We start from the raw sequence: 57,297 nt of genomic DNA, 5'->3' as shown, positions 1-57,297 counted from the left end.
GCCTCGGCCGGCTTCTCGATCGGGTAGAAGAAGCCCCGGATCGCGGGCCCGAGGGCACCGAGCCTGTTCATCTTCTTCGGCACCACCCAGCCGACGTAGTCCAGCGCCGGCGCGTGACCGTCGTGCCCGTCGGTCGACGTCAGCGGCTGGTGGACCTCGACGAACCGGCCGTCGGGCAGCCGCTTGATGATGCCGGTCTCCACGCCGTGGGCCAGCACCTCCCGGTCGTGCTGCTGGAACCCCAGGCAGAGCCGGTAGGTGAGGTAGTAGGCCAGCGGCGGGAGCACCAGCAGACCGATCCGGCCGGCCCAGGTCATCGCGTTCAAACTGATGTGGAACTTCTCGGCGATCACGTCGTTGGCGCCGGAGAGCGTCAGCACGATGTAGAAGGCGACCGCCATGGCGCCGACGGCGGTCCGGGCCGGCACGTCCCGGGGCCGCTGGAGCAGGTTGTGGTGCTTGTAGTCCTTGAGGCGGCGCGCCTCCAGGAACGGGTACATCGTCGACAGGCCCACCAGGATGCCGGGGAGCACGACCGTCGGCCAGAACAGCGGCGGGATGACGTACCCGTCGCCGATCGGGATGCGGATCTCCCAAGCCGGCATGAGTCGGGTCGAGCCGTCCAGGAACATGACGTACCAGTCGGGCTGGCTGGCCGCCGAGACCACCCACGCCTCGTACGGGCCGAAGTACCAGATCGGGTTGATCTGGAAGAGGCCGCCCATCAGCGCGATCACGCCGAAGACGACCATGAAGAAGCCGCCCTGCTTGAGCGCGTAGCGCGGGAACATCCGCTCGCCGACCACGTTGTCGTTGGTCCGGCCGGGGCCGGGCCACTGGGTGTGCTTCTGCTTGAACACCAGGCCCAGGTGCACGCTGATCAGCGCCACCAGCAGGCCCGGGATGAGCAGCACGTGGGCGATGAAGAAGCGGCTGATGATGATGGTGCCGGGGAACTCCCCGCCGAAGATCGACGAGCTGACCCAGGAGCCGATCACCGGGATCGACAGGATGATGCCGGAGGCGATCCGCAGACCGGTGCCGGACAGGCCGTCGTCCGGCAGCGAGTAGCCGGTGAAGCCGGCCAGGAAGCCGACCCAGAACAGCAGCGAGCCGATGATCCAGTTGGTCTCACGCGGCTTGCGGAACGCGCCGGTGAAGAAGACCCGGAGCATGTGCACCACGATCGCGGCCATGAACAGCAGGGCCGCCCAGTGGTGCATCTGCCGCATGATCAGGCCGCCGCGGACGTCGAACGAGATGTCCAGGCTGGACTTGTACGCCGCCGACATCGGGGTGCCCCGCAGCGGCGCGTAGCTGCCGTCGTAGGTCACCTCGGTCATCGTCGGCTCGAAGAAGAAGGTCAGGAACACACCGGTCAGCAGCAGGACGATGAACGAGAAGAGCGCGATCTCGCCCAGCAGGAAGGACCAGTGGTCGGGGAAGACCTTGTTCAGCAGCTTGCGCAGCGGCGTGGCGACCTGGAAGCGGTCGTCCACCGCCCCGGCGGTCTTGGCCGGCAGCGCGGCCGGATCAAACTTTCGGCGCTTCATGGCCGCTCCCAGAAGTCGGGACCGATGGTTTCGGTGTAGTCGGACCTCGCCACGAAGAAGCCCTCCTCGTCCACCTCGATCGGCAGCTGCGGCAGCGGCCGGTTCGCCGGGCCGAAGATCGGCTTGGCGTTGTCGGTGATGAGGAACTGGGACTGGTGGCAGGGGCAGAGCAGCCTGTTGGTCTGCTGCTCGTAGAGGCTGGCGGGGCAACCGGCGTGCGTGCAGATCTTCGAGAACGCGACGAAGTTGCCCCACATGTAGTTGCCGTGGCCCTTGCGCTCGTTGGCCGCGCGCGACTTCTGCGCGTCGTCCTCGCGCAGGTGGATCAGCAGGGTCGGCGAGTCGGCGTGCTTGTTGCTGACCCCGCCCTCGATGCCCGGGAACACGGTGAGCTGGCCGCCGACGCTGACGTCCGCCGGGCGGATCGGCCGGCCGTCCTCGCGGATCAGCCGGATCTTCTCACCGCCCTCGGCCGGCGCGAAGCCGGTGGTGAACATCTGGTTGTTCTTGTGCGGCTGCTCGATCAGGCCACCGATCAGCGGCGCGGCGACGACCGCGCCGACCGGCGCCAGGCCGGCGAGCAGCGAGATGCCGAGCAGCGGCCGGCGCTTCACGCCGAGCTCGTCGGCCAGGTAGAGCATGGTCTCGCCGGTGATCTTGCGATCCTCCGGGTTGGCCGCCTGGTCGTGCCGGTCCTGGATCGAGACCTCCTTCGGCAGCAGCTTCTTGCCCCAGGTGAGGATGCCGAAGCCGATGCCGAGGAGGGCCAGGCCCAGGGTCAGGCCGAGCAGCGGGGTGTAGAGCTTGTCGCCACCGCGACCGGCCTCCCACTGCCACGGCCACCAGATGTAGATCACCAGGAAGGCGGTGGCGAGGACGCCGGTCAGCAGGAACATCAGGGCGACCGTACGGGTCAGCCGGCGCTCGGCCTTGCTGCCCCGGACCACCTGCTCCTCGTAGTGGACGATCTCGATGTCGTCCCGCCGGGCGCCCTCCTGGACGATGTCGAACCGGGAGAGCCGGGGGTCGTTCACGTCGACCGGCTCCCGACCCTGCTGGGCCTGGTGCTCGGTGTGGGTGCTCATGCCGTCACCTCGCTACGCGTGGCGCCGGTGGCCGGCACCAGGGCAATGATACAGATGTTCGGCCGGGTCACGACTTGCCCGCGATCCACAGGCTCGCGAAGACCAGCGCGACGATTCCGACCAGGAAGATCGCCAGACCCTCGGTCGACGGGCCGTACCGGCCCAGGTTGAAACCGCCCGGGTCCTGGTTGCTCTTCAGGGTCTCCTGGATGTAGGCGATGATGTCCGCCTTCTCCTGGGGGGTGATCTGGTTGTCGCCGAACACCGGCATGTTCTGCGGGCCGCTCAGCATGGCGGCGTAGATCTGCCGGTCGCTGGCCGGCTTCAGGGTCGGCGCGTACTTGCCGGAGGAGAGGGCGCCGCCGCCACCGCCGAACGCGTGGCACTGCGAGCAGTTGATCCGGAACAGCTCGCCACCGGTGGACATGTTGGCGCCGTCACGCAGGTTGCCCGACGGCACCTGCGGGCCGCCACCGAGCTCCTGGATGTACTGCCCGAGCTGACGCACCTGCTCGTCGGTGAACTGCGGAGGCTTGCGCATGGCCTGGGCCTCCTGCCGGGCCATCGGCATGCGACCGCTGCTGACCTGGAACTCGACCGACGCCGACCCGACGCCGATCAGGCTCGGGCCCCGACCCTCGACGCCCTGCGCGTTGCGACCGTGGCAGGTCACACAGCTCACGTCGAACAGCGCCTTGCCCTCGTTGCCGGCGGCGGTCAGCGGCGGGTTGTCCTGCGCCTGCACGCTCGGGGCGAAGACGGTGTAGGCGCCGCCGGCCAGCATCAGCGCGGCGGCCAGCCGGACCGCGGCGCCCAGCCGGCGGCGGCCCCTGCTGCGCGCTACGGGTCGCCCGCGCAGCCGCGCGAGCAGACCGCGTCGGCGGTCGTTGTCAGAAGTCATGACCTGTGTCCTTAACCGGTTGGACCTTGTCTCAGGGGACGGAGCAGCGGCGCGGTTCGTGACGCGCCAAGATCACTGAAGCCAGTAGATCATGGCGTACAGCGCGATCCACACGACGTCGACGAAGTGCCAGTAGTAGGACACGACGATCGCCGACGTCGCCTGGGCCGGGGTGAACCGACCCATGGTGGTACGGACCATGAAGATGATGAAGGCGATCAGACCGCCGGTCACGTGCAGACCGTGGAAGCCGGTGGTCAGGTAGAACATCGAGCCGTAACCATCTTCGTTGATCTTGACGCCCTCGTGCACCAGGGTCCGGTACTCGTTCGCCTGACCGAGCACGAAGATCAGACCCATCACGAAGGTGATCGTGAACCACCGCCGCAGGGCGTGGACGTCGCCCTTCTCGGCCGCGAAGACACCGAGCTGGCAGGTCACCGAGGAGAGCACGAGGATCACCGTGAAGGTGGTCGCGTACGGGATGTTCAGGATCTCGGTGTGCTTCTCCCACTGCTCCGGCGCCGCCGCGCGGATCGAGAAGTACATCGCGAACAGCGCCGCGAAGAACATGAGTTCGCTGGAGAGCCACACGATCGTCCCGACGCTGACCATGTTGGGACGCGTCAGAGAGTGGATCCGGCTCTTGTCAATGGCTGGGGCCGCAGTCACGCGGTCATTATTGCCCTTGACCGGGACGGACGATCAGCGGGGTGGCAAACCCGGGCCCGTAGTGGCCCGATCGTGGTCGTCCGCTTCGCCTGACCTACCCTGAAAAGCGTGCTGCACGTCGATCAGATCCGCGCCGTCACCTCGGTCGTCGCCCCGACGGCCCTGGCGGCGGGGGGCGAGGCCGCCCCGCCGCCCTTCACCGTGGCCCGGGTGCTCACCGAGACCCGGCTGGAAAGCTGGCTCACGCTGGGCCTGGTGCTCGCCGCCGGGCTCTACCTCTACGGGGTGCACCGGCTGCGGCTGCGCGGCGACCGCTGGCCGGCGCTGCGCACGGTGGCGTTCCTCGGCCCCGGCCTCGGCGGCATCGCCCTGGTCACGGTCAGCGGGCTCGGCGCGTACGACACCGCGCTGCTCTCGGTGCACATGGTGCAGCACATGGTGCTGTCGATGGTCGCGCCGATCTTCCTGGCCCTCGGCGCCCCGGTGACGCTGGCCCTGCGCACGCTGCCGGTACGACCCCGCAAGCGACTGCTCGCGGTCGTGCACAGCCGGGTCGCCCGGATCTACAGCTTCCCGCTGGTGGCGTTCGCCATCTTCGTGGCGAACCCGTTCGTGCTCTACTTCACCAACCTCTACGAGTTCACCCTGCGCCACGAGTGGGCGCACGAGCTGGTGCACGCGCACTTCATCATGACCGGCTGCGTCTTCTTCTGGCCGCTGCTCGGCCTGGACCCGCTGCCCGGACGCTGGCCGTACCCGGCCCGCGCGCTGCTCATGCTGCTGTCGGTGCCGTTCCACACCGTGCTCGGACTCACCATCATGCAGAGCACCACGCTGCTCGGCGGCGACTGGTACCCGTCGCTGAACCTGGCCTGGTCCGACCCCCGCAACGACCAGGTGGTCGCCGGCGGCATCCTCTGGGCCGGCGGCGAGTTCGTCAGCGTCACCATGCTCGCGGTGCTGGTCGTGCAGTGGATCAAGCAGTCCGAGCGCGAGGCCCGCCGGCTGGACCGCGAGCTCGACCGCCAGGAGGCCCGCGAGCGCGCCGCCGGGGCGAGCGCCGGGGCCGGGGCCGGTCCCACCGGCGGAATGTGACGCCCGCTACGATCAGCGGGCAGCTACGAGGTGGGAGCCACGTCACGATGAGCGATCGTCTTTGCACCGTCCTGCTCTACAGCGACGACCCGAAGGTCCGGGACCGGATGCGGCTCGCCGTCGGCACCCGACCGGCGCCCGACATCGAGATCGAGTTCGTCGAGGCCGACGAGTACGCCGCCTGCATCCGGCTGGTCGACGACTACGAGATCGACCTGCTGCTGCTCGACGGCGAGGCGAGCCCGGGCGGCGGCATCGGCATCGCCCGCCAGATCAAGGACGACCGGGACGACGCGCCGCCGACCTGCGTGGTGCTGGCCCGCGCCGCCGACCGCTGGCTGGCCGCGTACGCCGAGGTCGACGCCACGCTGACCCACCCGCTGGACCCGGTGGCCGCCGGCAGCACGGTGGCCGAGCTGCTGCGCCGCACGCACGCCGCGGCCTGATCCACCCCGGCGGCGCCACGGCGACGCGGCCGTGGCGCGCCCCCAACCGCTTCACTTCACGCCGCTCGGGAGGCCCGCCATGGGCGAACGGACCTGGCCGCTTCTGCTCAACGCGCTGCTGCGCGGCGAGGAGCTCTCCACCGCCGACACCGCCTGGGCGATGGGCGAGATCATGGCCGGCTCGGCCACCCCGGCGCAGATCGCCGGCTTCGCCGTGGCGCTGCGCACCAAGGGCGAGACACCGGCCGAGCTGGGCGGCCTGGTCGAGACGATGCTGACCCGCGCCGTGCCGGTGCACCTGCCCGAGGACGTACGCGCCACCGCGCTCGACGTGGTCGGCACCGGCGGCGACCTCGCCCACACCGTCAACATCTCCACCATGGCGGCGCTGGTGGTCGCCGGGGCGGGCGTCCGGGTGGTCAAGCACGGCAACCGGGCCGCCTCCTCCTCCTGCGGCACGGCGGACGTGCTGGAGCAGCTCGGCGTGCCGCTCGACCTGGCGCCGGAACAGGTGGCCCGCTGTGTCACCGAGGCCGGCATCGGCTTCTGCTTCGCCGCCCGGTTCCACCCCGGCATGCGGCACACCGGCCCGGTCCGGCGCGAGATCGGTGTGCCCACGGCGTTCAACTTCCTAGGCCCGCTGACCAACCCGGCGCGGCCCCGTTCGGGCGCGGTCGGCTGCTTCGACCGCCGCATGGCGCCGGTGATGGCGGCCGTCTTCGCGGCCCGCGGCGACTCGGCGATGGTGGTGCGTGGCGAGGACGGGCTGGACGAGTTCAGCACCGGCGCGCCGACCCGGGTCTGGGTGGCCCAGCAGGGCGCCGTCAGAGAGGTGCTGCTGGACGCGACGGAACTCGGGGTGCCCCGGGCCACCCTCGCCGACCTGCGGGGCGGAGACGCGGTCTACAACGCCGACGTGGTCCGGCGACTGCTGGCCGGCGAGACCGGGCCGGTGCGCGACGCCGTCCTCGTGAACGCGGCCGTCGCCCTCGCCACCCAGGGCCCGCTCGACGGCGACCTGCACGAGGCGTTGCGCGCCAACCTGGGCCGGGCCGCCGAGGCGGTCGACTCGGGCGCGGCGGCCGCCGCGCTGGACCGCTGGCTGGCGGTCGCGCGCACCGCCTGACCGGGTGCCTGTCATACCCGCGTGCCAAACTACAGGGGAGTAATTTCCGCTTTAGGACGATGGCCCACCGCCACCGTCGGCACCCGGAGCGAGAGGAGACGCCCGTGTCGGATCGCGAGCTCTACTGCGACACCTGCGAGGGCGTCGTGCTGTTCGAGGCGCCGCTCTGCGGCGACGGGCACGGCGTCGACTGCCCCGAGCTGGTCTGCACCGGCTGCGGCGCGGCCGTGCTGGTCTCCACCATCACGTTCCGCCCGCCGGCCCGGTCCCGCCGGCGCGCGCCCCGCCCCACCCACCGCCACGCCGCCTGACCCTCACCCCGCACCGGGCCGCCCGACGCCGACGGCCTGACCTCCCTCGCCTCGTCGACGCCGGCAAGCGAGCAACGCAGCCGGGCAAGACGGCCAGCGAGCAGGGCAGCCGAGCGGGGCCGCCATGCGAGGCAGCCCGAGCGATGACCGCCGACAGCTGAGGGCGTCACGCCTCCCGGCCGCGTGCCCGCCACCGTGCCGCACCCACCGCGCCGCACCCACCGCCCGGCGCCCATTCCGTCGACTCCACGGCACCGCACCCACCCCGTCGACTCCACCACCCCGCCCCGCGCCGACCGCCCCGCGCCCACCGCGTCGCGCCCACTGGTCCGCCCCCACCGCGCCAGGCCGTCCTGACGGCCCGCCAGTCCGGTGACCAAGGAGTTCGCGTCGGACCAGAGGTGCTCGTAGACACAAACCCCTTGATCAAGCGATTGGTGTCCGGCAGGGACGAGCGCAGGTCGCAGTGGCCGGCGCCCGAGCCGTGGATCATGAAATTAGCGTCCGAATTGCCGCGGCCAACTTCGTGATCGACGAAGTCGGCACGCCGAGGGCGGGCGAGGCGCGGGGGGAGACAGCGACAGGCCCGCGGCCCCGGAAAGGGGGCGCGGGCCTGCGGCGAACGTGCGGGTCAGTGCTCGGCGGTGCGGCGGGTGCCGGAGTAGTACTCGAAGAGCAGCCCGCAGGCGGCGAAGACCACCGCCACCAGGCCCAGGCCCAGCAGCCAGAGCTGCCAGAACACGAGCCCCAGGCCGGCGATCGCGGCGGCCAGCGCCAGGCCGAACGGCCAGTAGCTGCCCGGGCTGAAGAAGCCGATCTCACCGGCGCCGTCGGCGATCTCGCCGTCCGCCCGGTCCTCCGGACGCAGGTCGATGCGGCGGGAGACGAACCAGAAGAAGCCGCCGCACATCGCGCAGAGCAGGAAGGAGAGCAGCAGCGCCACGGTGCCGACCCACTCGATCCGGCCGCCGCTGTCGCCGTGCGTCCAGGCGCCGTAGAGGATGGCCGTGCCGAGAAGGAACGCGGCGATGGTCAGGAAGATCTTCCACTCGGTCTTCATGCCGGACCCCTCAGCTTCCCGCGCCGGCCGTCGCGTCGGACGGGTTGAAGTTGGCGGTGTTGCGCCGCGTGTCGAAGGGCTTCGTGGTGGTCGCGTACTCGGCCACGCCGATCGCCTTGAGCGCGTCCTGGGTCGAGCTGCCGCCCTTCTTGGCGGCCAGGAACTGCTCGTACTTCTCCGGCGAGACCACCCGCAGCTCGAAGTTCATGAAGGCGTGGTAGCTGCCGCACAGCTCGGCGCAGCGGCCGACGAACGCGCCCTCCTGGTCGATGCTGGAGACCTCGAAGGTGTTGCGGATGTTGCCCGGCATGACGTCCCGCTTGAACAGCAGCTCCGGCACCCAGAACGAGTGGACGACGTCGCGGCTCTGCTCCTCGAACCGGATCGACCGGCCGCTCGGCAGCACCAGCACCGGGATGACCTCGCTGGTGCCCAGCACCGAGGCGACGGTGTTGGCGTCCCGGCCCTGGCCGTCGCGGTAGTTGAACTGCCAGTTCCACTTGAAGGCGACGACCTCGACGGTGACGTCCGGGTTCTTCGTCTCCTTGACCACGTCGGTCTGCACGACCGCCGTGTAGTAGAAGAGCACGGAGACCACGAGGATCGGCGCGATGGTGTAGAGGAACTCCATCGGCAGGTTGTAGCGGGTCTGCACCGGCAGCTCGTTGCCGCGCTTGCGGTAGCGGACCACGCACCAGAAGATCAGGCCCCAGACGAACACGCCGACCGCGAGCGCCGCGATGCAGGAGGCGATCCACAGGTCGTACATCCGGTGCGACTCGGGCGTGATGCCGCCCTGCGGCCAGCCGAAGCCGCCGAACGCCTTACCGACGTCACAGCCGGTGAGCAGAACCAGCAGCGCCGCTCCGCCGAGACCGAGCCCGGCGAGTCGACCAGCACCACGCCGCCGACGCCCACCGGCCCCCGGGGAAGCGCTGTGCCGTACGGCCGACGGCCGTACCTCCGAACTCCTTGCGACCACCTGGTCCTGCCTCCCTAGCGCGCCGCGGCGGTTGTTTCCCTGACACCGACGGCAAAGGCGTCACCGACGGTCGCAGATTACTCGACCATGGCGGGCCAGGCCGTCTTGGGGTCACTGTCCGCCCCCATCGGGGGATCTTGGGCGTACCCGGGCGATAGCGTGGAACCTCATGAGCGCCTCCCCGGTCTACCTGGACGCCGCCACCGCCGCGCCGCCGCATCCGGTCGCACGGCAGGCGATGCTGGCCGCCCTGGACGACGGCTGGGCCGACCCGGCCCGCCTCTACGCGCCGGCCCGCCGGGCCCGCCAGCTCCTCGACGCCGCCCGGGAGGCCGCCGCGCAGACGCTCGGCGTCCGCGCCGACGAACTCTCCTTCACCCCCAGCGGTACGGCCGCGGCGCACGCCGCCGTGCTGGGTGGCCTGGTCGGGCGGCGGCGGGTCGGTACGACGCTGGTCCACTCGGCGATCGAGCACTCGGCCGTCTTGCACGCCGCGCAGCGGCACACCGCCGCCGGCGGCGACGCGGTCTCCGTACCCGTGGACCGGCTCGGCCGACTGGACCTGGACGCCTGGGCGGCGGCGGTGGCCGCCCCCGGCGTGGCGCTGGCCGCGCTGATCGGGGCCAGTCACGAGGTGGGCACGGTGCAGCCGGTGCCGGCCGCGGCTGCGCGGTGCGCCGAGGCGGGGGTGCCGCTGTACGTGGACGCGGCGCAGCTGGTCGGCCGGGCGCCGCTGCCGGCCGGCTGGTCGGTGCTCACCGCGAGCGCGCACAAGTGGGGCGGGCCGCCCGGCGTCGGCCTGCTGGTGGTGCGCAAGGGCACCCGGTGGGAGTCGCCCTACCCGGCCGACGAGCGGGAGTCGGGGCGTACCCCCGGGGTGGTGAACCTGCCGGCGGTGGTGGCCGCGGCGGCGAGCCTGCGCGCGGCGGCGGCCGACGCCGCGGCCGAGGCCGCCCGGCTGACGCCGCTGGTGGACCGGATCCGGGCCCGGGTGGCGGCGGAGGTGCCGGACGTGGAGGTGGTCGGCGACCCGGTGGACCGGCTCCCGCACCTGGTGACGTTCTCCTGCCTGTACGTCGACGGTGAGGCGCTCCTGCACGCGCTGGACCGGCGCGGCTTCGCCGTCTCCTCCGGCTCCTCCTGCACCTCGTCGACGCTGCGCCCGTCGCACGTGCTGGAGGCGATGGGGGTGCTGTCGCACGGCAACGTGCGGGTGTCGCTGCACCGGGAGACCACCGAGGCGGACGTGGAGCGGTTCCTGGCCGAACTGCCCGGGATCGTCGCCGAGCTGCGCGCCGAGGCGGGGGTGACGGGCTTGTGAGCGCGAGGAGTGAGCCGGGCCTGCGAACCCCGCAGTCGCGAACGGAGACGGCCCGGTGAGCGAGCCGGACGAGGTGCTCGACTGCCGGGGCCAGCGCTGCCCGCTGCCGGTGATCAATCTCGCCCGCCGGGTGCCCGGGCTACCGGCCGGAGCGGTGGTCCGGGTGCTGGCCGACGATCCGGCGGCGGCCGTGGACATCCCGGCCTGGTGCCGGATGCGCGGCCACGAGTTCCTCGCCGCCCACCCCGACGCCGGCCCCGCCTACGACGTCCGGGTGTAAGGAGGGGGCCCCGCTTGACGTTTCCGGTAGCGGAGGGGGCCCCTTTTAACGGTGACGCTCAGCTCAGGTAGGCGAGGATGCCGGGAAGGGGGTCGGTCGCCACGGCGGTGTCCACCACCAGGCGCGGCCCGATCAGCGGCTCGTACTCGGCGCGACGCACCAGCGTCTGCTCCCAGGTCACGTGCTCGGCGGGCGGCCGGGCCTCGACCCGGCGCCGGTGTTCCGCCTCGTCACCGCAGTGCACCTCGATCACCCGCAGCGGCACGCCGGCCCGCTCGGCCAGGTCGGGCCAGAGGCCGCGGGCGCCGGCGACCGGGTTCACCGCGTCGACCACCACGCTCAGCCCCAGGCCGAGCTGCACCTCGGCCAGCCCGGCGACCGCGGCGTAGGCGGCCATCCCGGGCACGTCGCCGGTGAGGCCGTAGCGGCCCAGGGCCCGCTCGACCGGGTCGACCGGCAGGACCGGGGCGCGCAGCGCGGCGCCGACCCGGACGGCCAGCGTGGTCTTGCCCACCCCCGGCAGCCCGGCGAACACGACCAGCACCTGCTCCCCCGCCGGGCCGGTCGCGCCGCTCACAGCAGGTGCGGCCGGACGTCCTCGGCGGCCGCGTCCCCGTACGACTCGGCGAGCCGCTTCACGAACAGGTCCCGGCGGACCTCGTACTCCTGGCCGCCGAAGTTCTCCAGCACCAGCGTGGCCAGCAGGCAGCCGACCTGGGCCGCGCGCTCCACGCCGACGCCCCAGTCGAGCGCGGCGAAGAAGCCGGCCCGGAAGCCGTCGCCGACGCCGGTCGGGTCGATCGCCTGGATCTCCCGCGCGATCGGCACCCGGATGGTGCCGATCTCCCGGCCGGCGATCTCCACGCCCTGCTTGCCCAGCGTGGTGACCCGCACCTTCACCCGGTCCAGCAACTGCTCGTCGGTGAGGCCGGCCTTGCTCTGCAGCAGCGACTTCTCGTACTCGTTGGTCATCAGGTAGTCCGCGCCGTCGACCAGGCCGAGCACGTCCTCGCCGCCCATCCGGGCGAGCTGCTGCGACGGGTCGGCGACGAACGAGTAGCCCCGGTCCCGGCACTCGGCGGAGTGCCGGATCATCGCGGCCGGGTCGTTGGCGCTGACCAGCACCAGGTCGAGCCCGCCGAGGCGCTGCGCCACCGGGGCCAGCTCGATGTTGCGCGCCTCGCTCATCGCCCCGGCGTAGAACGAGGCGATCTGGCACATGTCGGTGTCGGTGGTGCAGACGAAGCGCGCCGTGTGCGCCACGTCGCTGACGTGCACCGAGTCGCAGTCGACGCCGTGGCGCTCCAGCCAGGAGCGGTAGTCGGCGAAGTCGGCCCCCACCGCGCCCAGCAGCACCGGCCGCAGCCCGAGCTGGGCCATGCCGAACGCGATGTTGGCGGCCGTGCCGCCGCGCCGGAGCACCAGCTCGTCGACGAGGAAGGAGAGCGAGACCTTGTCGAGCTGGTCGGCGATGAGCTGGTCGGCGAAGCGGCCGGGGAAGCTCATCAGATGGTCGGTCGCGATCGAGCCGGTCACGGCGATCTTCATGTCAACCCTCGTGGTCGGGAGCACGGCGCGGTCAGCCTACCGGTCGTGCCGGCCGTCCGGACGGCGGTCGGTCGCCGTCCGGTCGCCCGGCGCACAACCGGACGGACACCGACCGGCCACGACAAAACGGCGGGACCACCCCCGAAAGGGATGGCCCCGCCGTTTTCAGGCGTCGGAACGCCGACTCAGCTGAACGAGTCGCCGCAGGCGCAGGAGCTGCCGGCGTTCGGGTTGTCGATGGTGAAGCCCTGGGCGTCGATCCGGTCGGCGAAGTCGATGGTCGCGCCGGTCAGGTAGGGGGCGCTCATCCGGTCGACGACGACCTCGACGCCGCCGAAGTCGGTGACGACGTCACCGTCGAGCGACCGCTCGTCGAAGAAGAGCTGGTACCGCAGGCCGGAGCAGCCACCCGGCTGCACGGCGACCCGGAGCCGCAGGTCGTCGCGGCCCTCCTGCTCGATCAGGGCCTTGACCTTCTGCGCCGCGACGTCGGTGAGGACGACGGTGCTGGGGGCCTGCGTGGCCTCGGTCGGCTCGGTCTGCGCTGGCGTGGTCACGTGGAAGTCTCCCTGCGCGGTATGAGGTCCGGACGTACTGGCCAACGCCGCACGTGCGCCAGTATTCCCGGTGGTCCGTCTCCGATCGTACGCCGCCGCCGGCGGACCCACCCGGCGGCGTGACCAGCGGAACCCGGTCAGCGGCTCCACTGGCCGGCCAACCGGGCGCCGAGCGCCCGCAGTCCCTCGGCGGGACGTTCCATCGCCGCCGCCACTCCCCCGCGCTCCTCGCCGCCGAAGTGCTCGACCAGGCTGTACGCCTCGGTGACGCCGGCCGCGGCCGCCTCCCGCCGCCCGGTGCTCACCCGCCCGGCCAGCACCACGCAGGGCACGCCGCGGTCCCGGGCCGCGCCGGCCACCCCGGCGACCACCTTGCCGCGCAGCGACTGGTGGTCGAAGGAGCCCTCGCCGGTGATCACCAGGTCGGCGGCGTCCAGCGCGGCGTCCAGGCCGACCGCGCGGGTGACCAGCCCGATGCCCGACTCGCACCGGCCGCCCAGGGCCAGCACCGCCGCGCCGAGGCCGCCGGCCGCGCCACCGCCGGGGAGCGCGCCGAGCCCGGGCGGGCAGCCCGGCAACCGCTCGACCAGCACGTCCGCCCAGCGCTCCAGCGCGGCGTCCAGCAGCAGCACGTCGGCCCGGTCGGCGCCCTTCTGCGGGCCGAAGACGCTGCTCGCGCCGTGCAGGCCGAGCAGCGGGCTGTCCACGTCGGTGGCGGCGACCAGCGTCACCCCGCGCAGCCGGGGCACGCCGTCGAGGGTGGCCACCCCGGCCAGCGCGGCCCCGCCGTACGGCAGGGCCCGGTCGCCGGAGTCGAGCGGGGTCACGCCGAGCGGGACGAGCATGCCGGCGCCGCCGTCGTTGGTGGCCGAGCCGCCCAGCCCGATCACCACGGTCCGGGCGCCCGCCTCGACCGCGGCGGCGACGAGCAGCCCCAGACCGTACGAGGTGGTGGCCTTCGGGTCGCGTTCGGCGGCGGACAGCAGGTGCAGGCCGCACGCCTGGGCGCTCTCCAGGTAGGCCACGCCGCCGTCGGTGAGGAGGATCTCACCGGCGGCCGGACGGCCGAGCGGGTCGACGGTGCGCACCGGCAGCCGCCGCCCGCCGAGCGCCTCGGCGAGCACCGCGACGAAGCCCGGCCCGCCGTCGGCGAGCGGCCGCAGCAGCAGGTCGTCACCGGGGGCCACGGTCCGCCAGCCCTCGGCCACCGCGGCGGCCGCCTCGGGGGCCGGCAGCGTGCCGGCGAACTTGTCCGGGCAGAGCAGCACGCGCATCCGAGCAGTGTGGCAGGCCACATCGCGGGCTGCTGCGCGACGGCCGGGCTGTGGGACCATGGGGGCGTGACTTCAGCCTGGGTTGAGCCCTCCAACACCGCCACCGCGCTGCTGCTCCTCGGCCGCGGCAGCGATCCCGCCACCGAACGTGGCGTGGAGTGTCCGGGTGACCTCCCCGCGCCGAGCGACCCCGATCTGGTGGCCCGCGCGGCCGCGGCAAAGGCCGCGCTCGGCACGAAGGTGTTCGTGCTGGGCCACCACTACCAGCGCGACGAGGTGATCCAGTTCGCCGACGTGACCGGCGACTCGTTCAAGCTGGCCCGGGAGGCGGCGGCCCGCCCGGACGCGGAATACATCGTCTTCTGCGGCGTGCACTTCATGGCCGAGAGCGCGGACATCCTCACCACGGACGCGCAGAAGGTGATCCTGCCCGACCTCGCGGCCGGCTGCTCGATGGCCGACATGGCGGTGCTGACGCAGGTCGAGGCCGCCTGGGACGCGTTGACCGACCTCGGCGTGGCGGCGGACACCGTCCCGGTGACCTACATGAACTCGTCCGCCGACATCAAGGGTTTCGTCGGCCGGCACGGCGGTGTGGTCTGCACCTCGTCCAATGCCGAGCGGGCCCTGGACTGGGCGTTCGAGCGGGGCCGCAAGGTGCTCTTCCTGCCCGACCAGCACCTGGGGCGTAACACCGCGGTGCTGGAGATGGGCTTCTCGCTGGACGACTGCGTGCTCTGGGACCCGCACAAGCCGAACGGCGGGCTCACCGCCGAGCGACTGCGCGACGCCAGGATGATCCTGTGGCGCGGGCACTGCTCGGTGCACGGCCGGTTCGCGCTGGAGAGCGTGAACGACGTGCGGGCGCGGGTGCCGGGCGTCAACGTCCTGGTGCACCCGGAGTGCCGCCACGAGGTGGTCACGGCCGCCGACCTGGTGGGCTCCACCGAGTTCATCATCAAGGCGATCGAGGCGGCGCCGGCCGGGTCGGCCTGGGCCGTGGGCACCGAGCTGAACCTGGTCCGCCGGCTCGCGCTGGCCCACCCGGACAAGCAGATCATGTTCCTCGACCGTGCGGTCTGCTACTGCTCGACGATGAACCGGATCGACCTGCCGCACCTGGTCTGGGCGCTGGAGGAGCTGGTCGCCGGCCGCGTGGTCAACCAGATCACGGTGGATCCGGAGACCGCCGGACACGCCCGGGCGGCGCTGGATCAGATGCTCGCCCTGCCGGGAGCTTGATCACCCTCGGTCACCTGCCTGGCACGGAAACGCACCGGAATCCCCGGTTCGTGCCCTGCCTGGCGATGTGACCGATTCCATTTCCGTCACGGAGGGCTATGCTGCCGGGGCGACGACACGCGGGCCGGTTTTCCCATGGCCGCGATCCGGGTAGCGATGACATCGCGAGCCCTCACCTACACGGCAGTACCCAACGCGCTGGAGGTTGCGTTGACCGACGACGTCCTGGTCGTACACGGAGGCACTCCGCTCGAAGGGCGGATCCGCGTGCGCGGCGCGAAGAACCTGGTGTCCAAGGCGATGGTCGCCGCCCTGCTCGGCGACACACCCAGCCGGCTGTTCGACGTGCCACGCATCCGCGACGTCGAGGTGGTCCGCGGGCTGCTCGGCCTGCACGGGGTGAAGGTGACCGACGGCGGTGAGGACGGCGAGCTGGTCTTCGACCCGTCCAACGTCGAGAGCGCCAGCACCGACCAGATCAACGTGCACGCCGGCTCCAGCCGGATCCCGATCCTGTTCTGCGGACCGCTGCTGCACCGGCTCGGCCACGCGTTCATCCCCGACCTGGGCGGCTGCCACATCGGCCCCCGTCCGATCGACTTCCACCTGCAGGCGCTGCGCGAGTTCGGCGCGACGGTCGAGAAGACCCCGGAGGGCCTGCACCTGTCCGCCCCGAACGGGCTGCACGGCACCAAGTTCGCGCTGCCCTACCCGAGCGTCGGCGCCACCGAGCAGGTGCTGCTCACCGCGGTGATGGCCGAGGGCGTCACCGAGCTGCGCAACGCGGCCGTGGAGCCCGAGATCATCGACCTGATCTGCATCCTGCAGAAGATGGGCGCGATCATCAAGGTCCACACCGACCGGGTGATCGAGATCCAGGGCGTCAAGAAGCTGCACGGCTACACCCACCGGCCGATCCCGGACCGGATCGAGGCGGCGAGCTGGGCGGCGGCCGCGCTGGCCACCCGTGGTCACGTCGAGGTGCTCGGCGCGCAGCAGGCCGACATGATGACCTTCCTGAACATCTTCCGTTCCGTCGGCGGCGAGTACGAGGTCACCGACGCCCGCCCGCCGAAGCTCGGCGACCCGGGCCAGGAGGGCGGCATCCGGTTCTGGCACCCGGGCGGCGAGCTGAACGCCGTGGCGCTGGAGACCGACGTGCACCCCGGCTTCATGACCGACTGGCAGCAGCCGCTGGTGGTCGCGCTCACCCAGGCCCGGGGTCTGTCGATCGTCCACGAGACGGTCTACGAGCAGCGGCTCGGCTACACCGAGGCGCTGAACACGATGGGCGCCAACATCCAGGTCTACCGGGACTGCCTCGGCGGCACCCCGTGCCGCTTCGGCCGGCGCAACTTCAAGCACTCGGCGGTGATCGCCGGCCCGAGCAAGCTGCACGCGGCCGACCTGATCATCCCGGACCTGCGGGCCGGGTTCAGTCACCTCATCGCGGCGCTGGCCGCCGAGGGCACCTCCCGGGTGTACGGCGTGGACCTGATCAACCGCGGCTACGAGGACTTCGAGGCCAAGCTGGCGGATCTCGGCGCGCACGTCGAACGTCCCTGACCGTCCCGTTTCTCGCGCCCGGCGCCGCTCCGCGACGCCCGTCCGCCGGCCCGGTGCACCCGTGATGTGCACCGGGCTCGGCCGGTTGGCTACCCTTGCCGCGTGCCGTCGCTGTTTCGCCGCAAGTCCGCCGACCTCGTCGATGAGTCCGTCACCACTGTGACGACCGACGAGGAGTCCTCCGCCGCCCGTCCTCGGGGCTACACGCCCAGCAAGAAGGAACTCGGGCAGGTCACGCCGAAGCGTCCGGTCGCCGGCCGTCGGCCGACCGCGCCGGCCAAGCCGCTGACCAAGGAGGAAGCCCGCGCGCAGCGCCGCGCCGCCCGCGCCGAGGCCGCCACCGAGTTCCGTCGCGAGGGCGGCCCGCGTGACCGGGGTCCCGAGCGGCTGCTGGCCCGCAACGTGGTCGACTCCCGGCGTACGGTCGGCACCTGGTTCTTCGGCGGCGCGCTGATCGTGCTGGTCGGCTCCAACCAGGCCATGCCGCCGATCGTGCGGCTGCTGTCGAACCTGCTGTGGGGCGCGCTGGCCCTCGGCGTGCTGATCGACTCGGTGCTGATCTCCCGGAAGATCAAGAAGCTGGTCCGCGAGCGCTTCCCGAGGAGCACCGAGAAGCTCGGCTCGATCTACTTCTACGCGATCATGCGGTCGATCACGTTCCGCCGGATGCGCGCTCCCGCGCCCCGGGTGAACATCGGCGACAAGGTCTGACCGGACGTACCCGGAACCGGCCCCTTCCCGCTCCGGCGGTGAGGGGCCGTTCTCGTGCGGGAATCGGCCGACGTCCTGCGGGAAGCGGCCGCGCTCAGGCCACGCCGAGCAGGCGCAGGAGCGCGGTGGTGGCCGCCGCACCGACCACTACCAGCACGAACGGCGCCCGGCGCCAGGCGAGCACCAGGCCGACCAGCACACCGGCGGGCCGGGCGTACCCGGCGAAGCCACCGGCCTCGGTCAGCGCCGCGGTGGCGGCGAGCGCGGCCAGCAGCGTGGCGGCGCCGACCGGCAGCAGGTGCCGGGCCCATTCGGGCAGGTCCAGCCGGTCCCGCAGCAGTACTCCGGCGACGCGGAAACCGTAGGTGCCGGCGGCCAGGGCGAGGATCACGGCGATCAGCACGAGCCCTCCCCGGCACTCACCTGGCGCCTCGCCCCACCGGCGTCCATCGGTCCGCCGATGCCGTCCGGCGCAGCGCCGGAACCGGCCGGCACGGCTACCGGGCCGCCGTCGCGCACGCGGCCGGGGTCACCACCCGGCGCGGCGTCCGGGTCGCCAGGCGGGATGGGTGAGCGGCGGCGGGCCAGCATCGGCAGGGCCAGCGCGGCGAGCGCGAGCAGCACCGGCAGCCCGGTCGGCAGCAGCGGTGTCGCCAGCACGGCCAGTCCGGCGCCGAGGAGCGCCACCCGGCGCGTCTCCCGGTCACGCAGACTGGGCAGCAGCAGGGCGGCCAGCCCGGCCGGGAAGGCGGCGTCGAGTCCCAGGGCGGCCGGGTCGCCGGCCGCGCCCCCGGCGAGCACGCCGAGCGCGGTGCCGGCGTTCCACGCCAGGAAGAGCAGCACCCCGGCGAGCCAGAACGCCCGGCGCCGCCCCGGTCCGGCCGGGCGGGCCAGCGCGAACGCGGTCGCCTCGTCGGTCATCAGGTGGCTGCCGAGCAGCCGCTGCCAGCGCCGGGAGCCGAGCGCGCCGCCGAGGGCCAGGCCGAACGGCAGGTGCCGGGCGTTGAGGAGCAGGCCGGCGAGGACCGCCGCGAGCGGGCTGCCCGCCACGACGAGGCCCACTGCCATGAACTGGGCGCCACCGGCGTAGACGATCGCCGACATGGCCAGTGCGGCCCAGGCGGGCAGGCCTGCGGCCACCGCCACGGCGCCGAACGACGCGCCCACGGCGAGCATCGCCGCGCCGATGGCGGCGACGTCGCGGAGCACCCGGGCGTCGCCCGTTCGGTATGCCGTACGCATGTCCATTATCCTGAACGCGAGAACGCTTGTTCGTCAAACCGAACAAACCGACCGTTGGAGCGAACACATGGCGATCGACCCCGCTCCCCCACTCGCCACCATCGCGGCAGCGCTGCGCCGCGAGCGCGAACGGGCGGGCCTGTCGCTGACCGAGCTGGCCCGCCGCGCCGGCATCGCCAAGTCCACGCTGTCCCAACTGGAGTCGGGCGCCGGAAACCCCAGCGTGGAGACGCTCTGGGCGCTCGGCGTGGCGCTGGACGTGCCGTTCAGCCGCCTGGTCGAACCGCCGGTCGCCGCCATCCGGGTGGTACGGGCCGGTGAGGGCCCCCGGATCCGCTCCGAGCACGCCGACTTCTCCGCCACCCTGCTCGCCGCCGGGTCACCGCACATCCGGCGGGACGTCTACGTGATGGAGCTGGAACCCGGGGCGGTACGCCTCGCCGAGGCGCACACCCCGCGCAGCGTCGAACACGTCGTCGTGGCCGCCGGCCGGATGCGCGTCGGTCCCGAGACCGACCCGGTCGAGCTGGGACCCGGTGACTACGCCACGTTCCCCGGTGACACCCCGCACCGGTACGAGGCGCTGGCCCCCGGCACCTTCGCCGTACTCGTCATGGAGCACCCATGACCGCGGCCGGCGCCCGGTAGAGCCGGGCGACGACCTCCTCGATGTCCGGCTCCACGATCGAGACGTCGCGCAGCGTGGCCAGGCCGGCCAGCCCGGCCACCACCTCGGCGACGGTCGCCGACTCCAGCGCGAAGAGCAGCCGCCGTCCGTCCGCCTCCACCCGGTGCAGCGGCGCGCCGGGCAGCACCGGCGGCTCGGGCAGCGCGGCGTCCAGCTCGGCCACCACCATCCGGCGCGACCCGTACCGCCGGTGCAGCTCGGCGATCGAGCCGTCGTGCACCACCCGCCCGTGGTCGATGACCACGAGCCGCCGGCAGAGCCGCTCGATGTCGGCCAGGTCGTGCGTGGTGAGCACCAGCGTGGTGTCGCCGGCCCGGCCCAGCTCGGCCAGGAAACCCCGGACCGCCTGCTTGCTGACCACGTCCAGGCCGATGGTCGGCTCGTCCAGGAAGAGCACCTCCGGGCCGTGCAGCAGCGCGGCGGTCAGCTCGCCGCGCATCCGCTGGCCGAGGGAGAGCTGCCGGACCGGGATGTCCAGGAACTCGCCCAGGTCGAGCAGATCCCGGCAGCGCGTCAGCCGGGCGGCGTGCTCGCCGGCCGGCACCCGGTAGACGTGCCGCAGCAGGTCGAACGAGTCCCGTAGCGGCAGGTCCCACCAGAGCTGGGACCGCTGTCCGAAGACCACCCCGATGCGCAGCGCCAGCCGGGTCCGGTCGGCCACCGGCCGCAGCCCGCAGACCTGGGCCCGCCCGGCCGAGGGCGTCAGCACCCCGGTCAGCATCTTGAGCGTGGTCGACTTCCCGGCGCCGTTCGGGCCGATGTAGCCGAGCATCTCGCCGCGCTCCACCCGCAGGTCGACGCCGTCGACCGCGGTCACCGTCCGCTTCTCGCGGCGCACCCGCCCGGCCCTGACCCGGACCGTGAACTCCTTGCGCAACCCGTCCATCTCGATGACGCTCATGACCCCGTACTCCGGTAGTGACGGATACCGACCCGCCAGGCCAGGGCGGCGACCGTCGCCGCGACCACCGCGACGCCCGGCGAGGCCCAGCCCACCCAGGGCGGCAGGCCGAGCGGGTCGGCGCGGCCCAGCAACGCCAGCGCCGGGTGGTAGCTGACGAAGGCGAACCCCATCCCGTACGCGAACAGCGCGCGGAACCAACCGCCGTAGACGGTGATCGGGTACGAGGTGAAGTCGCGCCCGCCGTAGGTGACCGAGTTGGCCAGCTCACCCGAGTCGACCCAGTAGAACGACACGGTGGCGGTGGTGACGAAGACCGAGCCGAAGAAGACCACCGCGGCCGGCGGGGCGACGACGGCCAGCGCGACCCGGCCCGGCGTCCAGTCGATCCCGGCCGAGGCGAGCGCGAACACGAGCACCGCCAGCCCGAACACCGCCCGGGACACCTTGCGCAGCGGCAGGTCCATCAGCAGCAACTGGGGCAGCGCGGCGAGCGGGCGGACCAGCACGGCGTCGAAGAGGCCGGTGCGGACGTACCGGGGCAGCCGTTCGATGTTGCCGACCAGCAGGTCGGCGGCGGCGAACCCGCAGCTCGACAGCCCGACCACGACAAGCGTCTCGCGCAGCGTGAAGCCACCCAGCTCGCGGGTCACCCCGAAGATCACCAAAACGGTGACCACGTCGAACACGGTCGCGCCCAGGTTGCCGACCAGGTCGACCACGAACGACGTGCGGTAGGCCGCCTGGGAGCGCGCCTGCGCGCCGAGCAGCGACCGGTACGCCCGCAGCGCACCACCCCCGCCCCGCACCTCAGCCACCCTGGGCGCACCGGCGTGCTCAGCCACCCTGGGCGCACCGGCGTGCTCAGCCACCCTGCACCACCAACCGGCGTTCGGCGCGACGCTGGACCAACCGGCAGAGCGCCAGCAGCAGCACCACCCAGCCGAGCTGCAGCCCGACCAGGCCGACGCCGGTCGCCAGCGGCTCCCGCTCGACCAGCACGTCCAGCGGGACCTGCAGGAGGCTCGGGAACGGGGTGGCGTACCGCAGGGTCGCCTCCACCGGAGCGGGCAGGAAGCCGAGCGGGAAGTAGAGCCCGGCCAGCACGCCCGAACCCAGCGTCCAGAGGATCATCGGGCCCCGGGCGTCCTGCAGCCAGTAGGCGGTCGCGTTGACCAGGTAGCGGCAGCCGAAGCAGACCACCACCGCGAGCAGCGCGGAGAGCAGGAACAGCGGCACGGTGGCCCAGTGCCGGGGCAGGTGGACCGCGAAGAAGAGCGGGCCGATCACCAGCGGGGGCACCAGCCGGGCGAGCGCGGCGAACCCGGCCCGGCCCAGGTCGATGGCGAGATAGCTGGTCACCGGATGCACCGGCCGCAGCAGGTCGGCGGCCACCTCGCCGGAGCGGATCCGGTCGGCGAGGTCGGTCCAGCCCCAGATGGCGATGACCGCCAGCAGCCCCTGCCCGGCCCAGACGAAGGTGCCGAGCTGGGCCCGGTCGTAGCCGGCCACGGTGCCGGCCGCGCCGGTGGCGGCGAGGAAGATGTAGCAGCGCAGGAAGCCGAACACGGTGTTGGTGACGACGCCGGCCACGGCCGCCTGGCGGTAGGTCGCGTGCCGGCGGAAGCCGGCCGCCACTATCGCGCCGAATGTCCGAAACCATGGGGTAACGTGTGCGTCCGTGGGTGGTGCCACAGTGGCGGTGACCGAGCCCACGCCGTTACCCTCCTTCCGCAGCCAGACGTGCTGGACCGGGCGACTCTACCGGCATGTCCGGCGCCCCAGCGCGACAATTTCCAACGAGGTGACACCGCCGTGAGCGAGCGACGCGAGCCGGTTCCGGGGCCGCGCCGCGCGACCGGCGGGAGGGGCTGCCGATGAGTGGCTGGGGCAGCTGGCGCGAGCCGGCGGAACCGGCCTGGGCCCTCGCGCCCACCCACGAGTGGGAGCCGCAGTTTCCCGGCCAGCGCTACCCGGGCGACATCGGCCTGGAGCACCTGACACCCCCACCGCGCCGCCGGACCGTGGTCGGACGCGCCGAGGTACGCCCGGTCAGCCCCGCGCCCGACGACGCGTACCCGGTCAGCCCCGCCGGCCCGGAGACCTACCCGATCAGCCCGGCGAGCCCTCGTGGGACGTACCCGGTCAGTCCGGCGAGCCAGCGCGGGACGTACCCGGTCAGTCCGGCCGGCTCGGAGACGTACCCGATCAGCCCCGCCGGCCCGGAGGGCCGGCATCCGCAACGCCAACAGGCCCCGCCCGAGCGGCTCGACCAGCGTTGGACGCGCCCGGCGGGGACGTCGTACCGGTCCGCGCCGATCGAGCCGGGCTGGGCGCCGGAACCGAACGAGACCTCGCGACCCGCCGCGGGCTGGTCGGAGCGCCGCCGGCCGGCGGACGACCGCGAGGCCCCGACGAACGGACGCGAGCCCGCCTCCCGCGTGCGGTGGAGCCCGTCGCCCGACCCCCGTCGTTCCCCTTCCGCCGACGGGCGGCACGAGCATCCCTCGGACGAGCGGCGCGGGCTCACCCCGGACGAGACGCACGGGCCGTACGTCGACAGCTGGCAGGACCCCGATCCCGACGACCACCGGGAGCGGCGGGCCTCCGGTCGGCCGACCGACCGGCGCGACCAGGACGGGGCCCCGGCGGAACGCGGGCGGGTCACCCACGGCGAGCCGCGCCGCGACGGCTGGCGCGACCCGGGCCCGCGTCCCCACGGGGACCGGCACGAGCCGGTCGGCCGTCGGGAGGACGCCGCACCGCACCGGGACGCCGCCGCCCACGCCGACACCCAGCGTCCGATCCCCGGGCACGGCCGTGCCCCGCAGCGCGCCGACACGGACCGGTACGCCGCACCGCGCCCCGCCGACCAGCGGTGGGAGGGTCAGCGCGACCGGACCTACCCGCCGCAGGGCGACCGGACCTACCCGCCGCAGGGCGAGTGGCCGGTGATCGAGCGGCGGCGACCCGCCGAGCCGGCCGCGTACCGGCCCGACGAGCGCCGCCGTCCGATCGCGGACGGCCACCCGACCCAGCCGGCCGATGCTCTGCGCCCTGACGGTCACCGCTCCGACGGTCACCGCCCCGAGCGGGACGGCGTCGGCCGGGCCCGTCCGGATTCGCGCGATGCCCGGCCGGCCGCCGCCCGACCCGACCACGCCGGCCCACGCCCCGAGTCGGAGGCCACTCGGCCACCCACGACCGGCGTCCGTCCCGAACCCGGCCGGCGGCAGCCGGAGCCGGACGGGCGACGGCCGGACTCCGTCGCGCCCCCCGAGCACCGGCCCCGGCCGGAGCAGTGGCCGACCCGACCCGACGAGTACCAGCGAGCCCGTCGCGGCGACAGGCCACTCCATCTCGTACCGCCGGTCGAACCGGACGAGCCGCGACGGCCGGTACCCCCGGTGCCGGGTCGGCACGACGAGGCCCGCCGCCCGGCGCCGCCCGCCTACCCGGGCCCCTCGCCGGCCCGGACACCCGGGAAGGACCCGGTCCAGCCCGCCGGGACCGGCGCCGCGGAGGTCCGGACGCCGCATGTCACGCCGCCCTCGCCCCCGCCGGCCACCTCCGCCCCGCCGGCTCAGCCGGTCACGCCGGCTCAGCCGGTCACGCCGACTCAGCCGCGCCCGCCGGCTCAGCCGCACACGCCGATCACACCAGTCACGCCTGCCCCGCCGGTCACGATCGTTCCGCCGGTCACGCCGGTCACGCCGGACCGTGCGCCCGCCCCGCCGGTCGGGGCCGGCGCACGGTCCGGTGCCGACCCGCGGCCGGTGGACGAGTCGCGCTCGACCTCCCCGGCGGCCGACAACGGCATGGAGGCCTGGTTCCGGCCGAGCCAAGCGACGGCGGCCTCCGAAACGGACATCGCCGCGCCGGCTCCGGGCGGCGGCGCCCCCGCCGTCGGGTCGTCGCCGGCCCTCTCAGAGGGCGCGGACCGCCTCGAGACCGGGCAGCCGGGCGACCGGCGGGGCGAGACCGGCCAGCCCGACGACGGGGACAACGCCCGGTCGAGCCACGCGGTCGAGCCGGTCGCGTCGGCCGTTCCGGTGACGTCCGCCGACCGCCTCGGTCGGGCGACGGCCGATCCAGGCGCAGTCGATCCGGGCGCCTCCGTCGAGCCGAGATGGTCCGACGACCGCCGCCACGAACCTCATGACGTGGACGACTCGGCGGGTACGACCGCCGGCGACGTCACCGCGACGGACCCCGCCGGCCGCTCCGCAGCCGCGGAGCCGTCCGAGCCCGCCCCGCGGCGGGACGCCACCGCGGCCGGTCCGGGCGTCGGCGGCGAGGGCTCCGCGACGACCGTCACCGCGACCACGACCACCGGACAACGTGAGGGCAGCGCGGACGCCCCGGATTCCGCCGGCGAGGCCGACCCACCGGCATCCGTCACCGCGGCGGCGGCCGGGGTCGCCGTGCCGAACGCGCGCCCGCCGGCCGAGCCCCGGACACCTGAGCCGTCACCGACCGACACCGCGCTGGCGACCCACCCGACCGCCCACCACGAAACAGCCCGCACGGCCACCGAGGACGAGTCGGCCCGCGAGGCCCACACGGTGAGCGACGACGAGCCGCCCGCGGCTTCCGTGCCGCCGGCCACGCAGGACACCGCGCCGGCCACGCAGGACACCTTCCCGGCCGCCGCGACCTCGGCACCGTCTCCCACCACGCCACCGGCAGCAGCAGCCTCCGTGTTCGACGGGCCCGTACCGGCGCCGACGGTCGACGTCCTATCCGCCGCCGCGCCGCGACCTACGCCGACCGACGACCTGCCGACCGGCTCGGCTCCGGCGGTGGGCCACGGCGGTGAGATCCGAGCCGAGGCGGGTCCGGCCACCCCGATCCCGAGCACGACGGATTCGACGAGCGCAGCCCTCACCGATGACGCCCCGAGCGGAACAGATCCGACCGGTACGGCACGGACGGAGACCGGCCCGGCCGGCACCACCCCGTCGGGAGCGGGCCTGAGCGGCGTGGCGGTCACCGACGCGGGCGGCAGCAACGACGCGAGGGCCGAAGCAAGCTCGACGATCGCAGCCGCGCCCGAAGGTCATTCGAACAGCGGCCATGATGCCGAATCCAATTCGAACGACTCGATCGCGCCGAAGCCGGCCGTGCCCGCCGGCGACGGGCCGGCGCGCCCGCGTACCCCCGGGTCGGGGTTGACGGGTGACACCCGGGCGGTCGTGCCGGACGACGAACCGGCCCCGGCGCCCCCGATGGACCCGGAACAGGCCCTGGCCTCCATCGACTGGCGGCTGCACCCGGGGACGCTGCGCGAGGAGGCGCCCGACCCGAAGCGGCTGCGCCAGATCCGGGCCGGCCTCACCGGCAAGCTGGGCACGGCGCTGGACAATCGCAGCCGGGCCCGGCTGCTCAGCCTGCGCTCGGTGGCGTCCCGGATCCTCGGTGAGCTGGACGACGCGGTCGCCGACGCGCGGCTGGCCGTCACGTACGCGGAGGCCACCGGCGAGATGCGGCGGGCCTCGCTGGCCCGCGCGCGCCTCGCCGAGGTGCTGCGCTGGCGGGGAGAGCACGCGGAGGCCGACCGGCTCTTCGCCGAGGCGAACTCGCCGGAGCTGCCCGACCGGCTGCGCGCGTTGCTGCACGAGCACGCCGGGCGCTCCTGCTACGACCAGGGCCGGCTGACCGAGGCGTGCGTGCACTTCGAGCGGGCGCTGGACCTGCGTCAGGGCGAGGACACGGCGCTGAACGCGCGGACCGGGACGGCGCTGGACGCGGTCGCGGAACGGGCGGCGCGCGACGGCTTCGGTCCGCCGCCCCGGAGTCGGGAGGAGGTGCTCGGCACCCCGCGGTACCCGGTGGCGACGTTCGACGACTCCGAGCAGCTCTGGGGGTACGCGGACGCCGACGGCGAGCTGGTCATCGCGCACCGGTACGCCGAGGCGCAACCGTTCCACGAGGGAATGGCCTGGGTACGCCGCCCCGAGGCGTCCCGCTGGGCGCTGATCGACAGCACCGGGGCGGCGTTGATCGAGGCGAACAACGGCTACCGCGCGGTGGGCCCCTTCGCGGAGGGGCTGTCGTGGGTGTCCATGGACGGCAAGGGCCGGTGGATGGCCGTCGACCGGATGAACATCGTGAAGATCCCGCCCGGGTACGAGGAGGTCCGGCCGTTCCGCAACGGCCTCGCCCCGGTACGGCAGAACGGCGGCTGGGGCGCGGTGAACCGCACCGGCGAGGTGGTGGTGCCCACCCGCTACCACCGGCTCGGCGCGCCACTGGCCGACGGCCGGCACCTGGACGGCTTCACCTCCGACGGACTGGCCGTGGTGGAGCTGGCCGGCCGCCGGGGCGTGGTGGACCGCGGCGGACGGGTGCTGGTGGCGCCGGCGTACCCGACGCTGGTGATCCACCCGGTGGCGTTCCTGGTCACCACCGAGACGGGCCGCTGGGGCGCGCTGGACCGGCGCGGTGAGCCGCTGATCGACCCGGTGCACCCGAGCCGCGCCGCGGTGGCCGCGGAGATCGACCGGCTGCTCGCCGACACCAGCCCGGTGCTTTGAGCCGGGGAGTCACGGCGGGCGCTCCGCGGCGGGCGGGGCTAGGGTCGAGGGATGGAATTCCGACACCTGGGCCGCTCCGGCCTGATGGTCAGCGAGATCTCGTACGGCAACTGGATCACCCACGGCTCGCAGGTCGAGGAGGACGCCGCGGTCGCCTGCGTCCGGGCCGCCCTCGACAGCGGCATCACCACCTTCGACACCGCCGACGTCTACGCCGGCACCCGGGCCGAGTCGGTGCTCGGCCGGGCGCTGAAGGGCGAGCGCCGCGAGGGGCTGGAGATCTTCACCAAGGTGTACTGGCCGACCGGGCCGGGCCGCAACGACCGCGGCCTGTCCCGCAAGCACATCATGGAGTCGATCGACGGCTCGCTGCGCCGCCTGCAGACCGACCACGTCGACCTCTACCAGGCCCACCGCTACGACGTCAGCACGCCGCTGGAGGAGACGATGGAGGCGTTCGCCGACGTCGTCCACTCGGGCAAGGCGCACTACATCGGCGTCTCCGAGTGGACGGCGTCGCAGTTGCGGGAGGCGCACGCGCTCGCCCGCGAGCTGCGCATCCCGCTGATCTCCAACCAGCCGCAGTACTCGATGCTGTGGCGGGTCATCGAGACCGAGGTGATCCCGGCCAGCGAGGAGCTGGGCGTCGGTCAGATCGTCTGGTCGCCGATGGCCCAGGGCGTGCTCTCCGGGAAGTACCTGCCCGGCCAGCCGCCGCCGGCCGGCTCCCGCGCCACCGACGAGAAGTCCGGCGCGAACTTCATCGCCCGGTGGCTCACCGACGACGTGCTCACCCGGGTGCAGCAGCTCAAGCCGATCGCCGAGCAGGCCGGGCTGACCATGCCGCAGCTCGCCGTCGCCTGGGTGCTGCAGAACCCGAACGTCGCCTCGGCGATCGTCGGCGCGTCCCGCCCCGAGCAGGTGCACGACAACGTGAAGGCCGCCGGTGTGAAGCTCGACGCCGGCCTGCTCAAGGCGATCGACGAGATCGTCGAGCCGGTCACCGAGCGGGACCCGGCGAAGACCGAGAGCCCGGCGCAGCGTCCGTGACGCCAGTCGTCCCCGGGCCGGCGTGGCCGGCCCGGGGACGCCCGGGTCAGCCCTGCCAGAAGCGGATCAGGTAGAGCCCCAGGCGGTAGAGGTCCGGCGGGAGGCCGAGCGCGTCGCCGACCGCGAACACCCCGCCGAAGAACACGCCGCCGATCTGCGGGCTCCACAGCAACGCGAAGAGCAGGATGAATCCGTACGGGGCGAACAGGTCGTACATCCGGCGGTAGGCGGGGCTGAGCCAGGGCTGGATCATGTTGCCCCCGTCCAGTCCGGGCACCGGCAGCAGGTTGAGCACGCTCGCCATGAGCTGGAGGAACGCGAGCAGGCCGACGCCGGCCCAGAACTCCAGCGGCCCGCCCAGCGCCGGCCCCCAGCTCACGGCCGCCACCAGCAGCAGCGTGAACAGCACGTTGGTGGCCGGCCCGGCCAGGCTGACCAGGGTGTGCCGCAGCCGGCCGGGGATGGCGTGCCGGTCCACCCAGACCGCGCCGCCGGGCAGGCCGATGCCGCCGAGCAGCACCACCACCACCGGCAGCACGATCGACAGCAGCGGGCTGGTGTACTTCAGCGGGTTGAGCGTCAGGTAGCCGCGGTGGGCGATGTCCCGGTCGCCGGCCCGGTACGCGACCACGGCGTGTGCGTACTCGTGCAGGCAGAGCGAGACCAGCCAGCCGGAGACCACGAAGAGGAACACGTCGAACCGGACGTTGCCGAACCCGTTCCAGGTCATCGCGCCGCCGGCCACGAAGAGCGCGACCAGGGCCAGGAAGATCGGACTCGGCCGGAACGCCGCCCGGGGCACGCCGAGGACCAGCGGGTCACCCGGGCGGTCGTAGCCGGTCATTCGGCCGGGGGCTGCAGGCTCATCCGGTATTCCACCCGGTCGTCCTCGACCAGCGCGACGGAGGTGACGCCGGACGTCGCGAGCTCCCGCCAGGTCTGGCCGATCCACGACTCGGCGTCCGCCTGACTCGGGAACGACTCGCCCGGACCCTCGACCGGGTCGCCGTTCGTGCCCTCGTACCGCCAGCTCCACGCCATGCCGCGTCTCCCCTCGCCGCCGTCGCCCCGTGGGACGCCAAAACCCTCGCAAGCCTAGTCGGCCGGCCGCGCGACGGCCCGCCGCCGTCTGGACGCGGCCGGTACGGTGGCGCGGTGCTGACTTCAGGAGTGGTGCTCAGCGACCGCTACCGATTGGACGAACGCATCGCGACCGGCGGCATGGGCGCCGTGTGGAAGTGCGCGGACACGCTGCTGGATCGCGACGTCGCGGTGAAGCTGATGCTGCCGTCGCTGCTCGCCGACCCGGAGTTCACCACCCGCTTCCACGCCGAGGCCCGGATGCTGGCCGCGCTGCGCCACCCCGGCATCGTGCAGGTGCACGACTTCGGCGCCGCCACGCTCGCCGACGGCAGCCAGGTCAGCTACCTGGTGATGGAGTACGTGGACGGGAAGCCGCTGTCGAGCTGGGTGCGGCAGGCCGGCCGGCTCGACCCGGCCTCCACCATGTCGGTGGTGACGCAGGCCGCGCAGGCGCTGCACGCCGCCCATCTCGCCGGCATCGTGCACCGCGACGTGAAGCCGGGAAACCTGCTGATCAAGCGGGACGGCACGGTGGTCCTCGTCGACTTCGGCCTCGCCCGGGCCCGCACCATGGCCGGCATCACCGCCGCCCACATGGTGCTCGGCACCGCCTCGTACATGTCGCCGGAGCAGGCCTCCGGCCAGCCCGTCTCGCCGTCCACCGACGTCTACGCGCTCGGCGCGGTGACGTACTTCTGCCTGGCCGGCCGACCACCCTTCGACGGTGACCACCCGGTCCAGGTGGCGATGCGGCACGTGGAGGACGAGCCGCCGCCGCTGCCTCCGGCCACGCCCCCGGCGGTGGTCGAGGTGGTCCGGCGAGCGCTGGCGAAGATCCCGCGCGACCGCTTCCCGACCGCTGCGGCGCTGGCCGAGGGCGCGCGGGACGCCCGGGACGCCACGCTTGCGAACGTGCCGGTCCCGCCGCGCCCGCCGTGGGCGGTGAGCGGCCCGACCACACCCGAGCCGGGGCGTCCCGCCACGCCGTCCGATCGGACGGCGTCCGGACCGCCGGCCCCGCCGGCGTCCGGACCGGGGGACGCGCCGGCGGCGCGGGAGACGTCGGCACGCCCCGGACGGCGGACGACGGCGCTGGGCGGGGCGGCCGGCATGGCGCTGGTCGCGGTGCTGACCGCGGTGACCGTGGCGCTGCTCCGCTCCCCCGACGAACCGGGACCGGCTCCGGGGCCGGGCACGGTTGCCGGGGAGTCCGCGAGCCCCGGCTCGGTGGGGCCGGCAACTCCGAGCGTCGCCGGGTCGGTGACGCCGGACGCGAGTCGTACCGGGCGGTCCGGCCGGCCGCCGTCGGCCACGCCGAGCCGGTCCGTGCCACCCACCGGTGACCCGGCCGGCGGCGAGCCGACGCCGAGCCCCGGTGCGTCCACGCCGACCGGGAGCCCGACGGCGGCGCCGGAGTCGAACCCGTACACCCCCGCCCAGGTGTGCGGCGCCGGCTACCGGGTGATCGACTCGGCCACGCTGACCGCGCGCGGGGTCCCGCAGGGACGGGTCTACCTGCTCCACAGCAACGCGGCCGGGACCCACTGCGTGGTGACGCTCAAGGACGCCGACCTCGGGCAGGTCACCACCGTCACCACCTTCCTGCAGGTCAAGGGCAAGGGCCGGCAGACCGAGAGTGGCGGATTCCGCTACTACGCCGGCCCGGTGCGCGCCACCGCCGCCGGCGTCTGCGTGAAGTGGGGCGGCTCGACCGCCGGCGCCACCTACACGAGCCCGTTCGAGCACTGCGACTGAGCCGCGGGCCACGCCCCGCGATCTTGCGGTCACCGCCCCGACGAAACGGTAACTTCCGGCATTCCGGGGGCCGCAATCGCAAGATCGGCGCTGGGAGGTGGTGGGGCGGGGTGGCGACGGGAGAACTAAGGTACGGGCATGTCCGTTGACGGGTGGCACACCCTCCTGGTGCTCGGCGGTATCCGCTCCGGCAAGTCCGGGTTCGCCGAGTCGCTGGTCGCCGACGCGCCCATGGTCCGCTACGTGGCCACCGCCCCCGCCGGGGACCCGGAGGACACCGAGTGGGCGGCCCGCCTCGCGGCGCACCGGGCCCGACGGCCGGGGAGCTGGACCACCGAGGAGACGGCGGCGGATCCGGGCCGGCTGGCCGAGGTGATCGCCGCCGCCGGCCCGAACGACACGCTGCTCGTGGACGACCTGGGCGGCTGGGTGACCGTGCTGCTCGACCCCGCCCACCAGCCGGCCGACGACACCGCCACCATCGCCGAGCTGGCCTCGGCGGTGCGGGCCAGCGAGGCACGCCTGGTGCTGGTCAGCCCCGAGGTCGGGCTGTCGCTGGTGCCCACCACGCCGCTGGGCCGGGCGTTCACCGACGCGCTGGGCGCGACCAACCGGGCGGTGGCCGACGCCTGCGACGCGGTCGCGCTCGTGGTGGCCGGGCAGACCGCCTGGCTCAAGCCCGCCTCGACCCCGCACACCCACGCCGCACCGGCTCAGCCACGCCACGCCACGTCGGCGCCGCACGCGCAGCCGGGCCAGACCACGCCGGCGCAGTCCGTGCTCGGCGTGCCGGCACAGCCGGTCGAGGCCGCGCCGGCAGGGGCGGACACCCCCGCCTGGGCCGGGCTCGACCAACCGGCCGCGTCCACCGGGCGTCGGCCGGAGAGCGCCGCGCCGGACGCGCCGCTGCCGGAGGTGCTCACCCCGACCGCGAGCCCGGCGCCGGCCCCGCCGTCCGCCGGCCCGGCAGGCGACGGGGACTGGGCGGCGCCCACCATGGCGCTGCCGATGATCGCCACCGGCCTGGTCATCCAGCCCGGCATGGAACTGCCGATGCCGGACGACTACACCGGCCCGCAGGCGGTCGACCGGCTCGCCACCCTGGACCTCCCCGGCGCCGGCCTCGGCGTGCTGGAACAGGTGGTCGGCTTCGCCGCCGCCACCCAGGGCTCGTCGACCCCACGCCCGTGGGACACGGTCCGGGTGCTGCTGCTGCACGGCGACCACGAAGGCGGGGCGTCCGCCGGCGCGGCGCCCGGCGAGTCGGCCCGCCGCGCCCGGCAGGCCCGCGCCGGCCGGGGCGCGCTGGCCCGGCTGGCCGCCGAGAACGGCGCCAGCCTCCAGGTCGTCGAGGCGCCCGTCTCGGCGCCGTTCGAGGACGGGCCGGCGCTGGACGCCGACCAGGTCGAGGCGGCGCTGCGCTACGGCTGGCGGCTGGCCGAGCAGGCCGCCGACGCCGGCGTACACCTGCTGGTCCTGGCGTCCTGCGGGGCCGGCGCCGAGGCCGCCGCCGCGGCCGTGCTGGCGGCCACCGCCGGCGCGGAGCCACCGGCGGTGCTCGGCCGGGTGGTGACCGAGCAGGGCGAGATCGACGACAACGCCTGGATGGTCCGCTGCGCGGCCGTCCGGGACGCCCTGCACCGCACCCGGCGCTCCCCCCGGGAGGCCAAGGACATCCTGGCCGAGCTGGGCGGCGGTGACATCGCGATGGCCACCGGCGTGCTGCTCGGCGCCACCGCCCGGCGGGTCCCGGTGCTGCTCGACGGCCCGGTCGGCACCGCCGCCGGCATGGTCAGCCGCGACCTGGCCGGACAGGCCCGGCACTGGTGCCTGCTGCCCGACCACGGCGGCCGTCCCGGCGTGCGGCTCGCCGCCGACGTGCTCGGCCTGACCCCGCTGCTGGACCTCCGCCTCGACCTGGGCGAGGGGGCGACCGCGCTGGCCGCCCTGCCGTTGCTGCGCTCGGCGCTCACGCTCGCCGCCACCCTGCCGACGCACCCGTCGCTGGGCGGCGCCGAGGAGGAGAGCTACGCCGAGCCCGAGCCGGCCGGGCCGGGACCGGCCGCCCGGGCGGACGAGCCGGACTTCGCCGAGCCGGAGCCGGCCGGGCCGGGACCGACCACCACCGGTTCCGACGAGCCGGTGTCGCCCGGCCGCCGTGCCGACTGAGCCCCGGCTCGCCGACGGCGTCCGGCTGGCGCTGACCACGTTCACCACCGCGCCGGTACGCGCCGGCCGGGTCGACCGGGCCACGGCCGGCACCGCGATGGCGCTGGCGCCGGCGGTCGGCGCGCTGCTCGGCGCGGTGCTCGGCGGGGCGCTGCTGCTGGCCGGGGCGCTCGCCCCGCCGCTGGTCGCCGCCGGGGTCACGGTCGGGCTCGGCGCGCTGCTCACCCGGGGCCTGCACCTGGACGGGCTGGCCGACACCGTGGACGCGCTCGGCTCGTACCGGCGCGGGCCGGCCGCGCTGGAAATCATGAAACAGCCGGACGTCGGCCCCTTCGGGGTGGTCGCGCTGGTGGTCGTACTCCTGCTCCAGACCGCCGTGCTGGCGGAGCTGGCCGGGCGGGACGCGCCGGCGGCGCTCGCCGCGGTGGTCGCGGCCACCGCGGCCGGCCGGCTGGCCGCCGGCCTGGCCTGCCGTCGCGGCGTGCCGGCAGCCCGGCCGGACGGCCTGGGCGCGCTGGTGGCCGGCACGGTGGGGTGGGGCGCCCTGGGGCTCGGCGCGCTCGCCGTGGCGCTGCTGGCCGCGCCCGCGGTGCCGGGCCGCCCGTGGCAGGGGCCGCTCGCCGTGCTCGCCTCGCTCGCCGTCGCGGTCGGGCTCCTGCGGCACCTGGTACGCCGCTTCGGCGGCATCACCGGCGACGTCCTCGGGGCCCTGGTGGAGGTCGTCACCACGCTGTCCTACCTGGGACTGGTGCTGACCGGCTGATCGTCACCCGGTCGGGCGGGTAGCGTTCGGGTGAGTGCACGGCGCGGTCGAGGGGGACGGATGCTGATCACGGACGACTTCCTGCCCGTACCGGTGCCGGAGTCGCTCGACGCGACCTACCTGGTGCCGATCGAGGGGCTGCCCCGGGTCAGCCCGAAGACGGCGGTGGAAGGGCTGGCCGGCCGGCTGGCCGCGCCCGTGCACGGGCTGGCCAAGCAGATGCTGGACAGCCCTCTGATGAGCGTGGACACCCGCACCGTCGACGAGTTCCCCGAGCTGCCGCCGGACCTGCTCGCCGCGTTCGGGGCGACCGAGGAGCAGCTGGCCCGGCTGGCCGCCGCCACCCACCTGGTGGTGGTGCAGGCCGAATACCGGCCGGGCTGGCCGCCGGCGCACGAGTGGGCGGCCCGGGCGGTCGCCGCGGCGGTCGCCGAGACGGTCGGCGGGGACGTGGTGGACGTGTTCGGCCTCCAGTTCCTCGACCCGGCGGCCGCGCTGCGCTCGCTGCCGGACGAGCACGGCCGGATCCGGCTGGTCGACTGGGTGCTGGTGCCCTACTCCTCCGACGCCGACGGGCTCTGGTTCACCACCAAGGGGCTGCGCCGGTTCGGGCTGCTGGAGTTGCAGGCCCAGGGCGTGCCGGACCACCTCACCCGGGCCTGGGGCGCGGTGATGACCGGGGCGGCCCGGCGGCTGCTGCGGGACTGGACCGACGGGCTGGCCGGCGAGGAGGTACCCGCGTTCGTGCAGCTTCCGGTGCTGGCCACGGTGACCGGGCACGACATCGCGGTCGCGTACGGCAATCCGGAGCAGCACGGTGCGACGGCGCCGGTCCTGCTGCGCCTGGAGCTGGACCCGGCCACCGACCCGGACGCCGACTCGTTCCTCAGCCTGAACCCGCCGCCCGGGCATCCCGGGCCGCCCGGCCGCTACTTCGCCGCCGCCTGCGCGACGCTGTTCAACGGCATCCAGCCCGACGTCCGCTACACCCGCACGGGAGACGCGATGAGCCGGGCGGTGGCGACCGCCCGGTCGGCGCTGGGCGACATCCGGGCCCGGTTCCTGGCCGGCGGGCTGCCGGAGGAGAGCCAGCTCGTGGTCAAGTACGGGCTGCCCGGCGACGAGGGCCCGGAGTACGTCTGGGCCGGTGTGACCTCGTGGGACGCCCCGGAGCGGATCGTCGGCGCGAGCGCCACCGACGCCAACAGCGACCCGAGCGTGCGGATCGGCTCGCCGGTCGTGGTGGAGGCGTCCGACGTGGTCGACTGGGCGGTCCTGGACGGCACCGGCGTGCTGGAGGGTGGCTGGACCCAGGCCGTCCTCGACGCCGGCGAGCGCGGCGAGGGCTGACCCGGGCCGGTCAGCGCACCGAGGGCTGGACGAACGGCGGCTTCGTCAGGCGCATCCGGGCGCGGCGGCCACGGATGTCCACCTCCAGTTCCTCGCCGTCGGGCAGCTTCGGGTCGGTGTCGACCAGGGCGAGCGCCACGCCGTGCTTGAGCGTCGGGCTGAACGTGCCGCTGGTGACCACACCGACCTGCCGGTCGCCGGCGTGCACGGTCATGCCGGGGCGCGGGATGGCCCGGTCGACCGCGGTGAGGCCGCGCAGCGTACGGGCCGGGCCGGCGGCCTTCTCGGCGCGCAGCGCGTCCCGGCCCCAGAAGGCCGGCTTGTCCCAGCCCACCGCCCAGCCGGAGCGGCCCTGCACCGGGGTGATCTCCGGGGAGAGGTCCTGCCCGTGCAGCGGGTAGCCCATCTCGGTGCGCAGCGTGTCCCGCGCGGCCAGGCCGCAGGCGCGCACCTCGGGTCCGGCGGCGAAGATCGCGTCCCAGGCGGCGACCGCGTGTTCGGCCGGCACGACCAGCTCGTAGCCCAGCTCGCCGGTGTAGCCGGTCCGGCAGACGGTCAGCTCGAACCCGGCCAGACCGGCGGTGGAGAAGCTCATGTAGTCGTGCCCGGTGGGCAGCCCGAGCGCGGCGAGCAGGTCCGCCGAGCCGGGCCCCTGGACCGCGAGCACCGCGTACGCCTCGTGCTCGTCGGTGACGGTCACGCCGCCCGGCGCGGCGGCGCGCAGCCGACGGGTCACCTCGGCGGTGTTCGCCGCGTTGGGCACCAGGAAGACGTGGTCGTCGGCGTGCAGGTAGGCGATGATGTCGTCCACCACGCCGCCGGTCGCGTCGTCGCAGCAGAGCGTGTACTGGGCCTGGCCGGGCGCGATCCGGCCGAGGTCGTTGGTGAGGCAGGCGTTGACGAAGTCGGCCGCGCCGGGCCCGGCGACCCGGACCTTGCCCAGGTGCGAGACGTCGAAGACGCCCACCCCGGTCCGCACGGCCGTGTGCTCCTTCAGCACGCCGCCACCGGCGTACTCGAGCGGCATCTGCCAGCCGCCGAAGGGGGCGAATTTTGCGCCGAGCGCGCTGTGTCGCTCGTGCAGCGGGGAGCGGCGCAGCCGGGTCTCGGCGGCGTCGGAGGTCACCTCGGTCATGGGTGGCAACTTACCGGCCGGGACCACGGTGGTTAGCATCGGCGGGATCCCGTCGACTCGCATCGGCGGGACAGCCACGCTTCCGGCGGGTAGGTTGCCGCCGGAGAGACCTTCATCGCCGGTACGCGAAGATGCGGCCGGCCCGGCCCGCCCGGAGTAGCTTTCGTGACATCGCCCCGCACCACCCTCAGCCTGGTCGACACCGACCCCGCCGAACTCGCCGTCGACGCGATCGTGATCGGCGTGCACAGCCAGACCACCGAACCGGGCCACGGCGCACCCGCCGACGCCCTGCTCCTGGCCAGCGGCGCGGAGAGCATCGCCGCCGCGTTCGACGGAAAGCTGACTGCGACGCTGGCCCTGCTCGGCGCGACAGGTGGCCCGGGCGAGGTGATCAAGTTGGCCACGCTGGGCACGGTGACCGCCCCGGTGGTCGTCGCCGTCGGGCTCGGCGCGGAGCCCTCGGGCGCCGCTCCGGCCCCCGAGTCCCTGCGTCGGGCGGCCGGCGCGGCGGTCCGGGCGTTGGCCGGCGCGCCGCGGGTCGCCCTCGCGCTGCCGCTGCCGGACGACGCCGACGCCCCGGCCGCGCTGCGCGCGGTCGCCGAGGGCGCGCTGCTCGGCGGTTACCGGTTCGCCGGCTACAAGACCAAGCCGCAGCCGGCCCGGCGCGAGCCGGTGGCCGAGGTGCTGGTCGCGGTGCCGGACGCGGCCGACGCGACCGCCCAGGCCGAGGTGGCCCGGGCGCAGGCGGTGGCCGGCGCGGTGCGGGCCAGCCGGGACTGGGTCAACACCGCCCCGAACGAGCTGCGCCCGCCGGCGTTCGCCGACGCCGTGGCGTCCGCCGCCCGGGAGGCCGGCCTGGCCGTCGAGGTGCTCGACGAGGCGGCGCTGGCCGCCGGCGGCTACGGCGGCATCCTCGCGGTCGGCCAGGGCTCGGAGGCCCCGCCGCGGCTGGTGAAGCTCACCTACAACCCGGCCGGTGGCGGCAGCGGCAAGCGGGTCGCGCTGGTCGGCAAGGGCATCACCTTCGACACCGGCGGCATCTCGATCAAGCCGGCGCAGGGCATGTGGGAGATGAAGTCCGACATGGCCGGCGCGGCGGCGGTCGGCGCGACCATGCTGGCGGTGGCGGCGCTCAAGCCGTCCGTCACCGTCACCGGCTACCTGCCGATGGCGGAGAACATGCCGTCCGGCACCAGCTACCGGCCGGGCGACGTGATCAGCATGTACAACGGCAAGAAGGTGGAGGTGCTCAACACCGACGCCGAGGGCCGGATGATCCTGGCCGACGCCATGGCGCGGGCGTGCGAGGACGGCGCGGACTACCTGTTCGAGACCTCGACGCTGACCGGCGGCCAGGTGATCGCGCTGGGCAAGCGGATCGCCGGCGTGATGGGCACCCCGGAGCTGTGCGAGCGGGTCCGGGTGGCCGGCGACGCGACCGGCGAGCCGGCCTGGCCGATGCCGCTGCCGGACGACGTGCGCAAGGGCATGGAGTCGGACGTCGCCGACATCTCCCAGGTCAACGCCGGCATGGACCGGGCCGGGCACATGTTGCAGGGCGGGGTGTTCCTGCGGGAGTTCGTCACCGACGACGTGGCGTGGGCGCACATCGACATCGCCGGCCCCGGCTACCACTCGGGCGAGGCCACCGGCTACTGGACCAAGGGCGGCACCGGCGTCCCCGTCCGCACCCTGCTCCACCTGGTCGACGACGTGGCCGCCAACGGCTGACCCACCCCGCGCGCACTCCCCGGGGGGCGCGCAGGTTCACGGCAAGAGTGGCCATTCAGCGGAGAATGGCCACTCTTGCCGTGAGAGCCCTCCCAGGGGCTCAGAACAGCTCGGGACGGCGCTTGCGGCGCTCGTTGTAGTCGCGCATCCGCTGCGGGTAGCCCATCAGGCGCACGTCGTAGATCGGGATGGCGGTCCGGTGGGCCCAGCGCCGGGCGTCCTCCGGGCTGCCGACCCGCCGTCGGGTCCACTCGCCGTCGTCGGCGATCAGGATGACGGTGGTCTCGGTGACCGTCGTCCGTGGTTCCAGGTAGGCCTCGACGCCCCGCCGGGTGCGAACGAAGTTCTCAAGATGGTCCAGATCGGCGCGATCCGCGGTGCGGTCGCGGCTCACCGCGCCCACCTGCTTGCGTCGTCGGAACAGCGCCACCGGACCCACTCCTCCCCCGGACGTCATCGAAGACGATGCCAAGAGTACGTGTCGCCGACGTGTCGTTGGGCACCTCGGTACGCGCTCGGCCGCCGGTGGTGACAAGATGACCGAGGTGGGGTGTGCCTGTTACCCCGCCGTAACCCCCGATGCAGCGACGCGACCTGGGAGTTGGATGTGAGCGAGCCGAACGACACGACCTTCGACATCGTCATCCTCGGAGGTGGTAGCGGCGGCTACGCGGCGGCGCTGCGTGCCGCCCAGCTGGATCTGTCCGTCGCGCTCATCGAGAAGGGCAAGCTCGGCGGCACCTGCCTGCACAACGGCTGCATCCCCACCAAGGCGCTGCTGCACGCCGCCGAGATCGCCGACCAGACCCGCGAGTCCGAGCAGTTCGGCGTGAAGGCCGAGCTGGTGGGCATCGACATGGCGGCGGTCAACTCGTACAAGGACGGCGTGATCGCCCGCCTCTACAAGGGCCTCCAGGGCCTGGTGGGCAGCGCCAAGAAGATCACCTTCGTGGCCGGCGCCGGCAAGCTGGTCGGCAGGAACGTGGTCGAGGTCGACGGCAAGCGCTACACCGGCCGCAACGTGGTCCTGGCCTCCGGCTCGTACGCGAAGAGCCTGCCCGGCCTGGAGGTCGACGGCGAGCGGATCATCACCAGCGACCACGCGCTCACCATGGACCGGATCCCGTCCTCGGCGATCGTGCTCGGCGGCGGCGTCATCGGCGTCGAGTTCGCCAGCGTCTGGAAGTCCTTCGGCGTCGACGTGACCATCGTCGAGGCGCTGCCCCGCCTGGTCGCCGCCGAGGACGAGGAGTCGTCGAAGGCGCTGGAGCGGGCGTTCCGCAAGCGGAAGATCAACTTCAAGGTCGGCAAGCCGTTCGAGAAGGTCGAGAAGACCGACAAGGGCGTCAAGCTGACCATCTCCGGTGGCGACACGGTCGAGGCCGAGCTGCTGCTGGTCGCCGTCGGTCGCGGCCCGAACACCGCCAACCTCGGCTACGAGGAGCAGGGCGTCAAGATGGACCGCGGCTACGTGCTGACCGACGAGCGGCTACGCACCAGCGTGCCGAACGTCTACGCGGTCGGCGACATCGTGCCCGGCCTGCAGCTCGCGCACCGCGGCTTCCAGCAGGGCATCTTCGTCGCCGAGGAGATCGCCGGGAAGACCCCGGCCGTGATCGACGAGGTCGGCATCCCGCGTGTCACCTACTGCGACCCCGAGCTGGCGTCGGTCGGCCTGACCGAGGCGAAGGCCAAGGAGCAGTACGGCGCCGACAAGGTCAAGACCTACAACTACCCGCTGGGCGGCAACGGCAAGAGCCAGATCCTCAAGACCACCGGCCACGTGAAGCTGGTCCGGGTGGACGACGGTCCGGTGGTCGGCGTGCACATGGTCGGCGCGCGGGTCGGCGAGCTGATCGGCGAGGCCCAGCTCATCTACAACTGGGAGGCCTACCCGGCCGAGGTGGCGCAGCTCGTGCACGCCCACCCGACCCAGAACGAGGCCCTGGGCGAGGCGCACCTGGCCCTGGCCGGCAAGCCGCTGCACGCGCACAACTGACCACGACAACCGCGGCGTCCGGCGACGGGCGATGATCCCACCAGGGGAACAAAGGAGTCTGGAGAACATGCCGGTATCGGTCACCATGCCCCGGCTCGGCGAGAGCGTCACCGAGGGCACCGTCACGCGCTGGCTCAAGCAGGAGGGTGACACCGTCGAGGTCGACGAGCCCCTGCTGGAGGTGTCGACCGACAAGGTCGACACCGAGATCCCGTCGCCCGCGGCGGGCGTGCTGAGCCGGATCGTGGTCGGCGAGGACGAGACCGCCGAGGTCGGCAGCGAGCTGGCGGTCATCGCCGGTGAGGGCGAGGACGCCGGCGGCGCCCCGAAGGAGGAGGTCGAGCCGGCCACCGAGCCGACCGCCGCCGCCGAGGGCACCGGCCCCGAGCCGGAGCAGGCGGCGCAGGCCGCCGCGGAGCCCGGCGCCGAGGCCGAGCAGCCGGCCGTCGAGGAGCCGGCCCAGCCCGCCGCGTCGTCGGGCGAGGGCACCCCGGTGACCATGCCGGCCCTGGGCGAGAGCGTCACCGAGGGTACGGTCACCCGCTGGCTCAAGCAGGTCGGCGAGACCGTCGAGGTGGACGAGCCGCTGCTGGAGGTCTCCACCGACAAGGTGGACACCGAGATCCCGTCGCCGGTCGCCGGCACCGTGCTGGAGATCAAGGTCGCCGAGGACGAGACCGCCGAGGTCGGTGGCGTGCTGGCGATCGTCGGTGCGGCCGGCGGCGCGCCGTCGCAGCCGAAGGCGGAGCCGAAGCCCGAGGCGGAGGCGAAGCCGGAGCCCAAGGCGGAGGCGAAGCCCGAGCCCAAGGTCGAGGAGCCGACCCCCGGCATGTCCTACAACGAGCCGGCCGCCGAGGCGGAGCAGGCCGCGCAGCCTGCCCGGGCCGAGCAGGAGGCCCAGCCGGCCGCGCCGGCCGCCGCGCCGCAGCGACCGACCGCTCCCGCCCAGGTCGGCGGCGGCGAGGAGGCCGCCGGTTACGTGACGCCGCTGGTCCGCAAGCTCGCCGCCGAGCACGGCGTCGAGCTGGGCTCGGTCAACGGCACCGGCGTGGGTGGCCGGATCCGCAAGCAGGACGTGCTGGAGGCGGCCGAGAAGGCGAAGGCCGCCAAGGCCGCGCCGGCACCCGCCGCCGAGCCGGCCGCCGCCAAGGCGCCGGCCCAGCCGGCCGCCAAGCCGGAGCCGAGCGCCAAGCGGGGCACCACGGAGAAGCTGCCGCGGATCCGGGCGACCATCGCCAAGCGGATGCAGCAGTCGCTGCACGAGACGGCGCAGCTGACCACGGTCGTCGAGGTCGACGTCACCAAGGTCGCCAAGCTGCGGGCCCGGGCCAAGGACTCGTTCCAGGCCAAGCACGGCGTGAAGCTGTCCTTCCTGCCGTTCTTCGCCCTGGCCGCGATCGAGGCGCTGCAGACCCACCCGATCATCCAGGCCAGCATGGACCTGGACGGCGGGACGATCACCTACCCGGCCGCCGAGCACCTCGGCATCGCGGTGGACACCGAGCGCGGGCTGCTCGTGCCGGTCATCCACAACGCCGGTGACCTCAACATGGGCGGCATCGCCAAGCGGATCGCCGACCTGGCCGAGCGCACCCGGGCCAACAAGATCACGCCGGACGAGATGGCCGGCGCGACGTTCACGCTCACCAACACCGGCAGCCGGGGCGCGCTCTTCGACACCCCGATCGTGCCGTCGCCGCAGTCGGCGATGCTCGGCACGGGCGCCGTGGTGAAGCGCCCGGTCGTGGTCAACGACCCGGAGCTGGGCGAGGTCATCGCGGTCCGGTCGATGGTCTACCTGGCCATGTCGTACGACCACCGGCTGATCGACGGCGCCGACGCCGCCCGCTTCCTGACCTCGGTCAAGGAGCGGCTGGAGGCCGGTAACTTCGAGGCCGAACTGGGTCTCTGACGCCTCAGGCACACCGAAGGGGTACGCGGTTCCGGCCGCGTACCCCTTCGCCGTTTCCGGCCCGCCGCGGACCGCGCGCTGACAGACTCGGCCGGTGGGCGGGTACGGGTGGCGGGGGCGACTCGGGCCGGCGGTGCCGGTGGCCCCGGGGGCCCGGGTGGACCGGTTCGAGATCTTCTTCGACCTGGTCTTCGTCTTCTCGTTCTTCATCATCACCCGGGCCACCGCGCTCCAGGTGACCGGCGGCGCCCTGCTGCACGCCCTGCTGGTCCTCGCCGTGCTCTGGTGGTCGTGGGTGGTGCACAGCCTGGTGGCCACCCGGGTCCGGCTCGGCGAGGGCTTCGTCCCGGTGCTCATGACGGTCGGCATGGCCGCGTTGTTCACGTTCGCGCTGTCGCTGCCGAACGCGTTCCGCGATCCGCGCGGCAACGCCGCCGGGCCGATCGTCGCGGCGATCAGCTACTCCGTGCTGCGGCTGGTGCACCTGCTGCTCTACCGGCACGTGGTGCGGGACAGCCCGAACGAGCGCCGGCAGTTGATCCGGTTCACCCCGGAGGTGATCGGCAGCACCGCGCTGCTGACGGTCGCCGCACTGGTGCCGCCGAAGATCGACGGCCTGCTCACCGCGTCGATGGTCCGGGACGGGCTGTGGGCGACGGTGATCCTGCTCCAGTACGGCACCGGCATCATCGTCGGCACCTGGGGCTGGGGTGTCGCCTCGGCCGAGCACTGGACCGAGCGGTACGACCTCATCCTGATCATCGCGCTGGGCGAGTCGGTGATCTCGGTCGGCGTGGGCAGCAACCTGCTCGGGCAGCCACCCACCTGGCCGGCCGTGGCGGCCGCGGTGCTCGGCATCTTCTTCACCGCCGCGCTCTGGTGGGCGCACTACGACCTGGTCGGCCCGTCGGCGCGGATCGCCCTGCACGCGGCCCGGGACGGGCCGCGGGTGGCGATGGCCCGGGACGCGTACGCGTACCTGTTCCTGCCGATGATCGCGGGCATCATCCTGTTCGCGCTCGGCGCCGAGATGATCGTGCACGACATCGCCGACCCGAACGTGTCCCCGGGCTCGCCGGCGCACGGGCCGGCCGTTCCGCTGCTCTTCGGCGGCGTGGCCTGCTACCTCTGCGGCAACATGCTGTTCCAGGCGCGGACGCTGCGCACGCTGAGCTGGATCCGGGTCGCCGCGGTGCTGCTGCTCGGCGCCGTGATCCCGGTCGCCGAGCGGGTGCCGGGCCTGGTCGCGATGACCATGCTGACCGTCATCACGGTCGGCATGGTGGCGGCCGAGGTGATCGTCTTCGACGAGGGCCGGCGGGCGCTGCGGAAGCTGGTGTTCGAGGAGCGGGCCAGCCACGAGGCGCACGAGGCGGCCTGGCGGGCGCGCTGGCACGAGCAGCCCGACGACCGCGACGAGGGCGGGTGAGGGGTTGAACCGGCCGGCGATGGCCTGCGTGGAACTACTCGGCACCCACCGTGGGGCCATCGAGAGGGACGGGGACCCGCATGACCACCGACATTGTTTCCGCCGGCGCGGCCGGCACCTGGCAGCTCGGCGACCTGACCGTCAACCGGATCGGCCTCGGCGCGATGCGGTTGACCGCGAACGCCGACGGCGGACCGAGCGACCGGGACCGGGCGGTCGCCGTGCTGCGCCGCGCGGTCGAGCTGGGCGTCAACCACATCGACACGGCGGCGTTCTACTTCTCGCCGCTGCGCTCGGCCAACGAGCTGATCAACCGGGCGCTGTCGCCGTACCCGGACGATCTGGTCATCGTCACCAAGGTCGGGCCGGGCCGGGACCCGTCCGGCGAGTGGCTGCCGATGGCCCGGCCGGATCAGCTGCGCGGCCAGGTCGAGGAGAACCTGCGCCAGCTCGGCCGGGACCACCTGGACGTGGTGAACCTGCGGGTGTACGGCCCGGAGCCGCTGGGCGAGCACTTCGGCGCGCTCGCCGAGCTGGTCGACGCCGGGCTGATCCGGCACCTCGGCGTCTCCGCGGTACGCCCGCACCAGGTCGTCGAGGCGCGGACCATCGCCCCGGTGGTGTGCGTGCAGAACTCGTACGGCCTGGGCTACCGCCGGAGCAACGACGAGCTGATCCGGGACTGCGCCGCGCACGGCACCGCGTTCGTGCCGTTCTTCTCGATCGTGACCAGCGGACGGGAGGCCGGCGCGACCGGCGAGGAACACCCGGAGGTCCTCGCGGTGGCGCGCGAGCACGGCGTCACCGCGGCGCAGGTGCGGCTGGCCTGGACGCTGGCCCGTGGCCCGAACGTGCTCGCCATCCCCGGCACCGGCGACCCGGCGCACCTGGAGCAGAACATCGCCGCCGGCGCGCTCCGCCTCTCCCCCGCCGCCCTGGCGCGCCTCGACGCGGTCTGACGTGTTGAGCGGGGCCCCCTCCTCTACCGGATGCGTTGAGCGGGGGCCCCGCCTTACCCTTCGGCCGTCGGCAGAAGGGATGGGTGGAAGGCGGAGCGGAGCCGGAGACTGGGCCGATGGCGATCTTCTCCGTACAGGCCCGGCCCACCGACGCGGCGAGCTGGGCCGAGCTGGCCCGCACCGTCGAGGCCGCCGGCTTCGACGCGCTCCTCGCCGCCGACCACCCGGGTTTCGGCCCGTCCCCGTTCGTGTCGCTCGCCGCCGCGGCGGCCGTGACCGGCACGCTGGGCCTCGGCTCGTACGTGTCCAACGCCGGCCTGCGGGAGCCGCTCCTGCTCGCCACCGACGTGGCCACGCTGGACGTGGTCTCCGGTGGGCGGGCGCGGCTCGGCCTGGGCGCCGGCCACACGCCGGGCGAGTGGCGGGCCGTCGGGCGCGAGCGCCCGGACGTCGCCGGCCGGGTCCGCCGCTGCGTCGCGGTGGCCGAGGCGGTACGGGCGCTGCTGGCCGGCGACGAGGTCACCGTGGACACGCCGGACCTGGCCGCGTACGCCGCCCGCCTCGACGAACCCCGACCGGTCCAGGACCGGATCCCGCTCACCGTGGGCACCGCCAACTCGACGCTGCTGCGGTGGGCCGGCGCGCACGCCGACGTGGTCGGCCTGACCGGTTTCGGGCGCACCCTGGCCGACGGTCACCAGCACGAGGTCCGGTGGCGGGCCGACCAGCTCGACGCGCAGCTCGCCCAGGTGGCGGCCGGCGCGGCCGGCCGGGACGCGCCGCCGGTCCTGGAGGCTCTGGTGCAGCGGTTCGCCGTGACCGACGATGCCGAGGCGGTCGCCGCGGAGACCGCCGCCGAGACCGGCCTCACCCCGGCGGAGGTGCTGGCCACCCCGTTCGTGCTGATCGGGACCGCCGACGAGATCGTCGCGGCGGTGGCCGGGCACCGGCGCCGTTGGGGTGTCACCCGCTTCGTGGTACGCGTCGACGCCGTCGACGCGCTCGCGCCGTTCCTGCCCGGGCTGGCCTGACAACGGCCGGAAACGGGGCGACTTCGAGCGCACTCGAAAGTGGACAATGGTGTCATGACGACGACACGACGGCTGGGCCGCAGCGGCATCGAGGTCAGCGCGATCGGCATGGGTTGCTGGGCGATCGGCGGTCCACTCTGGGACGGCGCCCAGCCGCTCGGCTGGGGCGAGGTGGACGACGACGAGTCGGTCCGCACCGTCCACCGGGCGCTGGACCTGGGCGCGACCCTCTTCGACACCTCCAGCAACTACGGCGCGGGGCACAGCGAGCGGGTGCTGGGCCGCGCGCTCGCCGGCCGCCGGGACCAGGCGGTGATCGCCACCAAGTTCGGCTATCCCACCGACGAGGCGACCCGCCAGGCCGCCGGCGAGGACGGCACGCCCGACTACGCGCGACGTAGCCTGGAGGGCTCGCTGCGCCGGCTCGGCACCGACCACGTCGACCTCTACCAGCTGCACCTGGGCGGGCTGCCGGTGCCGCGGGCGCTGGACCTCGTCGAGACCCTGGAGGACCTGGTCGGCGAGGGGAAGATCCGGGCGTACGGCTGGAGCACCGACGACCCGGCCTCGGCGCGCGCGTTCGCCGAGGCGGGCCCGCACTGCGCGGCGATCCAGCACGACCAGTCGGTGCTGCGGGACAACGCCGCGATGCTGGCGGTCTGCGACGACTTCGACCTGGCCAGCCTCAACCGCGGGCCGCTGGCGATGGGCCTGCTCACCGCGAAGTACCAGGGCACGCCGGCCGCCCGGGGCGGCGACGACGTGCGCGGGGCGGCCCCGGAGTGGCTGGACTGGTTCAGCGACGGCGTCCCGCGCGCCGAGTGGGCCGACCGGGTGGCCCGGGTCCGCGAGGCGCTCACCGCCGACGGCCGCACGCTCGCCCAGGGCGCGCTGGGCTGGTTGCTCGCCCGCAGCCCGCACACGCTGCCGATCCCCGGCTGCCGGATGGTCGGCCAGGCCGAGGAGAACGTGGGCGCGTTGGCGTACGGGCCGCTGCCGGAAGCGGCGTTCGCCGAGGTGGAGCGCCTCCTCGCCGACCTGCGCACCACCCCGGCGACCGCGTGAGCGCCGCCGCGCCCGGCGACCCCTTGTCCGACCGGCGCTTCGCGCTCTCATCCACCGCGGACGAGCGGACGCTGCTGGACACGTTCCTGGACTTCCAGCGGGACGCCCTGGTCCGCAAGTGCGAAGGTCTGTCCGACGAGCAGCTGCGGTCGCGGCCGGTGCCGTCCTCCGGGCTGTCGCTGATCGGCCTGGTCCGGCACCTCGCGACGGTCGAACGCTGGTACTTCCAGGGCGTGGTCGCGGACGCGCCGTGGCCCGGTGACCTGTTCGACCTGACCGACGATTTCGACGCGCCGTTCCACGATGTCGCCGACGCCACCGGTCCGGAAACCTTCGCGCTGTGGGGCGAACAGGTGGCGGTCTCCCGCGGGATCGCCGCCGCGCGCTCCCTCGACGCGGTCGGGAGCACCCCGGGCAGCGGGGCCGAACGATCGCTGCGGTGGGTGCTCACCCACATGATCGACGAGTACGCCCGCCACCTGGGCCAGGCCGACATCCTGCGCGAGGCGATCGACGGTCGCACCGGGGAGTGACCGAACCTTCGATTCTCGGGCGAGTCTCGGGCGAGTCGCGGACGGCGAGCAGGTGTGCTCGCGAGCGATATGCCTCTCCGTCACAAATCTGACGGAGAGGCATCTCGCGCTGAAGACATGTCTTCCGCAGCCCGCGACACGCCCGACCGCCGCCGCGCAGGTCGCGCAGCGTCGAAGCGTCCACGCTCCCCAGTCTGCCCCGCCACGCATCCGAATCCCGCTGCGTACTCGAAGATGGGAACATGCGGATCCTCATGGCCGGCGTGTCCGGCTTCCTCGGCACCCGACTGGTCGACCGGCTCACCGCCGACGGGCATCAGGTCACCCGCCTGGTCCGCCGCCCGCCGCGCAGCAGCACGGACGAGCGGCAGTGGAACCCGTCCGCCGCGCAGCTCGACCCGCAGGTGGTCGCGGACGCCGACGCGGTGGTGAACCTGGCCGGCGCCGGGGTGGGCGACAAGCGCTGGAACGACGACTACCAGAAGCTGATCCGGACCAGCCGGGTGGACAGCACGACCACGCTCGCCATCACGATCGCCGGCCTGCCCGACCCGGACCGGCCGGCGGTGTTGCTGAACTCGTCCGCGGTCGGGTGGTACGGCAACACCGGGGACCGGACGGTGGAGGAGGACGCGCCGGCCGGTGAGGGGTTCCTCGCCGACGTCTGCCGGGTCTGGGAGGCGGCGACCCGGCCGGCCGAGGACGCCGGGACGCGCGTGGTCCGGCTGCGCACCGGGCTGCCGCTGCACCGCGACGGCGGCCTGCTCAAGCCGCAGTTGCTGCCGTTCCGGCTCGGCGTCGGCGGCAAGCTGGGCAACGGCCGGCAGTGGCTGCCGTGGATCTCGATGCGGGACTGGCTGGACGCGGTGGCCTTCCTGCTGGCCCGCGACGACGTGGCCGGCCCGGTGAACGTGGTCGGCCCGGCGCCGGTCACCAACGCCGAGTTCACCCGGGAGCTGGCCCGCCAGCTGCACCGGCCGGCGATCATGCCGATCCCGGCGCTGGCGTTGAAGGTGGCCCTCGGCGGTTTCGCGCACGAGGCGCTCACCAGCACCCGGGTGCTGCCGGGGGTGCTCGGCAAGGCCGGTTTCACCTGGACCCACCCGAACCTGCCGGGCGCGCTGCACGCCGCCCTGGCCGGGTGAGCGGGCGAGGGCGGCGCGGGCGGCGTCGGGTCAGCAGCCGATGACCCAGTAGCTGGGCCCGGTCTGCTTCAGCGACGTGGTGTAGAACGTGTTGTAGAGGCCCATCCGCTGGCCGCTGCCCAGCGCGTAGGCGTACCCGCCGGACTGGTAGGCCCGGCCGGCCGCGACGTGCGCGTAGTTGCTGGCGGTGACGCAGACCGGCGCGGTCGGCGACGCGGTGGGCGACGCGGTCGGGGTGGGCGAGGCGGTCGCGGTCGCCGTCGGGGTCGGGCTGGGCGTGGCGCCGCCGCCCAGACCGAAGAAGAGCGCGTCGCGGTACGTCGAGCAGATGGTGTCCAGGAAGTACGCCCCGGCGGTGCCGCACTGGTCCGCGGCCGAGCCCGGGTCGACCGGGGTGCCGTGGCCCATCCCGGAGACCCGGTAGACACGCACCTGGTCGTTTCCGTAGACCTCCAAACTGGTGCCACCGGGCAGCGACGAGGTGCTGGTCGGGGTCTGCGAGACGCCGAGCACGTTGGTCCACTGGTCGCGCGACTCGGTCGCGTTCGCCACGTTCACCGTGTAGTCGCTGGTGCCGTGCCAGACGGCCACCCGCGGGCGCGGGCCGGAGTAGCCGGCGTACGCGTTGCGGACTAGGTCGCCCCACTGCGCCGGGGTCTTGTCCACGCCTGGGTTCATGCAGCTGTACGCCGTGGTGGTGCTGGTGGCGCAGCGGTACGGGATGCCGGCGATGATCGAGCCGGCGGCGAACACGTCCGGGTAGGTGGCGAGCATGACGGAACTCATCGCGGCGCCGGCGGACAGGCCGCTGACGTAGACGCGGCCGGCGGCGGTGCCGTAGTTCGTCTTCGCGTAGTCGACCATCTGCTTGATCGACAGCGCCTCGCCCTGGCCCCGGGCGGTGTCGCCGGTCTCGAACCAGTTGAAGCAGGAGTTGGCGTTGTTGCCGGACGGCTGCTGCGGCACGATCAGCGCGAACTTCCACTGGTCGGCGTACTTCTGCCAGCCGGAGTTGGTGAAGTAGGTCGAGGCGTTCTGGGTGCAGCCGTGCAGCAGCACCACGGCGGGCGCGTTGCCGGGCAGGCCGTCCGGACGGTAGGCGTACATGGTCAGGTTGCCGGGGTTGGAGCCGAACCCGCTGACCTGGGTCAGCGAGGCGGCCTGCGCGGGCAGGGCGGCGACCAGGACGCCGGCCGCGGCGAGCACGACCCCGGCCGCCGCCCCGGCGAGGCGGGTGATGAGGGATGAGGAGCGGGACACGGGGACCTCCCGATCATGGAATGTGAACTGAGTCACTTCCGAGTTGCCGCGACGTTACGTCCGTGTTTCATCGACCGGAATGGTTGTCCGTCACACATTCACCGTCCGGGCGGTGTGCCCGGGTCCGGTTGGTAACGTCCGCTGCGTGCCGTCCGCCCCGCCCCCGCCCACCGCCCCGCCGCCCGCCACCGTCGCCCGTGACCGGCGCGCGGACCTGCTGGTGACGCTCGCGGCGGTGGCGCTGGCGCTCTGGGTGACCAGCGGGATGTGGCGGGACCCGAACACCCGGACGATCACCGTCAACTCCAGCGACCAGGCGCTCTTCGAGTGGCTGCTGGCCTTCGGCGGGCACGCGCTCAGCCACGGCGAGAACCCGCTCTTCACCCACCTGATCAACGTCCCGGACGGGGTGAACCTCGCGGTCAACACCTCGATCACCGCGTACGCGGCGGTCTTCGCGCCGCTGACGTACCTGATCGGGCCGCCCGCGACGTTCCTGGTGATCCTGACGCTCAACCTGGCCGCCACCGCGGTGGCCTGGTACTGGCTGCTCAGCCGGCACCTGGTCGGCAGCCGGCTGGCCGCCGGGGTGGGCGCGTTGTTCATCGCCTTCTGCCCGGCCATGGTGTCGCACGCCAACGCGCACCTGAACTGGACCGCGGGCTGGCTGGTGCCGCTGCTGATCTGGGGCGTGTTCCGGCTGCGCCGGCCCGGCCGCGCGGTCACCGGCGGGATCGTGCTCGGCCTGCTGGTGGCGGTGGCGTTCTCGATCGCCGCCGAGGGCCTCTTCTTCACCGCCCTGGCGCTCGCGGCGTTCCTGCTGGTCCGGACGCTGCACCCGGCCCGCCGGGCGGAGCTGCGGGCGGTGCTCCCGCGCGTGCTGGCCGGGCTCGGGGTGACCGCGCTGGTGGCCGGCGTGCTGCTGGCGTACCCGCTCTGGCTGCACTTCGCCGGGCCGCAACGGTTCCACGGCACCGGCTTCGACCCGCTGATCCACTCCGAGGACATCGCCGCGTACGGGTCGTACCCGCGCCGGTCGCTCGCCGGCTGGGCCGGCTTCGGCACCTCGCTCGCGCCCAACCCGACCGAGGAGAACTCGTTCTTCGGGGCCCCGCTGCTGCTGCTCGCGGTCGCCTGCTTCGCGCTGCTCTGGCGGCGCGCCGACCGGGCGTTCCGGGCCACCCTGCTGGCGCTCGGCGTGACCGCGGTGGTCTTCGCGGTGCTCTCCTGGGGGCCGACGGCCAGGTGGAACGGCCGGCGCACCGACCAACTGCTGCCGTTCGGGGTGCTGGACAACCTGCCGGTGATCAACGCGGCGTTGCCGTCCCGGCTGGCGCTTGTCGTCGCGCCGGTGATCGGCCTGCTGCTGGCGTACGCGATCGACGCGCTGCGCGCCCGGCCGCCCCGGCGGCGGGCGGTCGGCGCGGCCTGGCTGGTCGGCTTCGCCGCCGCCCTGCTGCCGCTGCTGCCCACCCCGCTGCTCACCAGCGTCCGCGAGCCGATCCCGGCGTTCATCACCGGCGGCGCCTGGAAGCGCTACGTCCCGCCCGACGGGGTGCTCACCCCGCTGCCGCTGACCGTCGACGTCTACCCGGACGGCCAGCGCTGGCAGGCGTACGCCCTCGCCCACCGCCAGGGTGAGTTCCGCATCCCGGCCGGCTTCTTCCTCGGCCCGGGCGGGCCGGACGGCCGCGGCCGGATCGGCCCGGTGCCGCGCACCTTCGACACGCTGATGGACCAGGCGGGCAGCACCGGGCTGGTGCCGATCGTCACCGAGGGCAGCATCCAGGAGTCGCGGGCCGACCTGCGCTACTGGGGGGTGCGGGTGGTGGTGCTGGCCGACCGGGTGCACGGCGCCAAGTACGACGTCGACGAGGAGGCGCTGCGCCGCACCGCCACCGCCCTGCTCGGCCCGCCCGAGCGGGTCGAGGACGTCTGGCTGTGGCGGGTGCCCGCGACCTGAGGCGACGAGCGTCACGAGTTCGGGGTCGGACCGGCGGGACTACGCTGGGCGGGTGAGCGTGACGACTTCCGTACCGACCGCCGTCCGCGCCGGCCGGCTCGACTACCAGGCCGCCTGGGACGAGCAGCGCCGGCTGCACGAGGCCGTGGTGGTCGGCGAGCTGGGCGACACGGTGCTGCTCCTGGAGCACCCGAGTGTCTACACCGCCGGCAAGCGGACCGAGCCGTGGGACCGGCCGACGGACGGCACGCCGGTGGTGGACGTGGACCGCGGCGGCAAGATCACCTGGCACGGTCCGGGGCAGCTGGTCGGCTACCCGATCGTCCGCCTGCCCGATCCGGTCGACGTGGTGGCGTACGTCCGGCGCACCGAGCAGTTGCTGATCGACGTCTGCGCCGAGTTCGGGCTGACCGCCGGCCGGGTCGAGGGCCGCAGCGGCGTGTGGGTGCCGGCGGACGACCGGGGCCCGGCACGCAAGGTGGCCGCCATCGGCATCCGGGTGGCCCGCGGCGTCACGCTGCACGGCTTCTCCGTCAACTGCGACTGCGACCTGGGCTTCTTCGACCGGATCGTGCCCTGCGGCATCCGCGACGCCGGGGTCACCTCGCTCACCGCCGAGCTGGGCCGGCCGGTCACCGTCGCCGACGTGCTGCCCGTGGTCGAGCGGCAGTTGCCCACCCTGACCCGGGTCTAAACCCCCTCACCTGCGCGGATCCACTCAGCTCGGACAAATATATAGACGATCATTGATATTTACTGTTGTAAATGCGACGCTAGGCATGGAAGCGCTCCCACTCCCATCCTAAGCGCCGAAGGAGGACGTAACCGTGCGTTCCCACCACCAATCCGACCGACCGGGATCAGCCGTCCGCCAACCCGTCCGAGCGCTCGTCATGGCGCTCGCCCTGCTGGCCGGCATCCTGGCCGTGCCCGGCGCGGCCCAGGCCCACGGCACGATCGTCAGCCCCGCCACCCGCGCCTACAAGTGCTGGCAGACCTGGGGCAGCCAGCACACGAACCCGGCCATGCAGCAGCAGGACCCGATGTGTTGGCAGGCGTTCCAGGCCAACGCCGACACCATGTGGAACTGGATGAGCGCGCTGCGCGACGGCCTCGGCGGGCAGTTCCAGGCCCGCACCCCGGACGGGCAGCTGTGCAGCAACGCCCTGTCCCGCAACGACAGCCTGAACCGGCCCGGGGCGTGGAAGACCACGAACATCGGCCGCAACTTCACCGTGCAGCTGTACGACCAGGCCAGCCACGGCGCCGACTACTTCCGCGTCTACGTGAGCAAGCAGGGGTTCAACCCCACCACCCAGAAGCTCGGCTGGGGGAACCTCGACTACATCACGCAGACCGGCCGGTACGCGCCGTCGCAGAACATCAGCTTCAACGTCTCGACCTCCGGCTACACCGGACACCACATTCTCTTCGTCATCTGGCAGGCATCCCACCTCGACCAGGCGTACATGTGGTGCAGTGACGTGAACTTCACCTGATCGGCGGACCGCACCGCTCCGGCCCGGGACGCGTTCGTCCCGGGCCGGAGTCGCGCCGACCCGTCAGGGCGTGAGGCGGTGCAGGTCGCGCGGGAACGCGGTCACCTCCCGGACGTTCGCCGCGCCGGTCAACCGGGCGACGAACCGCTCCAGGCCGATCGCGAAGCCGCCGTGCGGCGGCATGCCGTGCCGGAACGCGTCCACGTACCCGGCGTACGGCTCCACCGCCTCGCCCCGCGCCGCCAGCGCGGCCAGGTAGTCCGCGTGCCGGTGCAGCCGCTGCCCGCCGGTGACCAGCTCCATCCCCCGGAACAGCAGGTCGAAGCCGTTCGAGTGGGTCGGTCGGGCCGGGTCCGGATGGGTGTAGAAGGGCCGCTTCGCCATCGGGTACCCAGTGACGAACAGGAAGTCGCTGCCGTGCTCGGCCCGCGCCCACTCCCCCAACGCCCGCTCGTGCGCGGGTGCCAGGTCGGGCTCGTCGGCCGGCGCCCCGGCGATCTCCAGCGCGTCGGTGAAGTGCACCGCCGGAAGCTCAACCGGCACCTCCGGCGCCGTCACGCCGAGCGTGTCGAGCGCGCCACCGGCCCGCTCGACGACGCCGGCGAGCATCCCGGCCAGGGTGTCCCGCAGCACCGCCATCACGTCCCGGTGGTCGGTCACGAAGCCCAACTCCACGTCGAGCGAGGTGTACTGGGCCAGGTGGCGCACCGTGTCGTGCGGCTCGGCACGGAACACCGGCCCCACCTCGTACACCCGCTCGAAGACGCCCACCATGAGCTGCTTGTAGAACTGCGGCGACTGGGCCAGGTAGGCGGGCCGGCCGAACCAGTCGAGCGCGAACACGTTCGCGCCGCTCTCGGTGGACGAGCCGACCACCTTCGGCGTGTGCACCTCGACGAAGCGCTGCCGGTCGAGCGTGGCCCGGAAGCCGGCCACCGCCGCCGCCGAGATCCGCAGCGCGGCGGAGCGGGTCGGGTGGCGCAACGCGGTCGGCGCGTGGTCGAGCTGGGTGGGGAGGCTGGCGGTGAGCGCCGGCCGGTAGAGGTCGAACGGTGGCGGGACGGCGGGCGGGCCGAGCGGTCGTACCGTCGGCTCGACGACCTCGACCCCGGCGGGCGCGGTGGGGTTCGCGACCACGGTGCCGACCACCTCGACGACGGTCTCCTCGGTGAGCGCCTCGACCTGGGCGCGCACGTCGGGCGCGGCGACCACCACCTGGGCGAGTCCGGCGGCGTCCCGGACGATCAGGAACGCCACCGACTTGAGTAGCCGGCGGCGGTGGACCCAGCCGGCGAGCCGGACGGTCGCGCCGACGTGGGCGGGGAGCTGGTGGGACAGGATGCGTTGCACGGTGGCTACCTCCTTGATCAATCGCAACGCGATCCCCAGGGAGGTGTGGGCGAGCGGGAACCTCGCGGTGCCACCACACCTTCGCCCTCCGCCTCGGCGGAGGGCCTCGTTCGTCGCCTTTTCACCGGGGCCAGCCGGGCGGGTTCTACTGGGCAGGGGTGTCAACCGGGGCCCCTGCCTCTGCCGGAGGCGTTGACAGGGGGCCCTTCCTCACCCGTGTGCGCCGTTCTTCCCGCAGCTCGGGAGGGTCTTCGCGGGCCGGCGCCAGACCGCCTCGCAGCACCTCGGCGGCTCTCTGGGCTGGCGGGTCGGTCCGCTACTCGGCTCCGTCGCAGCTCTGCCCGGCACGCTAGCACCACCACCGCCGGAATGTGACGAGGTTTTTTTGACCGCTCGTGTCCGGTGTCACAACATTTCAGGGGTGACGGCCGTCGCCCGACGTTCATCGACCACCGCCGACCGGCGTAGGCTCGATTTCGTGACGATCGAGCAAACCGCGCCGACGACTGAGCAGCCCGCGCGCACCGCGACCGTCGCCCCGGAGGGGCGGCGCATGCTGCGGATCGAAGCGCGCAACGCCGAGACGCCGATCGAGCGCAAACCACCGTGGATCAAGGTCAAGGCCAAGATGGGCCCGGAGTACACCCAGCTGCGTGGGCTCGTCTCGCGCGAGGGTCTGCACACCGTGTGCCAGGAAGCCGGCTGCCCCAACATCTACGAGTGCTGGGAGGACCGCGAGGCCACCTTCCTCATCGGCGGCGACCAGTGCACCCGGCGCTGCGACTTCTGCCAGATCGACACCGGCAAGCCGGCCGAGTTCGACGCCGACGAGCCCCGCCGGGTCGCCGAGTCGGTCGCCGCGATGGGCCTGCGTTACGCGACCATCACCGGGGTGGCCCGCGACGACCTGCCCGACGGCGGCGCCTGGCTCTACGCCGAGACGGTCCGGCAGATCCACGCCCTGCGGTCCGGCTGCGGCGTCGAGCTGCTGATCCCCGACTTCAACGCGGTGCCCGAGCAGCTCGCCGAGGTCTTCGGCTCGCGCCCCGAGGTGCTGGCGCACAACGTGGAGACCGTGCCGCGCATCTTCAAGCGGATCCGCCCGGCCTTCCGCTACGAGCGTTCGCTCGACGTGATCCGCCAGGCCCGGGCCGACGGCCTCGTCACCAAGAGCAACCTCATCCTCGGCATGGGCGAGGAGCGCAGCGAGGTCTCGCAGGCGCTGCGCGACCTGCACGAGGCCGGCTGCGAGCTGATCACCATCACGCAGTACCTGCGCCCCTCCCCCCGGCACCACCCGGTCACCCGCTGGGTCAAGCCGGAGGAGTTCGTCGAGCTGCGCGAGGAGGCCGAGGAGATCGGCTTCGCCGGCGTGATGAGCGGCCCGCTGGTCCGCTCGTCCTACCGCGCCGGCCGCCTCTACCAGCAGGCGCTCGCCGCCCGCGAACAGGTGACCGTCGCCGGCTGAGGCCGGCGTCCGACCGCGTCACCCGCCGCCGGCCCCCGGCCGGATGCCATGATCGCAGGGATGACCGCCGGGGTACGCCAGGAGCCACGCGAGGCCGAGCGCCCGCGTACGCCCCGGCGTCCCCGGCTGCCGACGCTGCTCGCCCTGCTGGTCGGCTTCGCCGGCGTCGGCTACCGGTTGGCGCTGCTGCTCGCCGACGCGCCGCCCAGCAACAGCGACGAGGCGACCATGGGGCTCGCCGCGCTGCACATCGCCCGGGGCGACGACTTCCCGGTCTGGTTCTACGGCCAGGCGTACATGGGCACGCTGGAGGCGTATTTGGCCGCGCCGCTGGTCGCGGTCGCCGGGCCGTCCGTGCTCGTGCTGCGGCTGCCCACCCTTGCCCTGTACGCGCTGTTCCTGCTGCTGTCCTGGCGGCTCACCCGCCGGCTCGGTGGCGACCGCTGGTACGCCCTGCTGGTCGTCGCGGTGCTCGCGCTCGGCGCCGACCGGGTGGTGAAGAACCAGCTCATCGCCGGCGGTGGCTATCCCGAGCTGAATCCGGCCGGGGCGGCGCTGGCGCTGCTCACGGTCGCGTTGTGCGGCGGCGGGACGGGCGCGCGGCTGCCCCGCTGGGCGGCCTGGGGTCTGGTCGCCGGGGCGCTGCTCTGGGTCGACCCGCTGATCCTGCCGTACGTGCTGACGCTCGGCGCGCTGCTGGTGGCGTGGCGGCGGCGGGAACTGGCCGGCCGGGCCGGGGCGGTGCTCGCCGGCGCGCTGCTGCTGGGTGTCGCCCCGATGGTGCTGGACAACCTCCGGCACGGGCGCAACCCGCTCACCGCGGTGCTGGCGGCCAGCGGCTCCGGCACGGCGGCGGGCTGGGTCGAGCGGGGGCACGGCGGGCTGGTCGTCGGCCCGCCGCTGGCCCTGGGCTTCTGCTCGCCGGGCCACTGCGCACCCTGGCAGCTCTGGTGGGCCCCGGTCTTCCTGCTCCTCCTGCTGCTCGCGGCGTTCACCGCGTGGCGCGCCCTGCGCGGACCCGTCCCACCGTCACTCGCGGACCAGCGGGTGTCGGCGGGGGTACGGTTGGCGCTGCTCGCCGGGGCGGCGGCGGTGCTGGCCGCGTACGCGTCGAGCACCGCGGCCGGGCGGACGCCGCTGGAGAGCAGCCGCTACCTGTCCTGCCTGGCGGTCGCCGTCCCCGCCCTGCTCTGGCCGCTGTGGCAGGCCGCCCGCCCGCTGGCCGCCCGGCTCCCCTGCCGGCCCCACGGACCGCTCACCCGCCGGCCCGCCCGGCCCGCCCGGCCCGACGCGCGAGGCGTGCGCGGCCTCGACCGGCACCGCCAGCTCGGCGAGGTGGCGGCATCGAACCCGCTCGGACACCCCCACCTCGGCGAGGTGGCGCCGATCAACGGGCCGGGGCACCGCCAGCTCGGCGAGGTGGCGGCATCGGACCCGCTCGGACACCGCCAGCTCGGCGAGGTGGCGCCGATCAACGGGCCGGGGCACCGCCAGCTCGGCGAGGTGGCGGCATCGGACCCGCTCGGACACCGCCAGCTCGGCGAGGTG

At 73.8% G+C, this 57,297-nt stretch carries 50 protein-coding genes and 1 pseudogene (1 of these 51 only partly in view); 30 read left to right on the top strand and 21 right to left on the bottom strand.

All coding sequences use genetic code 11. The annotated features are described in order from the left end of the window. From ACGFI2_RS11450 to ACGFI2_RS11435, 4 genes are all read right to left on the bottom strand, one after another. Positions 1-1,553, bottom strand: partial view of a cytochrome b N-terminal domain-containing protein gene (locus ACGFI2_RS11450; protein WP_393514392.1) — the 5' portion only. It extends 79 nt beyond the left edge of the window; 1,553 of the gene's 1,632 nt are visible here — the first part of the coding sequence; it begins with the start codon at positions 1,551-1,553; the stop codon falls past the left edge of the window. After that, on the bottom strand, positions 1,550-2,638 hold the full coding sequence (locus ACGFI2_RS11445) for a ubiquinol-cytochrome c reductase iron-sulfur subunit (protein WP_393514389.1): 1,089 nt from the start codon (positions 2,636-2,638) through the stop codon (positions 1,550-1,552). The genes ACGFI2_RS11450 and ACGFI2_RS11445 overlap by 4 nt, the downstream gene beginning before the upstream one ends. Positions 2,639-2,705: 67 nt before the next feature. Then, positions 2,706-3,539, bottom strand: coding sequence for a cytochrome c (locus tag ACGFI2_RS11440; protein ID WP_393514387.1), 834 nt, complete (start codon positions 3,537-3,539; stop codon positions 2,706-2,708). Positions 3,540-3,611: 72 nt separating this feature from the next. Beyond that, positions 3,612-4,211 (bottom strand): heme-copper oxidase subunit III, encoded by a 600-nt coding sequence (locus ACGFI2_RS11435; protein WP_393514384.1) that lies wholly within the window; start codon positions 4,209-4,211, stop codon positions 3,612-3,614. 108 nt (positions 4,212-4,319) lie between these two features. Between ACGFI2_RS11435 and ACGFI2_RS11430 the strand changes: the two genes are divergently transcribed. The 4 genes from ACGFI2_RS11430 to ACGFI2_RS11415 all read left to right on the top strand — a co-directional run bounded on the left by ACGFI2_RS11430 (position 4,320) and on the right by ACGFI2_RS11415 (position 7,189). Next, positions 4,320-5,306 carry a cytochrome c oxidase assembly protein gene (locus tag ACGFI2_RS11430; RefSeq protein ID WP_393514381.1) on the top strand — a complete coding sequence of 329 codons (987 nt, stop codon included), beginning with the start codon at positions 4,320-4,322 and terminating at the stop codon, positions 5,304-5,306. A 47-nt stretch (positions 5,307-5,353) separates the two neighbouring features. Then, positions 5,354-5,752 (top strand): hypothetical protein, encoded by a 399-nt coding sequence (locus ACGFI2_RS11425; protein WP_393514378.1) that lies wholly within the window; start codon positions 5,354-5,356, stop codon positions 5,750-5,752. Positions 5,753-5,831: 79 nt separating this feature from the next. Beyond that, on the top strand, positions 5,832-6,878 hold the full coding sequence (gene trpD, locus ACGFI2_RS11420) for an anthranilate phosphoribosyltransferase (RefSeq protein WP_393514375.1): 1,047 nt from the start codon (positions 5,832-5,834) through the stop codon (positions 6,876-6,878). 104 nt (positions 6,879-6,982) lie between these two features. After that, complete coding sequence (locus ACGFI2_RS11415; protein WP_393514372.1) at positions 6,983-7,189, top strand: hypothetical protein; 207 nt, start codon at positions 6,983-6,985, stop codon at positions 7,187-7,189. A gap of 631 nt (positions 7,190-7,820) precedes the next feature. Here the strand turns inward: ACGFI2_RS11415 and ACGFI2_RS11410 are convergent. Both ACGFI2_RS11410 and coxB read right to left on the bottom strand, forming a co-directional pair. Further along, positions 7,821-8,249 carry a cytochrome c oxidase subunit 4 gene (locus tag ACGFI2_RS11410; protein ID WP_393514369.1) on the bottom strand — a complete coding sequence of 143 codons (429 nt, stop codon included), beginning with the start codon at positions 8,247-8,249 and terminating at the stop codon, positions 7,821-7,823. A gap of 10 nt (positions 8,250-8,259) precedes the next feature. Then, entirely contained in the window at positions 8,260-9,231 is a 972-nt protein-coding gene (coxB, locus tag ACGFI2_RS11405; protein WP_393514366.1) for a cytochrome c oxidase subunit II, read from the bottom strand. A gap of 169 nt (positions 9,232-9,400) precedes the next feature. On the opposite strand from coxB, the gene ACGFI2_RS11400 reads away from it, so the two are divergent. Together ACGFI2_RS11400 and ACGFI2_RS11395 are read left to right on the top strand one after the other, a co-directional pair. Next, positions 9,401-10,552 (top strand): cysteine desulfurase family protein, encoded by a 1,152-nt coding sequence (locus ACGFI2_RS11400; protein WP_393514363.1) that lies wholly within the window; start codon positions 9,401-9,403, stop codon positions 10,550-10,552. 55 nt (positions 10,553-10,607) lie between these two features. Beyond that, the gene (locus tag ACGFI2_RS11395; RefSeq protein ID WP_181569607.1) at positions 10,608-10,832 is read left to right on the top strand and encodes a sulfurtransferase TusA family protein; all 225 of its coding nucleotides are present in this window, start codon (positions 10,608-10,610) and stop codon (positions 10,830-10,832) included. A 58-nt stretch (positions 10,833-10,890) separates the two neighbouring features. Here the strand turns inward: ACGFI2_RS11395 and ACGFI2_RS11390 are convergent, their stop codons facing one another. From ACGFI2_RS11390 to ACGFI2_RS11375, 4 genes are all read right to left on the bottom strand, one after another. Continuing rightward, positions 10,891-11,409 (bottom strand): AAA family ATPase, encoded by a 519-nt coding sequence (locus ACGFI2_RS11390; protein ID WP_393514359.1) that lies wholly within the window; start codon positions 11,407-11,409, stop codon positions 10,891-10,893. Further along, positions 11,406-12,380, bottom strand: coding sequence for a carbohydrate kinase family protein (locus ACGFI2_RS11385; RefSeq protein WP_393514357.1), 975 nt, complete (start codon positions 12,378-12,380; stop codon positions 11,406-11,408). Before ACGFI2_RS11385 ends, ACGFI2_RS11390 begins: the two co-directional genes overlap by 4 nt. Positions 12,381-12,565: 185 nt before the next feature. Continuing rightward, positions 12,566-12,937: an iron-sulfur cluster insertion protein ErpA gene (erpA, locus tag ACGFI2_RS11380; protein WP_393514354.1), complete on the bottom strand. Its 372-nt coding sequence runs from the start codon at positions 12,935-12,937 to the stop codon at positions 12,566-12,568. A 137-nt stretch (positions 12,938-13,074) separates the two neighbouring features. Beyond that, a complete protein-coding gene (locus ACGFI2_RS11375) occupies positions 13,075-14,211 on the bottom strand; it encodes a glycerate kinase (protein ID WP_393514352.1) in 1,137 nt (378 codons plus the stop codon). A gap of 66 nt (positions 14,212-14,277) precedes the next feature. Here ACGFI2_RS11375 and nadA point away from each other — a divergent pair, with 66 nt between their 5' ends. The 3 genes from nadA (at position 14,278) to ACGFI2_RS11360 (ending at position 17,730) form a co-directional block, all read left to right on the top strand. Next, on the top strand, positions 14,278-15,453 hold the full coding sequence (nadA, locus tag ACGFI2_RS11370) for a quinolinate synthase NadA (RefSeq protein ID WP_393514349.1): 1,176 nt from the start codon (positions 14,278-14,280) through the stop codon (positions 15,451-15,453). Positions 15,454-15,609: 156 nt separating this feature from the next. After that, positions 15,610-17,019 (top strand): UDP-N-acetylglucosamine 1-carboxyvinyltransferase, encoded by a 1,410-nt coding sequence (gene murA, locus ACGFI2_RS11365; protein ID WP_393514346.1) that lies wholly within the window; start codon positions 15,610-15,612, stop codon positions 17,017-17,019. Positions 17,020-17,121: 102 nt separating this feature from the next. Next, entirely contained in the window at positions 17,122-17,730 is a 609-nt protein-coding gene (locus tag ACGFI2_RS11360) for a DUF3043 domain-containing protein (protein WP_393514343.1), read from the top strand. A gap of 94 nt (positions 17,731-17,824) precedes the next feature. On the opposite strand, the gene ACGFI2_RS11355 is transcribed toward ACGFI2_RS11360, so the two are convergent. Both ACGFI2_RS11355 and ACGFI2_RS11350 read right to left on the bottom strand, forming a co-directional pair. After that, positions 17,825-18,133, bottom strand: a complete 309-nt coding sequence (locus tag ACGFI2_RS11355) for an AzlD domain-containing protein (RefSeq protein WP_116507604.1) — start codon at positions 18,131-18,133, stop codon at positions 17,825-17,827. After that, on the bottom strand, positions 18,127-18,972 hold the full coding sequence (locus ACGFI2_RS11350; RefSeq protein WP_393514340.1) for an AzlC family ABC transporter permease: 846 nt from the start codon (positions 18,970-18,972) through the stop codon (positions 18,127-18,129). The genes ACGFI2_RS11355 and ACGFI2_RS11350 overlap by 7 nt, the downstream gene beginning before the upstream one ends. A gap of 67 nt (positions 18,973-19,039) precedes the next feature. On the opposite strand from ACGFI2_RS11350, the gene ACGFI2_RS11345 reads away from it, so the two are divergent. Then, entirely contained in the window at positions 19,040-19,600 is a 561-nt protein-coding gene (locus ACGFI2_RS11345; protein WP_393514337.1) for a helix-turn-helix domain-containing protein, read from the top strand. On the opposite strand, the gene ACGFI2_RS11340 is transcribed toward ACGFI2_RS11345, so the two are convergent. The 3 genes from ACGFI2_RS11340 to ACGFI2_RS11330 are packed head-to-tail and all read right to left on the bottom strand — an operon-like array spanning position 19,584 to position 22,277. Next, positions 19,584-20,561 carry an ATP-binding cassette domain-containing protein gene (locus ACGFI2_RS11340; RefSeq protein ID WP_393514335.1) on the bottom strand — a complete coding sequence of 326 codons (978 nt, stop codon included), beginning with the start codon at positions 20,559-20,561 and terminating at the stop codon, positions 19,584-19,586. The two genes, ACGFI2_RS11345 and ACGFI2_RS11340, sit on opposite strands and share 17 nt — an antisense overlap. Next, positions 20,558-21,379, bottom strand: coding sequence for an ABC transporter permease (locus ACGFI2_RS11335; RefSeq protein WP_393514332.1), 822 nt, complete (start codon positions 21,377-21,379; stop codon positions 20,558-20,560). Before ACGFI2_RS11335 ends, ACGFI2_RS11340 begins: the two co-directional genes overlap by 4 nt. 46 nt (positions 21,380-21,425) lie before the next feature. Next, positions 21,426-22,277, bottom strand: a complete 852-nt coding sequence (locus tag ACGFI2_RS11330) for an ABC transporter permease (RefSeq protein WP_393514329.1) — start codon at positions 22,275-22,277, stop codon at positions 21,426-21,428. A 161-nt stretch (positions 22,278-22,438) separates the two neighbouring features. Between ACGFI2_RS11330 and ACGFI2_RS11325 the strand changes: the two genes are divergently transcribed. Beyond that, positions 22,439-27,097, top strand: coding sequence for a WG repeat-containing protein (locus ACGFI2_RS11325; protein ID WP_393514326.1), 4,659 nt, complete (start codon positions 22,439-22,441; stop codon positions 27,095-27,097). Between the two features lie 51 nt (positions 27,098-27,148). Beyond that, entirely contained in the window at positions 27,149-28,147 is a 999-nt protein-coding gene (locus ACGFI2_RS11320) for an aldo/keto reductase family protein (RefSeq protein WP_393514323.1), read from the top strand. Positions 28,148-28,193: 46 nt separating this feature from the next. Here the strand turns inward: ACGFI2_RS11320 and ACGFI2_RS11315 are convergent, their stop codons facing one another. After that, entirely contained in the window at positions 28,194-28,991 is a 798-nt protein-coding gene (locus tag ACGFI2_RS11315; RefSeq protein ID WP_393514321.1) for a site-2 protease family protein, read from the bottom strand. Beyond that, on the bottom strand, positions 28,988-29,188 hold the full coding sequence (locus tag ACGFI2_RS11310; RefSeq protein WP_393514318.1) for a hypothetical protein: 201 nt from the start codon (positions 29,186-29,188) through the stop codon (positions 28,988-28,990). Before ACGFI2_RS11310 ends, ACGFI2_RS11315 begins: the two co-directional genes overlap by 4 nt. A gap of 114 nt (positions 29,189-29,302) precedes the next feature. Here ACGFI2_RS11310 and ACGFI2_RS11305 point away from each other — a divergent pair. From ACGFI2_RS11305 to ACGFI2_RS11290, 4 genes and pseudogenes are all read left to right on the top strand, one after another. Next, positions 29,303-30,655 (top strand): annotated as a pseudogene (locus ACGFI2_RS11305) (protein kinase); the annotation flags it as partial. A 468-nt stretch (positions 30,656-31,123) separates the two neighbouring features. After that, entirely contained in the window at positions 31,124-33,154 is a 2,031-nt protein-coding gene (locus tag ACGFI2_RS11300; protein ID WP_393514315.1) for a bifunctional adenosylcobinamide kinase/adenosylcobinamide-phosphate guanylyltransferase, read from the top strand. Next, the gene (locus tag ACGFI2_RS11295; RefSeq protein WP_393514312.1) at positions 33,144-33,917 is read left to right on the top strand and encodes an adenosylcobinamide-GDP ribazoletransferase; all 774 of its coding nucleotides are present in this window, start codon (positions 33,144-33,146) and stop codon (positions 33,915-33,917) included. Before ACGFI2_RS11300 ends, ACGFI2_RS11295 begins: the two co-directional genes overlap by 11 nt. A 60-nt stretch (positions 33,918-33,977) precedes the next feature. Continuing rightward, positions 33,978-35,267, top strand: a complete 1,290-nt coding sequence (locus ACGFI2_RS11290; RefSeq protein WP_393514309.1) for a DUF2314 domain-containing protein — start codon at positions 33,978-33,980, stop codon at positions 35,265-35,267. A gap of 10 nt (positions 35,268-35,277) precedes the next feature. Here ACGFI2_RS11290 and gcvT read toward each other — a convergent pair whose 3' ends face one another. Continuing rightward, positions 35,278-36,402, bottom strand: a complete 1,125-nt coding sequence (gene gcvT, locus ACGFI2_RS11285) for a glycine cleavage system aminomethyltransferase GcvT (RefSeq protein ID WP_393514306.1) — start codon at positions 36,400-36,402, stop codon at positions 35,278-35,280. 165 nt (positions 36,403-36,567) lie between these two features. On the opposite strand from gcvT, the gene ACGFI2_RS11280 reads away from it, so the two are divergent. Continuing rightward, on the top strand, positions 36,568-38,136 hold the full coding sequence (locus tag ACGFI2_RS11280; protein WP_393514303.1) for a leucyl aminopeptidase: 1,569 nt from the start codon (positions 36,568-36,570) through the stop codon (positions 38,134-38,136). 100 nt (positions 38,137-38,236) lie between these two features. On the opposite strand, the gene ACGFI2_RS11275 is transcribed toward ACGFI2_RS11280, so the two are convergent. Next, positions 38,237-38,566 (bottom strand): hypothetical protein, encoded by a 330-nt coding sequence (locus ACGFI2_RS11275; protein WP_393514300.1) that lies wholly within the window; start codon positions 38,564-38,566, stop codon positions 38,237-38,239. Positions 38,567-38,743: 177 nt separating this feature from the next. Here ACGFI2_RS11275 and lpdA point away from each other — a divergent pair, with 177 nt between their 5' ends. From lpdA to ACGFI2_RS11235, 8 genes are all read left to right on the top strand, one after another. After that, entirely contained in the window at positions 38,744-40,135 is a 1,392-nt protein-coding gene (gene lpdA / locus ACGFI2_RS11270; protein ID WP_393514297.1) for a dihydrolipoyl dehydrogenase, read from the top strand. 67 nt (positions 40,136-40,202) lie between these two features. After that, positions 40,203-42,047, top strand: coding sequence for a 2-oxoglutarate dehydrogenase, E2 component, dihydrolipoamide succinyltransferase (gene sucB, locus ACGFI2_RS11265; RefSeq protein WP_393514294.1), 1,845 nt, complete (start codon positions 40,203-40,205; stop codon positions 42,045-42,047). A gap of 94 nt (positions 42,048-42,141) precedes the next feature. Beyond that, positions 42,142-43,476: a low temperature requirement protein A gene (locus tag ACGFI2_RS11260; RefSeq protein ID WP_393514292.1), complete on the top strand. Its 1,335-nt coding sequence runs from the start codon at positions 42,142-42,144 to the stop codon at positions 43,474-43,476. Between the two features lie 80 nt (positions 43,477-43,556). Further along, complete coding sequence (locus ACGFI2_RS11255; protein ID WP_393514290.1) at positions 43,557-44,435, top strand: oxidoreductase; 879 nt, start codon at positions 43,557-43,559, stop codon at positions 44,433-44,435. A gap of 116 nt (positions 44,436-44,551) precedes the next feature. Continuing rightward, complete coding sequence (locus ACGFI2_RS11250) at positions 44,552-45,466, top strand: LLM class flavin-dependent oxidoreductase (RefSeq protein WP_393514287.1); 915 nt, start codon at positions 44,552-44,554, stop codon at positions 45,464-45,466. Between the two features lie 54 nt (positions 45,467-45,520). Next, positions 45,521-46,531 carry an aldo/keto reductase gene (locus ACGFI2_RS11245; protein ID WP_393514284.1) on the top strand — a complete coding sequence of 337 codons (1,011 nt, stop codon included), beginning with the start codon at positions 45,521-45,523 and terminating at the stop codon, positions 46,529-46,531. Continuing rightward, positions 46,528-47,064 (top strand): DinB family protein, encoded by a 537-nt coding sequence (locus ACGFI2_RS11240; protein WP_393514281.1) that lies wholly within the window; start codon positions 46,528-46,530, stop codon positions 47,062-47,064. The genes ACGFI2_RS11245 and ACGFI2_RS11240 overlap by 4 nt, the downstream gene beginning before the upstream one ends. A 242-nt stretch (positions 47,065-47,306) precedes the next feature. Further along, positions 47,307-48,209, top strand: a complete 903-nt coding sequence (locus ACGFI2_RS11235) for a TIGR01777 family oxidoreductase (protein ID WP_393514278.1) — start codon at positions 47,307-47,309, stop codon at positions 48,207-48,209. A gap of 30 nt (positions 48,210-48,239) precedes the next feature. On the opposite strand, the gene ACGFI2_RS11230 is transcribed toward ACGFI2_RS11235, so the two are convergent. Then, positions 48,240-49,469: an alpha/beta hydrolase family esterase gene (locus tag ACGFI2_RS11230; RefSeq protein ID WP_393514275.1), complete on the bottom strand. Its 1,230-nt coding sequence runs from the start codon at positions 49,467-49,469 to the stop codon at positions 48,240-48,242. 79 nt (positions 49,470-49,548) lie between these two features. Between ACGFI2_RS11230 and ACGFI2_RS11225 the strand changes: the two genes are divergently transcribed. The 3 genes from ACGFI2_RS11225 (at position 49,549) to ACGFI2_RS11215 (ending at position 52,931) form a co-directional block, all read left to right on the top strand. Continuing rightward, complete coding sequence (locus ACGFI2_RS11225) at positions 49,549-51,432, top strand: DUF2079 domain-containing protein (RefSeq protein ID WP_393514272.1); 1,884 nt, start codon at positions 49,549-49,551, stop codon at positions 51,430-51,432. Positions 51,433-51,484: 52 nt separating this feature from the next. Then, the gene (gene lipB, locus ACGFI2_RS11220) at positions 51,485-52,126 is read left to right on the top strand and encodes a lipoyl(octanoyl) transferase LipB (protein ID WP_393514269.1); all 642 of its coding nucleotides are present in this window, start codon (positions 51,485-51,487) and stop codon (positions 52,124-52,126) included. Positions 52,127-52,325: 199 nt separating this feature from the next. Then, positions 52,326-52,931, top strand: coding sequence for a lytic polysaccharide monooxygenase (locus ACGFI2_RS11215; protein WP_393514266.1), 606 nt, complete (start codon positions 52,326-52,328; stop codon positions 52,929-52,931). Positions 52,932-52,994: 63 nt separating this feature from the next. On the opposite strand, the gene aspS is transcribed toward ACGFI2_RS11215, so the two are convergent. After that, positions 52,995-54,281, bottom strand: a complete 1,287-nt coding sequence (gene aspS, locus ACGFI2_RS11210) for an aspartate--tRNA(Asn) ligase (RefSeq protein ID WP_393514263.1) — start codon at positions 54,279-54,281, stop codon at positions 52,995-52,997. Positions 54,282-54,702: 421 nt separating this feature from the next. On the opposite strand from aspS, the gene lipA reads away from it, so the two are divergent. Then, entirely contained in the window at positions 54,703-55,749 is a 1,047-nt protein-coding gene (gene lipA, locus ACGFI2_RS11205; protein ID WP_393514260.1) for a lipoyl synthase, read from the top strand. A gap of 60 nt (positions 55,750-55,809) precedes the next feature. Continuing rightward, positions 55,810-57,297, top strand: a 1,488-nt coding sequence (locus ACGFI2_RS11200; RefSeq protein ID WP_393514257.1) for a DUF423 domain-containing protein, incomplete at its 3' end; no start/stop codon positions are given.

Origin of the sequence: Micromonospora sp. NPDC049282, assembly GCF_043197045.1 — a bacterium.
Taxonomy (GTDB): Bacteria; Actinomycetota; Actinomycetes; order Mycobacteriales; family Micromonosporaceae; genus Micromonospora.
The sequence above is the reverse complement of the archived record's forward strand: the minus strand, read 5'-3'. Positions and strand labels throughout refer to the sequence as shown.

Excerpts from the sequence above, each read along its gene's own strand:
- ACGFI2_RS11225 (WP_393514272.1), top strand. The coding sequence starts at position 49,549 with ATGGTTGTCCGTCACACATTCACCGTCCGGGCGGTGTGCCCGGGTCCG.
- ACGFI2_RS11385 (WP_393514357.1), bottom strand. The coding sequence starts at position 12,380 with ATGAAGATCGCCGTGACCGGCTCGATCGCGACCGACCATCTGATGAGC.
- ACGFI2_RS11300 (WP_393514315.1), top strand. The coding sequence starts at position 31,124 with ATGTCCGTTGACGGGTGGCACACCCTCCTGGTGCTCGGCGGTATCCGC.
- ACGFI2_RS11255 (WP_393514290.1), top strand. The coding sequence starts at position 43,557 with ATGACCACCGACATTGTTTCCGCCGGCGCGGCCGGCACCTGGCAGCTC.
- ACGFI2_RS11315 (WP_393514321.1), bottom strand. The coding sequence starts at position 28,991 with ATGACCGGCTACGACCGCCCGGGTGACCCGCTGGTCCTCGGCGTGCCC.
- ACGFI2_RS11375 (WP_393514352.1), bottom strand. The coding sequence starts at position 14,211 with ATGCGCGTGCTGCTCTGCCCGGACAAGTTCGCCGGCACGCTGCCGGCC.
- ACGFI2_RS11325 (WP_393514326.1), top strand. The coding sequence starts at position 22,439 with ATGAGTGGCTGGGGCAGCTGGCGCGAGCCGGCGGAACCGGCCTGGGCC.
- ACGFI2_RS11425 (WP_393514378.1), top strand. The coding sequence starts at position 5,354 with ATGAGCGATCGTCTTTGCACCGTCCTGCTCTACAGCGACGACCCGAAG.
- murA (WP_393514346.1), top strand. The coding sequence starts at position 15,610 with ATGACATCGCGAGCCCTCACCTACACGGCAGTACCCAACGCGCTGGAG.
- trpD (WP_393514375.1), top strand. The coding sequence starts at position 5,832 with ATGGGCGAACGGACCTGGCCGCTTCTGCTCAACGCGCTGCTGCGCGGC.
- ACGFI2_RS11440 (WP_393514387.1), bottom strand. The coding sequence starts at position 3,539 with ATGACTTCTGACAACGACCGCCGACGCGGTCTGCTCGCGCGGCTGCGC.
- ACGFI2_RS11250 (WP_393514287.1), top strand. The coding sequence starts at position 44,552 with ATGGCGATCTTCTCCGTACAGGCCCGGCCCACCGACGCGGCGAGCTGG.
- ACGFI2_RS11290 (WP_393514309.1), top strand. The coding sequence starts at position 33,978 with ATGCTGATCACGGACGACTTCCTGCCCGTACCGGTGCCGGAGTCGCTC.
- ACGFI2_RS11340 (WP_393514335.1), bottom strand. The coding sequence starts at position 20,561 with ATGAGCGTCATCGAGATGGACGGGTTGCGCAAGGAGTTCACGGTCCGG.
- ACGFI2_RS11400 (WP_393514363.1), top strand. The coding sequence starts at position 9,401 with ATGAGCGCCTCCCCGGTCTACCTGGACGCCGCCACCGCCGCGCCGCCG.
- ACGFI2_RS11410 (WP_393514369.1), bottom strand. The coding sequence starts at position 8,249 with ATGAAGACCGAGTGGAAGATCTTCCTGACCATCGCCGCGTTCCTTCTC.
- sucB (WP_393514294.1), top strand. The coding sequence starts at position 40,203 with ATGCCGGTATCGGTCACCATGCCCCGGCTCGGCGAGAGCGTCACCGAG.
- ACGFI2_RS11245 (WP_393514284.1), top strand. The coding sequence starts at position 45,521 with ATGACGACGACACGACGGCTGGGCCGCAGCGGCATCGAGGTCAGCGCG.
- gcvT (WP_393514306.1), bottom strand. The coding sequence starts at position 36,402 with ATGACCGAGGTGACCTCCGACGCCGCCGAGACCCGGCTGCGCCGCTCC.
- ACGFI2_RS11235 (WP_393514278.1), top strand. The coding sequence starts at position 47,307 with ATGCGGATCCTCATGGCCGGCGTGTCCGGCTTCCTCGGCACCCGACTG.
- ACGFI2_RS11350 (WP_393514340.1), bottom strand. The coding sequence starts at position 18,972 with ATGCGTACGGCATACCGAACGGGCGACGCCCGGGTGCTCCGCGACGTC.
- ACGFI2_RS11215 (WP_393514266.1), top strand. The coding sequence starts at position 52,326 with ATGGCGCTCGCCCTGCTGGCCGGCATCCTGGCCGTGCCCGGCGCGGCC.
- ACGFI2_RS11445 (WP_393514389.1), bottom strand. The coding sequence starts at position 2,638 with ATGAGCACCCACACCGAGCACCAGGCCCAGCAGGGTCGGGAGCCGGTC.
- ACGFI2_RS11345 (WP_393514337.1), top strand. The coding sequence starts at position 19,040 with ATGGCGATCGACCCCGCTCCCCCACTCGCCACCATCGCGGCAGCGCTG.
- ACGFI2_RS11310 (WP_393514318.1), bottom strand. The coding sequence starts at position 29,188 with ATGGCGTGGAGCTGGCGGTACGAGGGCACGAACGGCGACCCGGTCGAG.
- ACGFI2_RS11320 (WP_393514323.1), top strand. The coding sequence starts at position 27,149 with ATGGAATTCCGACACCTGGGCCGCTCCGGCCTGATGGTCAGCGAGATC.